Genomic DNA, 57,671 nt, shown 5'->3' with positions numbered 1-57,671 from the left:
CTGTTGGTGTTACTATTTTTACTGCCCTCTATTTTTGTTGGTTAGAGAAAGAAATAGGTAATCAACGAGCAACACGCACTTTGCGCCCCGTATTACTGACAAGTGCTATATTGGGATGCTTAGGATTATTAGCCTCAACACTGCATATGGGATATCCGTGGAATGCGTTTCATGCCTTACGCCATATATCATCATCATGGCTAAGCCGTGAGATTATCTTTGCTGCTCTTTACCTGGGCGCACTATGTTTATATACCTTGCTAGTACTAATAAAAGGTCATATGAATAAAACCCTCTTAGCCATTATCGGTTTACTGGGGTTAGTGGATATTTTCTGTATGGCTTCGCTTTATTACAGCACATCGATGATAACTTGGATGCATGTTAATACCTATTTTATGTTTATCGGTTCTGTTTTTTCTGCGGGAGCGGTGATCACGTTATTAATCACTTCAATAAGGGTTAAAGCCTTTGCTGATGGCGAACTTGCTAAAAAAATAGTATTAAGTGCTTTGGTTGGTATTTTTCTTGCCGTGACTATCCGTATGGCAGAGCAACCACTTTATTTATCATGGATGTCAGAAATACAATTAACCAATGATGCAATTACTTTTCCTCATACCCCTATAATTGCGTATAATGAGACTTTCGGATTAAGAATATCTGCATGGATATTGTCTATTATCAGTATATTAATGATGGGATATAGCCTGTATAAATATCGTATAGCTGTATTTACTTCTGGGTTATCTCTAATTTGGGGTAGCGGTATTGTCCTGTTAATTGCTGAAATACTTAACCGATTTGCATTTTTTATTGTTAAGTAATAGTAATGGAGTTATGAAGTATGAGGCGTTTTATTAGGGTAGATCTTCCTCCTAAACCTATCATTAATGATAAATGTGTTAGGAAACGCCTCAAACAAAGCCTTTGTGATAGCTGTTCAAAAGTCTGTCCTGTGGACGCTATCACTTTTAGTCTTTTGAACGTTGAAATAGATAATGAGCGTTGTTTCCAATGCGGTAATTGTCTATTTACTTGCCCTGTTGATGCTATAGAAAATATCTCCCCCCATGAACGTAGCTTTCAAGATAATCTATTAGTCATTAATCATGATGAACCACTGGCCAGTATTGAAGAGCTTTTGGTTTGGCATCGACAGTATCAAATACGCGGTATGAAAATAGCGGAACCCTTGGTTGATAAGTGGTTGCCGATACTCGCACAACTTAATTTGCAATTAAAAACCTTACAAGAGCCTATTTGGCAATTAGTTTTAGTGGAGCCTGAACCGGTTGATAGTGGTCGTCGCTTTATGCTATTTCGACAAAAATTAGATGAAAAGCCACTTAATAAAGGTCACGTAAAAACAGGATTAAATGCCAGGAAACAGCTTTATCCGCAAGATAGCTGGTTCCATATTCAATTAGATAAAGAAAGTTGTATTCTTTGTTCTGCATGTGCCAAGGTGTGTGATGAAGGTGCAATCACAATCGAAGATAATCGCTTTATCATTGATGAAAAACGTTGCACCGGTTGTATGAACTGCCAAGTTGTCTGTTTTCCAAAATCAATAAAAGTCGTAGAACAAATTGCTAAAAATAGCACACCGACACATTACCATTATTATGATGCACAATGTGATAAATGCCGCCTTGCTTTTTTTGCTTGGGAGCCTAATGCCACCTTATGTCCGATTTGTACTCAGCATCAAAAACAGGGATGGCTATAACAGTGTTTATAATTTGTTCTATGCAAAAATAAATTTATCTCAATAACATCATTACTTAAATAAAATGACTATTTTTATGCGATAGTGATTGTTGATAAAGATCTCATTCATTTCTAAGTAAGGTGACATCATGATAAAAAATAATGACTTACCTGCTTTTATGACGCAAGTGGTTATTACTGAACCCGGTGGCGTTGATAAACTGCAATTAGAAAATAGCCCATTACCGTCATTGCCCCCTCATTATATGTTGGTAAAAGTTAATGCAGCGGGTGTTAATCGCCCTGATATTTTTCAACGTCAAGGTAGTTATCCACCGCCAGCCGATGCATCTCCTATATTAGGATTAGAGATTGCTGGGGAAGTGGTGAAATTAGGTGAACATTGTACAAAATGGGCAATAGGTGATCGTGTTTGTGCTTTAGTTGCTGGTGGCGGTTATGCTGAATATTGTTTAGTCCATGAAGATATCGCTTTACCGTCGCAAGGATTAAGCGATATTGAAGCGGCAGCATTACCTGAAAATTTATTTACTGTTTGGGCAAATCTATTTCAACTCGGTCAGTTAAAAGCAGGGGAATCGGTTTTGATCCATGGGGGCACTTCTGGGATTGGCTCTATGGCGATTATGTTAGCACACAATCTTGGTTGTGAAATTTACACAACGGTAGGTTCAAAAGAAAAAGCCGAAGTTGCCCAAAAATTAGGGGCTAATCATGTTATTAATTACCGTGAGAAAGATTTTGCTACAGAAATTCCTGTATTAACTCAAGGTAAAGGCGTTGATGTCATACTTGATATTATCGGCGGCGATTATGTGGAAAAAAATTATCAAGTTGCGGCGAAATTTGGCAGAGTGATCCAAGTTGGCATGATGAAAGGGGCCCCTAAAAACTTAAATATGATGCCACTGATGCTTAAGCGATTAATTCATACAGGTTCTACCATGCGTTCTAGAACGCCAGAAGAAAAAACGCATATAGCACAAGAATTAAAACAACAAGTATGGCCGTTGATTATCAAAGGTCAAATTAAGCCTATTATTAATGCGGTCTTTTCTTTACAAGAAGTTGCCAAAGCACATCAATTAATGGAGTCTGGTGACTTAATTGGTAAAGTAGTGCTTGAGATTGATATGAATAAATCACTGGTGTAGAGCTAAAATAAATTTATTTTATTTATTATAAGTTATAAAAGCATTCTCATTCTCAATCACGATTATTCTGAAAAAACACATAATAAAGATATTATGTGTTTTTTTATTCTCTATAAAAAATTTAAGAAGCTTTAATATGATCCTGTGCTTTTTGCGTCATTATAAAAATAAACCTCACTTAATAATCCATCTTATCTAAGATAAAAAATCACTTATTTAAAATAAAACAGATTTAAGTATCGACTATGGTAAAAATATTATAATAAGTTTTGAAAAATAGCATAAATCAAAATTGATAATGAAATTTATAAACTAATTAATAAAACTAAATCATTTATCATGAAAAAGTAAAAACTTTAGAACGAACTTGGAAAATCTTATCTGATATCAATAAAATAAAGAAGATTCTTACTCATCATGTAGTATATCATTTAAAAAGAGACTAATTATTTACGTAAAATAAACTCAATTCTGATTAAAATTGATAACAAAAATTTATATATAGGTGCGATGATGGCAAATCACAAAGAAACCTGTCTGAGTGCTGCAGAGCGTGTGTTTGATACCCGAACCGTGGATACCCTAACATGTTATCATCGAGAGATGGTAAAGATGTTGATGGATAGTGAGTCCTTTTATTCTAGTCCAAATAACTCACAGATAAATACTAATGAGAGATTAGAGAACAAAATAAAAAGCAATACCATTGAAAATAAAGCTGTGAAGGGATCTTATGGTGATATTTTAAATAATTTAAACCAGCAGCTAATGAATAATAAACCTGAGATTGAGCCTTATTTCTCACATTACAACTCTCCCGTCATGCGATTGGCGAAATTAGGCTACCTTTCTGCACTGGCCTATAATGCTGATAATGTTTTTAACAAACATTCACCCATACAAAAACAGCAAGAGCAAAAAATAACTCATGATTTGTGTAAACTAATCGGTTTTGAACCAGATAAAGCATTTGGGCATATTACCACCAGTCATGTTTTTGCTTGTTATGAAATTTTGTGGGCTTTGAGAAATTTAAAAACACTGCCGATGGCGATTGCACGTCATCCAAAATCAAGAGATCTGGTTGCAGATAAAAAAGCATTTGAGTTATTTAATATGTCTATCACTGATATTTTATCCATCAGTGAACAGCTATATGAGCGAGATATTTTTGATGATGTCAGCCATTTAACTTGTCGTGGCACCGGCATGACAAGAACGATGCATTTAGGTAAATTACTAGTACCGATATACCGCTTCGAATTTTGGAAGAAGGCGATGGATATCTTGGGGTTAGGTTATGATAATCTCATTGCCTTACCAATAGATGAAGAGTTTAAAACAGATATAGCTAAAACGCGTCATATTGTGCTTCGCTTAATAGAGCAGGGAGAGCCGATACTCGGTATTATTGGCGTGTTAGGCTCATCGACATACGGTAGCATTGACAAACTTAAGCCTCTTTTCGAATTACGTGAAGAGTGTGAAAAACAACATAACAACTCATTCTATATTCACATTGATGCATCCCAATTAGGCTATATGAAAAGCCTGTTTCTTGACGAAAATAATAGCATCATCCCTTATAACATATTGTGCGATAAACTTAAGCAAGAAGCACCTTTACTTGAGTTAACCTCAGATATTTATGATAGTTTTACTCAGCTATCAAGAGCTGATTCTGTTTCTTTTGAGCCATTTCAAGCGGGATTTTCTCCTTATCCTACGGGGATTGTTTGTATAAAAGATGCTCGATTAAGTCGTTTTCTCGCTAACCCGCCAAAACTGTGCCCAGAAGAGGGGAATATTCCCGATGAAATTGATGGGATCCAATCAGCACCTGCGGTTGCATCAATGTGGGGGATCCATCAGCTATATGCTTTTAATCATTTTGGGTATGGGCAATGCGCTCAAAATCAATGGGAAGCTAGAGTAAAACTGGAACAACAATTAAAACAAGAGAACGAATTTGAAAAATCGGGTATCTCTTATGCTATTCATATTTTGCCAGTTTCAGATTTTAATAAACTCACTTTTGCCATTGCTCTTAAAGGCAACCAATGTTTAAAAATACAAAATCAGCTAAATAATGCTATTTATAAAAATTTAGAAATAAAGAGCCAATATAAGCCAGATCTCAACCTATTAGTGCTGTGTGCTCGTAATAGCGATGATATACCTGCTCAGTTTTGTCAACAATGTCATTTAGGTAAAGATGAATGGAAGCAAGTTAACCACTTAAGTCTTTTACAATTAACGATAAAAAACACTGATAAATGGAGTGAAGAGCATATTAAAGCAGGGTACGACTATATTAAAAAAGTTGTCCTATCTGCATTAAAATAGCTATTTTGTTCTATTTATTATTTAACATAGTAAAAGTTAGCAAGGAAAAGGTTGCTAACTTTTTTAGTTTACCCTTATAAAAGTGACGCTGTCACTAAAGTTACTCCTTCCTTTGCTTGTTTCGTTTGTCTAGCTCCTTATTTTCGTTATAAATAGCACATAAAATCAAGCTCGAGAATGAGAATCATTCATAATTAGGAGTGAATGATAGAATGTAACTATAGATAAATCATATTGTTACTATTCCTTATGATAGATAAAGTAAATAGATATATCTAAAACTTGATCATTTAGATATATCGGATTATATTGGTCATCAATGATTTCGATATATCTAAAAAATGAGGGAATATTATGATGATCCAAGCGTTACATTCGCTTTATCAACAACACACCGATAATGGTGGTCATGGCATCGGACGTTGTGGTGGTAAAGGTAAACACAGAGGACAACACCACAATGGCAATAATGAACATTGTTGTCATGGTGAAAGAGGCCATCACCAAGAAGGTCATGGCAAATGTTGCCAACAGGGTGAGCAAAGTCATGAGCATAATGATCATGCCGAACATGGCTGCTGTCACGGTGAAAAACAGCAAGAGCATGGTAAACGACATGGCCGAGGTTGTGGTGCTGGTAAAGGAAAAGGAAGAGGCCAAGGTCGTCAATTAAAACGTATGTTTGACCATGGTGATTTACGTGTCCTTTTGTTGAGTATGATCGCGGCAAAACCTAGCCATGGGTATGAAATTATTCGAGGAATAGATGAAGCATCTTCAGGACTATATGTACCAAGTCCAGGGGTTATATATCCAACACTGACACTATTAGAAGAGCAAGATTTAGTTGTTGCTAATATCGCTGAAAAAGGCCGTAAAAATTATAGTATTACGCCAGAAGGTTCAGCATTTTTAGCAGAAAACCAAGAAACAGAAAAAAATATTCAAAATAAACTGGCTTATGCACGTGATTTATCACAAAACGCAGGGGGAGTTTCTGAGGAAATCGAATTTGCGGTAGGAAAATTAAAAGCGGTATTACGTCATAAGTTAGTATTGAAACAACTTTCTGTAGAAAAAGCGCAACGCATTGCTTTTATACTTAATGAAGCAGTCGAAAAAATAGAAGCCATTAATGAGGCATTGATCTCTGAGGTAAGGGAAGATGAATAAAACAGAAACACCATTACGGAACAGAAGCAAAAATAATGATATTGAAAAAGAAGAGCTAGAAAATAATCCAGCCGTCAAAGAGCAAATTTGTCCTAAAATGCCAGTATCCTATTTTCGACGAGCGTTACGAAAAACAGGTAGACTATGATAATGCTAGACAGAGGCTATCCATATGCTATAGCTTCTGTCGTTTTGAGCATGCTGCCTCGCATATTTCTTTTATCATGTCATCATTTTTTTCAACGCACTGTTTTTTCAAATAGTTCTCACTACTAATGAGGCACTTTATAACTATTTCAGTGGTTTTTTATTAGTTTTTTATTAGTTTTTTATTATAAGTTGTGAGACTCCTCGCTTTTTTATTCTTAGTTCATTACTTGCTGATTTTATTGATACTGTTATTTTTTAATTTGTCATAATATTCGAGATACCATTGATATATGGTAAAACCAAAATGCTACCCATGCATCTATATGAATAAGATGATAGATAAGATAAATAAGATGACAGATAAGATAAACAGTACCTATATGCCTTACAAACATTATAAAAATAGCATAGCAATATTATTTCTCGCCTCTGCCTTGCTACCTAGATTTTCTGTGGCTGAACCACTCACTCATTTACCTCAAAAAGATCGCATTTCTTATTTTGCTCAAGCGGAGAAAATGGCCATCACTGGTGTGGCTATCAAAACCAAACCCGTTTTAGCCAGACCTGCAAAAGAAGGGGAAGTGATCACCACTTACATAAAAGGTGAAGGGGTTGAAACTATTTCGGAGCCAGCCAAAGCGGGTGATTGGGTTGTACAAAATATTTGTCCAGCAACAGGTAATGAAGAAATTTTGGTCAGAAAAGATAAATTTACTCAGCGCTATAATCTGGCTGATGTAGACAAAGCGAAAAGCATCACACCGATAAGGCAAGGCTATCAAGTTTTTATCCCTAAAGGGATTGAAATGAATTATTTTATTGTTCCAAAACAAACCGCTGAGTTTGCAATGGAAGCGCCTTGGGGAGAGCTACAACGTTTTCAAGCCGGTGATGCAGTTGTACAATCTACCACCGATAAACAAGATATTTATCGGATCCAACAGGCCGCTTTTAAATGCACTTATACTATTTTAAAAACCGCCAAAGAGATTTGATCTGTATATATGTGATAAAAAGCGCTAAATTGAAAAAATAATTGTTACTTTTTATAGAGTTAATTTTATAGTTTTACTGCTAAAAATAGCAATAATTAGCTTTTTTTGTCATTAAATCGTGTTTTTTTGTATTTTTTTTAGTCATTTGCGTTAGTCGCTACATTTCGTTAATCTATCTCTATCAATTTATTAAACTCATTAGGTAAAACCTATTGATATGATAGTAGGAATGTATTAGATATTCTCAATTGGAATAGGTACATTAGATTCATACCAAACAGGAGGAAATACAATGTCTTTAATTAATACCCCAATCAAACCATTCAAAAACATGGCATTTAAAGACGGTCAATTCGTAGAAGTGACTGAAAAGGACGTCGAAGGCAAATGGAGCATTTTCTTCTTCTATCCAGCTGACTTTACCTTTGTTTGTCCAACAGAATTAGGTGACTTAGCTGATCATTATGAAGAATTCCAAAAAATGGGTGTAGAAATTTACTCTGTTTCTACTGACACTCATTTTACTCATAAAGCATGGCATAGCAGCTCAGAAACTATCGGTAAAATCAAATATGGCATGATCGGTGACCCAACTGGCGCATTAACTCGTAACTTTGAAAATATGCGTGAAGCGGAAGGTCTGGCAGATCGTGGTACTTTCGTTGTTGACCCACAAGGTATCATCCAAGCAATCGAAATTACTGCTGAAGGTATTGGCCGTGATGCAGCTGACCTGTTACGTAAAGTAAAAGCGGCTCAATATGTTGCTAGCCACCCAGGTGAAGTTTGCCCAGCAAAATGGAAAGAAGGTGATGCAACTTTAGCTCCATCACTGGATTTAGTTGGCAAAATCTAAAAAATTCTAAATAAGAATCAAGCCACTAAAGAAGCTACTAACGTAGTTATTTATCGGGTGTTTCGGCACCCGATTTTATTGAGGGTGCAAAAATGTTAGATAATAATTTAAAAGCTCAACTGAAAGCTTACCTAGAACGATTAACCCAGCCAGTTGAGTTAGTTGCAACATTAGACGACAGCAAACATTCTGCTGATATCCAAGCCTTATTAAAAGAAATTGAACCGTTATCTGATAAAGTCACATACCGTGAAGATAACAGTGCTAATGTGCGCAAACCATCTTTTCTTATTACCAACCCAGGGAAAACAACTGGCGTTCGTTTTGCAGGCTCGCCATTAGGTCATGAGTTTACTTCTTTAGTATTAGCATTATTACAAACCGGTGGTCATCCATCTAAAGAAGCCCCAGAATTACTTGAACAAATTCGTCAGTTAGACGGTGAGTTTCATTTCGAAACCTATTATTCGCTCTCTTGTCATAACTGCCCTGATGTTGTTCAGGCATTAAACTTAATGGCGATTTTAAATCCGAACATCACCCATACGGCGATCGACGGAGGCATGTTCCAAAATGAAATTCAGGAACGTAATATCATGGGCGTTCCTGCGGTATTCTTAAATGGCAACGAGTTTGGCCAAGGTCGTATGACTTTAGCTGAAATTGTTAGCAAAGTAGATAGCAATGCAGAAAAACGCACTGCAGAGTTATTAAATAAAAAAGATGCCTTTGATGTTTTGATTGTCGGAAGCGGCCCTGCGGGGGCATCAGCGGCAGTATATGCTGCACGTAAAGGCTTAAATACAGGTCTTATCGGTGAACGTTTTGGTGGACAAGTTCTCGATACTGTTGATATTGAAAACTATATCTCTGTACCTAAAACAGAAGGTGCAAAATTAGCTGGGGCTTTAAAAGCTCATGTTGATGATTATCAAGTTGATGTCATTGACAGCCAAACTGTCAGCCGTTTAATTCCGGGAGCAGCGGAAGGTGATCTACACCAAATTGAAACCGCATCTGGTGCGATTTTAAAAACCCGTAGCTTAATTATTGCCACGGGTGCTCGCTGGAGAAATATGAACGTACCGGGTGAAAACGAGTACCGTACTCGCGGTGTAACATACTGCCCACATTGTGATGGTCCTCTATTTAAAGGTAAAAGAGTGGCTGTTATTGGTGGTGGTAACTCGGGTGTTGAAGCTGCCATTGACTTAGCGGGTTTAGTGGAGCACGTGACCGTACTAGAATTTGCCTCAGAAATGAGAGCCGATGCTGTTTTACAAAATAAACTGCGTAGCTTAAGTAATGTCGATGTTATCTTAAATGCCCAAACAACAGAAGTATATGGAGATGGCACTAAGTTAACAGGACTGAAATATAAAGATCGCACTAACGATTCAATGCATGATATTGCCTTAGCGGGTATTTTCGTCCAAATTGGTTTACTGCCAAACACACAATGGTTAGACGGAACTGTTGAGCGTAATAAAATTGGTGAGATCGTGGTTGATTCACGTGGTGAAACCAATATTAAAGGGGTATTTGCTGCGGGTGACTGTACAACTGTTCCTTATAAACAAATTATTATCGCCGCGGGTGAAGGTGCAAAAGCCTCATTAAGCGCTTTTGATTACTTAATTCGCACAACTGCAAAATAAGTAAATCAAAGATAATCAATAAGTTATAGAGAAAGGCATCTTTTTTAAGATGCCTTTTTTTGTACATAAAATCATCAAAAATGGCTGAAAAGTGCCCTTAAGTATTCAAGTATGGACAGAATGTTGTTTAAAAATAATTTCTCAAAACAAAAGTCGTTTTCTGCCTATTTAATTTTTAAGCAATTTAACCATTCCAATTAAGATACTTTTTACATCTATTTTTCTTTGTTCAAGAAAAATGCTATTCAAAATTTTTAAGCAATCTATACTATTATTCCACTACTTAAATAATCTATAAGGAAATTGATTGATATGGTTCTAAAAAAGAGATGTTTTAGACAAATTGCTCCTGCGCTTATTTTTTCTTTACTAACAATTGGTACTTTCTCGGCGAATGCGAATATCGATGTTCGCGATGAAACCTTATTTGAAGCACATCAGCGTTTTAAAACACAAATTATAAATGATAGTTTTGACAATACTGAAGCACCTTGGGAAGCGCCAGCAGAAATATTCAATGTAGTTAAATATCCGGCCAAACTAGGTGATATGTATGCTTATTTAACCCCTCCGCCGGCGAATAAAAAAAATAAACTACCTGCGGTGATTTGGCTGAATGGAGGATATGGTGGGATAGGAGGAGATGATTATTTTTGGACACCACAACCAGTTGAAAATGACCAAACAGGAGCGACGTTTCGTGATCCTAATATGGTACTCATGATACCTTCTTTTCGTGGTGAAAATACCAACCCTGGTCGCTATGAAATGTTTTATGGTGAATTAGAAGATTTAGACTCAGCTAGAGAATATTTAGCGTCATTACCTTATGTTGATCCTAAACGTATTTACGTAGTAGGACATAGCACTGGGGGAACGAGAGCATTATTGGCTAGTGAATACAGTGATAAATTCAGGGCAATATTCTCTTTAGGAGGAATACCTGATCTTAAACTACGCACAGAAGGGCGGATGATGGTTGTATTACCCTTTGATAAAAACAACGAAGAAGAATTTAATGTCCGTTCTGTATACCGCTATATTAAATCAATAAAAACACCAACATTTTATTTTGAAGGTCATGATTATTTTTGGGATGAATTCAATGAATTACGTGTGGTTGCAATGGAACACGATATTCCTCTGAAAATTTATAATATAAAAAATGGAGACCATTTTAATATTATTGTCCCTGTTAGCCAATTAATTAAAGACAAAATCTTGCAAGATACTGATACAAATAAAGAAAGCAATATTCGATTCACTAACGAAGAAATTAAGTGGATCAATAAAATGGTGAAATAAATTTTAAAATGATAAAACCGCTCTATTATCAATTAGATAAAAGAGCGATAGTGTCTATTTTGAGCCGATATAGTGCGTTTAAAATTTCATCATATGTGCTTAAAAGTATTTATAACTTTGTTGATTGTCTCTTTCAATAATCAAAACAGAAGATGTTAGAATTGCTTATACTGTCTTATAAACATATAGGTTTAGGTAAAAATATTAAGTATATTATATATGATATGAAAGAATACAATTTTAAAATAGAAAGGATTGAATATGAAAACTAAAATAGTTTATCAATGGAAGGAAAAAAGACGGGATAGACTCTCTTTTTTAGGAGCAGAAGTGGTTTTTTCTGTGTTATTTGGTATTGTAAACGGTTTAATATATATGTTATTTATGACCTTGTTACCTGATTCCGTTGAGAATGATCCTGATAAATTATTTTTTTACCAATTCTCTTTTAGTTCTTATGGTATAGTCGAATTCATATTATTAATAGCACAAATCTACGTATTTGCACTTATTTTAACTCAACGAGTAAGAGATTTCGGTTTCAAATATCCTATCACTATTGCACTGATCTTTACCATTGGCACCATGGTCCTTACACCATATCCATTACTTATTTCTTCAGATACAATGGTAATAGTGCGTTTTATTTTATTATTAGGATATGTTATTGCATTATTATTACCATCTTCGAATAATGTTGAGTGTAATAACGATGAAAATAATAAGATAACCATACTAAAATAGTTAACTAATAAGTGAATTATCCTAAGTGTATCAGGCGTAATGGATACACTTAGGACATTATAAAAATAATATTATAATAGTGGTATAAGAAGAAAATATAAAAATAGTGAATAATAACTTCTATAATTGCAATATCTACAGTGACTAATGAGGTTATAATGGAAGGTGTTCAACTTAGGCTTGCGGAGCCTCATGAAGCAAAACGATTATGGTATTTAAGAAATAAAGCGTTACGTTTTGGCTGTCAACATGTCTATCCGCCCGATATATTAGCCGCTTGGACTCCTGATGAAATGCCTGACGGCTATAGACAATCTATTATTAATAATCCTTTCTATGTTATTGATGATAAAAAGTTGTCTATTCCCGTGGCTTCTGGTTTTTTAGATCTTAAAACTGGCTTTGCTGAAGCCATTTTTACATTACCGGAATGCATGGGAAAAGGATATGCAGGACTTATTCTTAAACAGCTACAATATGAAGCTAAACAAAGAAATTTTGTTCAGTTATTTTTAGATGCAACGCCTAATGCGATGCTATTTTATTTAAAACAAGGGTTCACTGTTTTAGAAGAGCGAGAGTACTATTCTAGCTTGGCTCAGGCAAATTTACACTGTTATCGAATGTATATTGATTTATAAAATTTATAAATAGTGCCTTATTGACATAAAAATTATACCTAGCATTATAGAACAGAAAAAGTTGGGCTTAAAATGCGAAAATTTTTTATTTTTATCATTTTTTGAATTAGCTTTTATATTAACAATATCAGTTGGTAATTTTGCTAATGTTACGATATTGTAAATTATGACTATTTTTCTGGGGCAAACACTATGCAAAATGTGTTGTTAACGTTATGGCCTTTATTTGCGTTAATTGCGCTAGGCGCTATTTTAAGAAGAAATAAAGCATTTGAACCCGCATTTTGGGTAGGGGCTGAAAAATTAAATTATTTTTTACTCTTTCCTGCATTACTTCTCAATAGCTTGGCTAATGCTCCTTTATCTGATCCTCAATTACCTCACCTTGCTGGGGCTATTTTCTCAGTAGTCATCATTACCACTATTTTTTGTGTTATTTTAAAAAAAATAACCGGTTGGTCTGCTGGCCGTTTTGGTGCGATCGTTCAAGGCAATATTCGGTTTAACACTTATTTAGGTTTAGCTATTGTCGCTGATTTATTTGGCGTTGAGGGTTTAGGAATAGCTGCTTTGATATTAGCAACTTTGGTTCCTCTATCAAATGTGACTTCAGTGCTTTGTTTAACCGCAGGGCAAAATGTAACTTTTCGTCAATTAATCTTCCCAATTATTAAAAATCCATTAATTATCTCTTGCGTAATAGGGATTGCTATCAATTTATCAGGAATAGGGCTTCCTTTTGGTAGCGATCAGTTTCTAAAATTGTTAGCTGCGACTAGTTTACCTTTAGGGCTTATCTGTATTGGTGCGGCATTACATTTATCAACACTAAAAGCAGAAAGTAAAATGATTAGTATTAACACAGTGACTCGGTTGCTTATTGTACCGATAATTGCATATAGTGTTGCTAATTTTTTAGGTTTGTCTTCATTAGTTATGATGCTTTTAGTCATTTTCTTTTCTATCCCTACAGCCCCAACCTCTTATATTTTAACTCGACAGCTAGGAGGGGATTCTGAGCTAATGGCGGGGATCATTACTTCACAAACCATGCTTGCAGCAATTACCTTGCCGATCGTATTAAGTTTTTTAATTCCATAAATTTAAAGGAAATGCGACTAATATTATTTATTGTGGGTGATTTTTTATAGCATAGTTTCACTAAAAGTGTTCTTCTCTTAAATATAATTTTAATTATTATATGGTTAATTTAAGAGGGAAATATGATGAACGTAAAAATTAATCACAATGATATTTCTAGTTTACAGATATTAAGAATATCACAAGGAGAAAAAACAAAAGATGTGATGTCATTATGGGATAAAATAAAAGACTGGTTCCAATCAAGCAAAAGAGAAAAAGCACTAAAAATAGTTGAAAACATTGTAGTTGAAGAGAAATTTGATGACAAAAACAATTTTAAAATGCTATATCATGTTTTAATGCTAAAAACTATGGCTTCAGATGCATATAAAGAAAGAATAAAAATCAATACTAATGATAATGATAAAAATATTACGATTTCAATAGATAATTATAATATTTCTATAACGGATATAGACAATGAACAACTTAATAAAATGTCAACAATAATTAATGCATTTAATCGGCATTCATTAATTTTTTCTAATGAAATTGCATTGAAATGTCTATATGAAAAGTTAGATAAAAATGAGCTTAATGATCAAATTTTTGCTGAGTTGTATATTGAATTAGATAATAAAATACGTTCTGGTGAAATAGACTTAAAGCTTAATAAAAGTAACTTTAATCAAGTTAACTTTAGTGCTATAAGACAGCTCGTAAGCAAAGCGATAGAAAATGATAATACTAACTTAGATACAGAAAATGATAATGCTAACTTAGAAAATGATAATATTAACTTAGAAAATGATAATGCTAACTTAGAAAATGATAATGCTAACTTAGAAAATGATAATGCTAACTTAGAAAATGATAATGCTAACTTAGAAAATGATAATGCTAACTTAGAAAATGATAATGCTAACTTAAATATAAAAAAGGCACTAATAAAAGATATAAATAGAAATACTTATATTTTCAATGGTAAAGAAATAAAAAGTAAAGATCAAGACGAGGCAATGGAAGAATTTGAAACTTTAACTAAAGATATCTCAGAGAAAAATAAAAAGGCAATTTATTATTTACTAAATCAAGAAGGGATTACCTTAATTAAATCATATAATGATTCTTTTGATTACTACACATTAACAACATCTTTTTCTATGAGTAATGTTGTTAAGCAAGAACAAATTTATAGTATAAAGACTCTTTCTGATGATTTAATTGAATTAAAAATAAAATTTTTTAAAAAAAGTAGCGATAAAATAAATCTAGATATTCCCTTAGCTCAACCATTTGAAAGTAAGTTATATAATTTTATCTATGATATGGTTGCTATTAATAATAATATCGAAATAACTTATGATAAAATTTTAAATGAAAAGATGAACGAGATAATAAAACAACTAAATAATAAAAAACCAAGGCTAGGAGAGCTATTCTCCCATCTATTGAGTCGAAATAAAATCATTAAAGAAGACAGCGTTGATATTACGTTAAAACTAAATAAAGGACAACTAGTCTCATTAGGTGGAGAATGCTCATATAAATTTTATTAATTTTATCCTTTGGTCAAAATAGAGCTTCTTGCTATGATGTGAAAAACGTGAGAATAAGTAGAGGCTCCTTTATGTCACAACCTCATAACCCAGAAATTCAAAAAATTATTAATCAGTTAAAACAGCAATATCAAAATGCTGTTGATGCCTTACGTAATGCTATTATTATGTATGCTCAAGATGGAAAATTACCTGATATAAAACAAAGGGCTGAAGGTCTATTTGCTTATCCACAATTAACCGTACATTGGTATGGTGATGTAAAAATAGAAGATAAAACAAGAGCCTATGGACGTTTATCAAAATTAGGTACTTATTCTACTACTATCACCAATCCAACTTTATTTGAAAATTATTTAACTGAGCAACTGCAACTTATTGCGGATGCTTATCATGTCTCTTTTGAAGTGACGGCCTCAAAACAAGAGATACCATATCCTTTTGTCATTGATGGCACTGGCATTGGTTTTGATCGGTCAATGAGCGCCTCTTTAGCAAAATATTTTCCGACTACCGATCTCTCTAAAATTGGTGATGATATTACCGATGGTTTAATTGATGACAGCGAGCTTTTACCTCTTTCACATTTTGATGCACTACGGACGGATTTTTCTTTGGCTCGTTTAAAGCATTATACCGGAACTTTACCTGAAGATGTGCAACCTTATATTTTATTCACCAATTATAACCGCTATGTGGATGAGTTCGTTCGTTGGGCCTGTGCACAAGTTGCTGATAAAAATAGTCCATATTGTGTACTTTCTTGTGCAGGTTTTCAGCAAATAACCGCCGATACGGTTGATCCGGAAAAATTAATTTCTGATCTGACATGGAAAAAATATCAAATGCCCGCCTATCATTTAATCGCAAAAGAAGGGCCGGGAATAACATTAGTGAATATTGGTGTTGGGCCGTCAAACGCCAAAACAATTTGTGATCATCTGGCGGTTCTACGTCCTCATGTTTGGTTAATGATTGGTCATTGTGGAGGCTTAAGAGAAAGCCAATTATTAGGTGATTACGTTTTAGCTCATGCTTATTTACGAGATGATCATATTTTAGATGCTGTATTACCGCCAGATATTCCTATTCCTAATATTGCTGAAGTTCAGCGTGCACTTTATGATGCCACTAAAGCCATTAGCGGTAAGCCTGGACATGAAATCAAACAACGATTAAGAACAGGAACGGTTGTGACAACAGATGATCGCAATTGGGAATTACGTTTTTCAGCAACATCAAGGCGATTTAGTTTAAGTCGAGCCGTTGCCGTGGATATGGAAAGTGCCACTATTGCCGCTCAAGGTTATCGTTTTCGCGTTCCTTATGGCACTTTGTTATGTGTATCTGATAAACCGTTACATGGTGAAATAAAATTACCGGGTCAAGCTAATCACTTTTATGAAGGTGCGGTATCAGAGCATTTGCAAATAGGTATTCATGCAATTGAGTTATTAAAAGACGAAGAGGATAAATTACATTCTCGTAAATTAAGAACCTTTAATGAGCCGCCATTTAGATAAGCCATAGCTAAAATTAATAAGATGAAAATTTATATACCCAATATCATTGATTGAATTGGGTATATTTTTACAATATAAAAGGCTAAAAACGTAAATGTCGAGCCGCTTTTCTAAGACGATCATCACCACGTCTATCATAGCGCTGTGTAGTCATAATACTGGCATGACCCATGGCATCTTTTACGGTTACAATATCTTCGCCATTATCTAACATTGCAGAGGCAAAAGTGCGTCGCAGATCGTGAGGAGCAAATTTATCAATGCCACTTTCTTGTTGGCGTGTCTCTAAAATATAATAAATGGCTTGGTCTGTTATTCGTTCATCTGTTACATCATCAAAGCGGCGAATACGTGTGAAAAGGGCGCCATCTTGTGCTCCCCTTATTTCATCGATCCATAACTGAACACGCTCCCAAGTATCTTCTGGCATATAGGATATTCTTTCTTTATTACCTTTTCCTCTGACAATAAAAGCTTGATCACGAAATTGAATATGCTCGTAATTAAGCGCAACAATTTCTGAACGGCGTAATCCACAGCCAAGTAGTACACTTAATATGGCCGCATCTCTTAAACCTTTTGAGGAGTGGTCTTTTTCACAACAGCGAAAAAGTGCGCGAATTTCATGTCCAGTAAGCGCTCGACCTTTAGGTAATCGACTGCCTCTTACCGATTTAACTTGGCGAATATGTTGATAGCTTTCTGTATCCATCAATTTCATCGCCCATGCTTCTAAAGCGACACCTTTTAGTGCAGCTAAATAAGTGTTAATCGTGGCGGGTGCTTTATCCGCATCAGATAACATGTCGATAATTGCTTGAATATGGTGGCGGCGAAGTGCTCCCCATTGGCAATGCTTTATTGAAGAGAAGCCAATCATTTTTGCCACGATAGTTAAAAATGATCCCATCGTTTGGCGACTACGTTTAGAACCTAAACTGCGTAAATAAGCCAGTGCAGGGTTAGTTTGTGTCGGAGAGGTGAAAGTTGCATTGAGATCTAATAATGGTTGTTTTTCCGCCAATACAAGTGATGTTTCTGGTGTTATTTCTTGATCGTCGTGGTGAAAATCCACAGCAATTTCCTTATTAAATCAATATAACTATGCTGAATATTCTAACAGATCTAAAAAAGAAAAAAGCTACTTTTTCAAAGGATCATTTTAATAAGTAGAGGCGATCATGTTTGTTTTTAGTGCATAATGTTTGTTTTATAAACGGTTTTGGAGTGCAAAGTGAACAGTGGGTTTTACCCATGAAAGGAATAAAGAGATCAAAATAGGGGGATGATCGTGGAAATGGCTTAATATTATGCCCTTGGTTTATCTGTATTTTTAATAACAGTCGCTAAAAACCAAAGGCATAGTTTTAAAATAATGAAGGTTAATCTTTATAAATGGCGACTAGTGGTTTGCCATCATTACCAATGGTGCCTCGATACATTCCCTCAGAGTTAAAGCTCATCGTGTAGTTTCCAGATTTGTCTAATACGATAACACCACCACTTCCATTTATCGCTTTTACTTCATCAAGTGCATTTTGTGCCGCTTGCTCTAGTGGTAGTTTTTGATATTTAACTTGGGCTGCAATATTAAATGCGGTCAGCGTTCTAATAAACATTTCACCTGATCCTGTTGCCGATACCGCAACCGTTTCATTATCCGCATAATTACCTGCACCGATAATAGGGGAATCGCCCACACGACCATAACGTTTATTGGTCATCCCACCTGTTGATGTTCCCGCCGCTAAATTACCATGTTGGTCTAATGCAACAGCGCCAACAGTGCCGTATTTATAATCATACATCATCGGATCAGCAAAAAGAGCCGCAGTTTTACCATCATGATCTAATACAACTTGTTCTTTTTCTAATGCTTTTTGTAGTTGTTGCCAACGATATTCAGTACGGAAATAACTCGGATCAACGATGGTTAACCCTTGCTCTTTGGCAAAAAGATCAGCTCCTTGAGAAACCATCATCACATGTGGACTTTTTTCCATTACCGCAATCGCGGCATTAATCGGATTTTTTACTGTGGTAACACCAGCAACAGCACCCGCTTTGCGCGTTTTACCATCCATAATAGAAGCATCAAGTTCGTTTCTACCATCGTGAGTAAAAACAGCACCTTTACCTGCATTAAAAAGAGGAGAGTCTTCCATAACATTAATCGATTTTTGTACGGCTTCAATACTGGTGCCTCCACTATTTAAAACAGCATATCCAGCATTTAATGCTTCGGTCAGTTTGGCTTTATATTCTTTTTCTTGTTCTGGGGTGATGGTATCTTTCGTTATTGTACCTGCACCACCATGAATAACGAGGCGGATAGGGGCTTGTGTATTATTAGCTAACGCAGAAGAGGCAAAAAGAGTACAAAGGGTAAGTGTAGCGAGCTTATAGTTAATGTTTTTCATATAAACCTTCTCTTAATCGGATTGAGTTGTGTATTTGCAGGGATGTTATTACTTTAATTGTATATTGTTATTTGATATATAATTATTAACTGCAATAATCACTATATAAAAACTTTACCTAATAAGTGGTCTGATGACAGGCAAAAATAACAAATAATTTTAATTTAAATTAATGCTATAATAATCAAACTGTTATATTTAAGGAGTTTTATGCAATTAATTTAAAATTAAATCTTGCAAATAAAATATTAAAATAAAAGTATGTTGGTTATTATTTATTTTTAACGCTGTTAAATTTATAGCAAAATCAAAAAATAGCTAACTCCATCAACATTAAATATGTGACTTCGATCAATTATCGTAACCAAGTGTTATTATTATATTTTGATTTTAATAAAGCTAATGGATGCTAAATTTTATACATTTTGTGTGTTATCTCGAATAATCAAATTTTGATAGTGTATTATGTGATAAAAGTACTACATTAAATTGACACAACACACTATCATATTCTTATTATATTTTATAATTCATATGGTTAACTTTTGTTTTTCTCTTTTTTATTTTATTTTAATTCGCTTTATATATATAAATGGACTATTTTTAAAGAAGATGAAATAAAATTAAAAATTGTTATTTAACTATTTTCTTACACACAGTAAATCACAAAAAATTGGGTTATTTATGGCAAAAGGAAGGTTAAATAATTTATATGAAAAATCAAAAAACGAATCGTTTTTTTGTTTACGGCATTATTATTGTTGCAATTATTGCAGCAGGTATTTTTTGGTGGAAAACACAATCACCAGCACTCCCTGATGGGTTTGCTCAAAGTAATGGGAGAATTGAAGCTACTGAAATTGATATTTCAACCAAAACACCAGGAAGAATTGACACTATTTTGGTTAAAGAGGGGGATTTTGTTAAAGCGGGTGAAGTGTTGGCAACAATGGATACTCGTACCTTAAAAGAGCAACTTCATGAAGTTCAAGCCCAACTAGAGCAAGCCAAAAGTAGCGTTATGACGGCAGAGTCGGCACTTTCTCAACGTCAAAGTGAGCAAGTTGCAGCGCAGGCGGTTGTTCGTCAGCGTATTGCAGAGCTTGACGCATCAGTAAAACGCCTTAACCGATCTCGAGCATTAGTTAAAACAAAAGCAATTTCCATTCAACAACTGGATGATGATATAGCAAGAACCGAAGGGGCTCGTGCTGCTGTTGAAGCTGCAAAAGCACAAGTGACTGCAACCATTGCGGCAATTGATTCGGCAAAGTCTGGAATTATTCAAGCAAAAACTAAAGTTGATGCAGCAACAGCTACCGAACGACGTATTATGGCTGAGTTGGATGATAGTATCTTAAAAGCTCCTCGTAATGGCCGTGTACAATATCGTGTTGCGGAACCCGGAGAAGTGCTAGGCGCTGGCGGTCGAGTGTTAAATATGGTCGACCTTAGTGATGTGTATATGACATTCTTTTTGCCAACTGAAGCCGCTGGCAAAGCAGCCTTAGGCAGTGATGTCCATATTATTTTGGACGCAGCCCCACATATTGTGATCCCTGCGAAAACGACTTATGTTGCCAGTGTTGCACAGTTTACCCCTAAAACAGTTGAAACTGACAATGAACGTTTGAAGCTAATGTTTCGTGTAAGGGCGAGGATCTCCCCTGAATTACTAGAGAAACACCTTGAATATGTCAAAACAGGTTTACCGGGACGTGCCTATATTCGCTTAGATAATAGCCAACCTTGGCCGACTGATTTAGAGGTGAAATTACCACAATGAGTCAACTAATGAGAACGCAAAGTCATTCTCATATCATTGAATTGACTCATGTATCCCAACATTATGGTGATACCAAAGCACTTGATGATGTGACATTGACTATTCCTGCCGGAAAAATGGTCGGCTTAATAGGCCCGGATGGTGTCGGAAAATCGAGTTTAATTTCTCTTATTTCAGGAGCCAGAGAAATTCAGCAAGGGCAAGTGATAGTACTTAATGGTGATATGAATGATGTTAATCACCGGCGAGCTGTTTGCCCCAAAATTGCCTATATGCCACAAGGGTTAGGTAAAAATCTTTATCACACACTTTCTGTTTTTGAAAACGTCGATTTCTTTGGTCGCTTATTTGGTCAATCCAAACAAGAGCGAGAAGAGCGCATCAATGATTTACTTGAAAGTACGGGGTTAGCGCCTTTTAAGGATAGACCTGCGGGTAAACTATCTGGTGGTATGAAGCAAAAACTGGGGCTTTGCTGTGCATTAATTCATGATCCACAATTGCTGATCCTCGATGAACCCACCACAGGGGTTGACCCATTATCACGGGCGCAATTTTGGGAGTTAATTAATCGTATCCGTAAACGTCAAACCAATATGAGCGTATTGGTTGCGACGGCTTATATGGAAGAGGCTGAGCGTTTTGATTGGCTGGTTGCAATGGATGCAGGTAAGGTTTTAGCCACAGGTCATGCGGAAGAATTAAAGGCGCAAACGGCGACAGATGAATTAGAAGCTGCTTTTATTGAGCTTTTACCGGAAGAAAAACGCAAAAACCATCAAAAAGTGATTATTCCTCCACGGGATAAAAGTGATGACGATATTATCGCCATTGAGGCCAAAGAATTAACAATGCGCTTTGGTCAGTTTGTTGCTGTTGATCATGTCAGTTTTCGTATTCCTAAAGGCGAAATTTTTGGTTTTCTAGGCTCGAATGGTTGTGGTAAATCCACCACCATGAAAATGCTTACAGGTTTACTTGAGGCAAGTGAAGGGCGCGCTTGGTTATTTGGGCAAGAGGTTGATCCAAAAGATATCGAAACCCGTAAACGCGTTGGTTATATGTCGCAAGCATTCTCACTGTATAGCGAATTAACGGTTCGACAAAATTTAGAGCTACATGCCAAACTCTTTCATATCCCAGAACAGGATATTCCTCAACGTATCAAAGAAATGAGTGAGCGTTTTAATTTGACCGATGTGGAAGATATGATGCCTGACGGTTTACCTTTAGGTATTCGACAACGCTTATCGTTAGCGGTGGCAGTGATCCACAAACCAGAAATGCTGATCCTTGATGAACCCACCTCTGGGGTTGACCCTATCGCTCGAGATATGTTCTGGAAGCTGATGGTTGATCTCTCAAGACGTGACGGTGTCACTATTTTTATCTCTACCCACTTTATGAATGAAGCGGCGCGCTGTGACAGAATGTCTCTGATGCATGCCGGAAAAGTGCTAGTGACAGATACTCCGGCTAATTTAGTGAAAAATAGTCAATTTGATACACTAGAAGAAGTATTTATTGATTATTTGAAAAAAGCATCCGGTGAAACAGAAACGCCCGATATTGAAGATAAACAGCTACAATTGCCTGCCTCTAGTGAAGAAAGTGCGGAAAAAGCGTTAAAACAACGATTTAGTTTACGCCGTTTATTTAGTTATAGCATTCGTGAAGGGATGGAATTACGCCGTGACCCAGTACGCCTTACCTTAGCATTACTAGGCACGGTAATATTGATGTTTATTATGGGTTACGGCATCAGTATGGATGTTGAAAACCTACGCTTTGCCATTATGGATAGAGATCAAACAGGGCTAAGTCAGGCTTATAGTCAAAACCTATCAGGCTCTCGCTATTTTATTGAAAAAGCGCCGATTACCGATTATAACCAACTTGAGCGTCGTCTCCGCAGTGGTGATATTACTGTTGCGATTGAAATTCCGCCTAATTTTGCTCGAGATGTTGCTAAAGGACATAAAGTAAAAATAGGGGTTTGGATTGATGGCGCGATGCCAAATCGTGCAGAAACTGTCCGTGGGTATATTCAGGCAATGCATCTAACTTGGATGTTAGATATGGCCATGCGTCAACCTACCAATATGGTTGATCAATTTTCCCCCATTGATATCGAAACCCGTTATCGTTATAACCCTGATGTAAAAAGTTTACCCGCTATAGTACCTGCGGTTATTCCGTTGTTGTTGATGATGATCCCCGCGATGTTAAGCGCCTTGAGTGTGGTACGTGAAAAAGAGCTAGGCTCTATTATTAATTTATACGTTACTCCGGTCACTAAAGCCGAGTTTTTATTAGGCAAACAGATCCCCTATATTTTATTGGGAATGTTTAACTTTTTTATGCTCTGTGCGCTTTCGGTATTTGTTTTTGGTGTCAGTTTTAAAGGAAGCATGTTAACACTCTCATTAGGGGCGTTGCTTTATATCACTATTGCTACGGGAATGGGATTACTGATTTCTTGTTTTATGAAAAGTCAGATTGCGGCTATTTTTGGTACTTCAATTATTACCTTAATTCCTGCTACGCAATTCTCCGGCATGATTGACCCAGTATCATCATTAGAAGGTATTGGTAAATGGATAGGGCATATTTATCCGACTTCTCACTTTCTTACTATCACTCGAGGAACGTTTTCAAAAGGACTTAACTTATTTGATTTGCCTTGGTCTTTTATTCCGTTACTTATCACGATCCCCATTGTGATTGGGCTGAGTGTCTTTTTCTTGAAAAAGCAGGAGGCTTAAATGTGGCATACCGTACAAAATATTTTTAATTTAGGAATAAAAGAGTTACGAAGTTTATCCCGTGATAAGGCGATGCTGGCATTAATTGTGTTTGCCTTTACCGTATCAATATACTCATCGGCTACTGTAACACCGGGCTCATTACACCATGCGCCGATAGCGGTGGCTGATCAGGATAAATCTCAACTTTCGGCCCGTATTGTCAATAGCTTTTATATGCCTTACTTTTTACCCCCTGCAGATATTACACCCGAGCAGATTGATGGTTTATTAGATAGAGGAACTTATACTTTTGCGTTAGATATTCCGCCTAATTTTCAACGCGATCTACTCGCAGGACGTAAGCCAGAAATTCAAGTCAATATTGATGCAACACGGATGAGTCAAGCTTTCTTAGGAAATAGCTATATTCAAAATATCGTTATGGGAGAAGCGAAAACTTTTCTTGCTAAAGAGCGCACTAACGATCCACTGCCTGTGGATTTAGAAGTTAGAATGAGCTTTAACCCAAACTTAACACAATCTTGGTTTGGCTCTGTTATGGCGATAATCAATAACATTACCATGCTATCTATTGTATTAACCGGGGCGGCACTAATTGGCTTTTTGCCTTCAGCAACACGCTCATAACAACCATCACATTTGGTCATGTGGCCTTTGACTTCATCAAACTGCGGTGCACCATAAGGACATGCCATATGGCAATAACGACAGCCTATACACACTTCTTCATTCACCACCACAAAACCATCTTCGCGTTTGTGCATGGCGCCACTTGGACAGACTTTTACGCAAGCCGGATCGTCACAGTGGTTACATGAAATAGATAAGTAGTAAGCAAAAACGTTTTGCGTATACACACCATCTTGCTCGGTCCAATCACCACCGGCATATTCATAAATACGGCGGAAATTGACCTCAGGGGATAAATTTTTAAAATCCTTGCACGCGAGTTCGCAGGTTTTGCAGCCGGTGCAACGACTTGAATCGATATAAAAACCATATTGCGTTGACATAACCAGACTCCTTACGCCTTGACGACTTCAACAAGATTACTGTGAGAAGGATTACCCTTAGCAAGTGGTGAAGGGCGTTGGGTCGTTAACACGTTAATGCAACCTGCATGATCAATACGGTTACTGTCTGGGTTATACCAAGCCCCTTCACTTAATCCCACAACGCCCGGCAAAATACGTGGTGTCACTTTAGCGTTGATACGTACTTCACCGCGATCGTTATAAATACGAACTAAATCGCCGTGTTTGATACCACGTTTTGTAGCATCAACAGGGTTTATCCAAATTTCTTGTGGACAAGCCGCTTTTAATACATCTACGTTGCCATAAGTTGAGTGGGTACGAGCTTTATAGTGAAAACCCGTCATTTGTAATGGGTATTTATCCATAGCAGGGTCGCCATAGCTTTCAAAACCTGCGGAGTAGATTGGCAGTGGATCAATCACATCGTCTGCCGCTAATTCCCATGTCGCTTTAATTTCAGCTAATTGCGAAGAATAAATTTCAATTTTTCCTGATGGCGTTGTCAGCGGATTGTTGAGTGGATCAGCGCGGAATTCACGGTAAGCCACATGATGGCCTTGTGGATCACGTTTTTTAAAGATACCTTGTGCCCGAAATTCTTCAAAGGTAGGCAGTTCTGGTAAATTTTGACGAGATTGCTCATAAAGATGGCGTAACCACTCTTCTTGGGTACGATTTTCGGTAAATTTCTCACCCACCCCCATACGTTTAGCAATTTCGCTGGTCATCTCATAGATATTGCGACTTTCAAAACGTGGCTTAATCGCTTGGTCAGCGAAAATCACGTAAGCCATATTCCCCGCAGAAGCATCCATACAGAAATCCATTTGCTCTGATGCCGTGCAATCTGGCAGTAAGATATCTGCATATTTTGCCGATGCGGTCATATGATTATCGATAACCACAATCATTTCGCATTTTTTATCGTCTTGTAGGATTTCATGAGTACGGTTTATTTCTGAATGTTGGTTAACTAAGCAGTTCCCCGCATAGTTCCAGACCATTTTAATAGGTACATCCAGTTTATCTTTACCTCGCACGCCATCACGTGTTGCGGTCATTTCAGGGCCACGTAAAATAGCATCTGTCCACATAAACATAGAAATACTGGTCGTGACAGGGTTAGTTAAGGTTGGCATACGGACAAAAGGAATGCTGTAAGAGCCTTCACGGGCACCGGTATTGCCCCCATTTATTCCCACATTACCTGTTAAGATAGCGAGCATTGCAATAGCGCGAGAGGCTAATTCGCCATTTGAACGGCGTTGTGGGCCCCAACCTTGAGTAATATAAGCCGGCTTAGCACCGGCGATTTCACGGGCTAATTTAACAATACGTGCCGCGGGAATGCCGGTAATTTGTGCTGCCCATTCTGGGGTTTTGGGTTGACCATCTGCGCCATCACCTAAAATATAGGCTTTATAGTGGGCGTTTTTAGGTGCCCCTTCTGGCATCGTGGTTTCGTCGTAACCTACGCAGTATTTATCTAAGAAGGGTTTATCGACTAAATCTTCTTTGATCATGACATAAGCTAACGCATTAACTAAGGCTGCATCAGTACCTGGACGAATGGGGATCCACTCATCCTCACGACCTGCACCAGTATCAGTATAGCGAGGATCAATAATTATCATGCGAGCATCTGATTTTTCACGAGCTTGCTCAACATAATAAGTTACACCACCGCCACTCATACGTGTTTCGCCGGGATTATTACCAAACATAACAACCAATTTAGTATTTTCGATGTCTGAAGGACTATTGCCGTCAGCCCATCCCCCGTAGGTGTAATTTAAGCCTGCCGCGATCTGCGCAGTACTATAATCGCCATAATGGTTGAGATAACCACCACAGCAATTCATTAAACGGGCAATAAGGGTTGCTCCTGGTGGCCAAGATTTTGTCATGGTGCCACCGAGGGTGCCTGTACCGTAATTTAGATAAATAGATTCATTGCCATAATCTTTTATCAGGCGTTTCATGGTGTCGGAAATAGTATCAAAGGCTTCATCCCAAGAGATACGTTCAAATTTACCTTCACCACGTTTACCTACGCGTTTCATGGGATAACGTAAGCGATCTGGATTATAAACACGTCGACGCATAGAGCGACCACGTAAGCAAGCTCGTACTTGATGGAACTCGTCGTAAACGTCATTGCCGGTATTGTCTGTTTCAACGTACTTAATTTCGCCATCAACGACATGCATACGCAATGGACAACGACTACCGCAATTGACGGTACATGCACTCCAGACAACTTTTTCTTTATTGGTAGATGTCGGCGCTGTTTGCTCCGAAGCCATGGCTTGGCTAAAGGGGAGAGATAATCCACCTGCCGTTGCAACTAATCCACCAGCAGCTCCCACTTTGACAAAGCGTCGGCGAGATAGGGGGGTGGAAAGTAACGTCATCTCTTTGATGTTTTTCATACATTACTCACTTAATTATATTTTTAAGAAGAAAAATAAAGAGCTTATATAGAAATTATTGTTATCATTTTTGTTAATAAATAAGCACGCTAACGTAAGATAATAAAACCCAACTGTTAATGTGGATATTACTTACTTATAAAAAGTGGTAGTTGCTTTACATCAAAGAAACATGATTTATTACGAAGGTTATCAATTGTCGCTGTTTTCTTAACCCTATGTATTATTTAAAATTAATCAATTGATTAACATTGATATATAATTTAATACATATCGATTAATAAGAAAAAATAAACTAAATAACTAAAATAGCCTAATAAAGTCCAATTTATAATGTGTAATATACAGAATCATTAACTCATTATTTTTATCAATGATTACATCTGTGTTTTTTTTATTATTGTTATTTAACAAGTGTCATTTGATATCGAGTAAACATTAAAAAAACGTCGGTTAGCTTGAACTGCGTATCAATAATCTCTTATGTAATAAAACAAATAAACCTTCATTTAACATGGTATTTACAAAATAAGCTGTTCTAAAATAGAACATTGAAAATCAATGCACTTATAATAGACTGATTTTTCTTACGCTTAACAAACTGCTCATCAGATAAAGATTCGTTTCATCTCTCATTTTCCAGCTATCACAATTGAATTACTGTTAAAAAAATGTGATCTAAGTTGTTCGGATTTGGTTTTGCTTCCGTTTTTGGTTTTTTGTTTTGAATGTTATCGCAAAATCATCGGCTGGATATCCTTATTCTCGTATTAATGATACGGAGGCACTTTATATGTTTTCAGAAGAAAGACGACAGGAAATCTATAGCATTATTAGGGAACAGAAAAAAGTTAAAGTGGCTCAGCTAGCGGAAAGATTCAACGTCACATTAGAAACGATCCGCAGTGATTTGAAATACCTCGAAAATGAAGGGTTGATCAAACGTTGTCATGGTGGCGCCATACTAGGGAAACAAGAAATAAAAAAGATCAGTAAATTTAGTGATAGTTTTGATATCTCATGCTTACTACACGATTTATTGATCGTCAAAGAACATAAAAAGAAAACACCAGAAGGTAAAGTGTGTGTATTAGGCTCTTTTGTGGTGGACATTATTGCTAATGTTGATGCATTTCCTCGTGTAGGGGAATTGGTAAATTCAAAAGGAAACTCAATAGGTCCGGGTGGAAAAGGGACGAATCAAGCCATTTCTGCCAGTTTTTCTGATGCAAAAGTACATTTAATTACCAAAGTCGGTGAAGATCATTTTAGTAAGTACGCTTATAAATATTTGCAAGAGAGTGGTATTGATTCATTTACTATTTTTCAAACAGAAATAGAGCCGACAGGTAGCTCAATTAGCTATTTAGCAGATAAAACCCAAAATAATATTACGGCTACCTATTTAGGCGCAAATAACACTTTTACCCTGCAAGAGGTCGATATCTCACTGCCTTATATTAGTGAAGCTGACGTGTTATTACTGCAAGGGGAAATTAATATTGATGCTAATGTGAAAGCCGCTTCTTTTGCTCATTCTATTAATAAAACCGTCATACTTAATGTCGCTCCGTATAGCGATGATTTAAAACAACTTTATTTATATGTAGATTTTATTACGTTAAACGCTTACCAAGCTTCAGATTGGTCAGGTATTGAAATTAATACGATTAATGATGCCAAGCAAGCCGTAGAGATTATTGCCGGTAACGAAAAGAAAAAAGTGATTATCTACATAGATGAATTAGGCGTGGTGTATTTTGATGGGAGGAATACTTTTCATATTCCGCCACTACCTTCTCTACGTGTTGATACGATGGCAGCAACAGATGCTTTTAATGGTGCATTTGCCTCAAAAATAGCCGCAGGAGGCACAATGCCAGAAAGTGTTTTATTTGCTAGTGCTTTCTTGTCTGCATTTATAGAACAAAAAGGGGTGACTTCAATGCCTTCACTGTCACAAGTACAAGCACGTCTTAAATTAAGAATTGAAGATATTCGACCACAAGTAATCTGCAATGAGAAAAGGTGCATATAATGAAAAAAACTCTCTTAGCTCTGACCCTATGCAGTTCTGTTTTTACTGTTCCTGCTTTTGCACAATGGCCTGAAAAACCTATTACGATTATTGTTCCTTGGGCTGCTGGTGGCAATACCGATACCGTTGCTCGTTTAGCAGCAAAAGGATTACAAGAAGAATTAGGTGTGACGGTTAATGTCGTTAATAAGACCGGAGGAAGTGGCGTTGTTGGACATGATGCTATTAAAAATGCCAAGCCAGATGGTTACACATTAGGTATTGCCACGGTTGAAATTGCGATGATGCATCATCAGGGGATGACTAATTTAACCTATCAAGATTATACCCCGATCACACGTTTAGCGGTAATCTACGGTGGATTACAAGTTGCAAAATCATCGCCTTTTAATAATGCACAAGAAATTATCGATTATGCCAAAGCCAACCCAGGAAAATTAAAAGCGTCAGGGAGTGGATTAAACTCTATCTGGCATCTTAATAATATTGGCATGTTACGTGCAGCAGGTTTACCTGATAACGCAATCCGCTTTATTCCTTCCCAAGGAGCTAGTGCTGCATTACAAGAGTTAGCTTCAGGGGGCGTTGATATTGTAACGTCTTCATTAGGTGAGGCTGACAGTATGGTCAAAGCCGGATTAGTCAAACATATGGCCATTATGTCTAATGAAAAATCGGCATTTTATCCTGATGTTCCTCTCTTTAAAGAAGCAACAGGTTATGATTGGGATTTACAAGCATGGAATATGTTAGTTGCCCCTAAAGGGCTTGATAAAGAAGCACAAGATAAGCTTACCGCAGCAATGAAGAAAGTTTATGCTTCAGGTGAATTAGCTGAATTTGCTAATAAACAAGGATTTGAAGTCATTGAATTGTATGGTGATGATGCGACACAATTTATGGCCAATGAAGATAAAAAGTTTGGCGAAATTATAAAAAAATAACTGAGGAAACGGCTGATAATAGCCGTTTTTATGCCTATGCTAAATCGTCATATATTATCATTTATATTTTGCCTATTTGGATTATTTCTTATTATTTATAGCGCCTATTCATTAGGTGATTTTAGTGAATATGGTGCGGCTTTTATGCCTTCACTAATTGGTGGAGGAATGATTGTTTTTTCATTATTAGATATTTTTGCAAAAAAGCAGCAAATGGATACACCTTTGGTGACATGGCATGAAATAAAATTTGTGTTATTAATTATTGGTATCATTCTATTTTATGTGTTTTTTGCTGAATACCTTGGTTTTATTGTTACGGGATTTATTGTTATTGCACCATTAATGATGAAATACGCAAAAGTAAAACCGATATTTAGTTTTATTATTTCTGCTGGAATTGTATTAGGCGTTTACTATTTATTTACCGCTGTACTGTTAGTACCGCTACCTCAATTATTTTAATAAATAGAGAAAAACAGTATGGATATATTTATTAGCGCATTAGCTTATATTGATTACACGACAATACTTGTTGTCATAGGCGCTTGCTTATTTGGTTTATTTGTTGGAGCAATTCCGGGATTAACATCAACCATGGCAATTGCTTTAATGGTGCCTTTTACTTTCTTTCTTGATCCAATTCCTGCATTAGCACTGATGATCTCCGTAGGTGCATCCTCGATATTTGCCGGCGATATTCCAGGGGCATTATTAAATATTCCCGGAACACCCGCCTCTGCAGCTTATACTAACGATGCCCATACATTGGTTAAAGAAGGTAAAACTAATCGTGTATTAGGGATGTCATTAACAAGCTCCGTTATTGGTGGGGTGATCGGCACAATTATTTTAGCGTCAACCGCTCCGTTGTTAGCCGAGTTTGCACTTAAATTTAGCTCTTACGAATATATGTGGCTTACTTTAATTGGATTAAGCTGCGCCACTATTGTTTCTGGCGCTCAAATTAGAAAAAGTTTGCTAGCACTGTTTTTCGGTATTGCTTTAGCCACTATTGGCTACGATGAATTTACAGGACAAGCCCGTTTTACCTTTGGTGAAGTCTCTTTAATGCAAGGTGTTAGTTTTATTCCCGCCATGATAGGGCTATTTGCTATCTCTGGTGCGATTAAATATTACGTCGATCGCTGGAAAGAAAAGCAAATTAAATTAGCAGTTAATACAGATAATAGCTCATATAATATTTTTAAAGGGGTGGGAAAGGTTGTTTGCCAACGTAAAGGGGGCATTTTCCGTAGTGGTATTATTGGTACATTGATAGGTGCTTTACCCGGTGCTGGTGCCGATATCGCTGCGTGGATCTCTTATGCAGTATCTAAAAAATTATCAAAAAAACCGCAAAAGTATGGGCAAGGCTCAGAAGAAGGTATTGTTGATGCATCAGCAAGTAATAATGCTAGTTTAGCAGGAAGTTGGATACCTTCATTGGTTTTTGGTATTCCCGGTGATTCTGCGGCAGCTATTATCATTGGTGTATTGTATATGAAAGATATGCAACCTGGACCAACTCTCTTTTTATTTAATCCAGATAAACTGTACGCCGTTTTTATCATTTTCTTTATTGCGAATTTAATCTTATTACCTATAGCTTTTATTGTTGTTAATTTTTTAAAGAAAATTGTTGCTATTGATAATGCAATTCTTTATCCAGCAATTATTTTATTTAGTATTGTCGGTTCATTTGCTATTACTAATACGATGTCATCCATTGTGGTTATGATGGTGATGGGAGTTATCGGCTATTTTCTTCAACAGCGTAACTTTCCAATCTCACCGATTATATTAGGGATGATTTTAGGACCGATGCTAGAGAAGAATTTACTTTCTTCGTTGATGAAATCGGACGGAGAGCTAATTAATTTTGTTAATAGACCTATTTCAATTGTATTAGCCAGTGTTTTCCTATTAATTGTCGCTATGCAAATTAGGAGCGCATTTAAAACCAAATAACTAATAAGCTATTTATTATTTTCAAAAATATACACATATTCTATCCAATACCAGGGAAAATGCTTCTTAAATAATTAATTTTTAATTTAAGAGGGCAATATCCGTAGATAAATAAAAATATCGGGTGTTTTTATGAAAAAGATATTAAATAAACCAGAAAATTATGTTGATGAAACATTAGCTGGCTTATGCCTTGCACATAATGATATTTATCGTCAACCACAACCACGTTTAATTACGCGAGCTAACAGCTCAGATAAAGCTAAAGTGGGAATTGTTACTGGCGGAGGATCAGGGCACCTTCCCGTTTTCACCGGATATGTAGGTGAAGGTTTATTAGATGCCGCCGCAGTCGGTGATGTATTTGCCTCACCGTCAGCAGATCTAATGGCTGATGCGATACGCGCTGCGGATAATGGGCAGGGGGTATTACTGCTCTATGGTAATTATGGTGGCGATATTATGAATTTTGATATGGCTTCTGAAACGGTAGATTTTGAAGATAATATTCGATGTACAACGGTGTTAGCGACAGATGATATTGCTTCTGCAACACCAGAAGAAGCGCATAAACGTCGTGGTGTGGCTGGAATGATTTATGGTTTTAAAATGGCAGGGGCCAAAGCTCAAGAAGGGGCAACTCTTGATGAGGTGACCCGCATTGCTCAAAAAACCATGGAAAACACGCGAACAATAGGCTGTGCCTTAACATCTTGCACCTTACCCGCTGTTGGACATCCTACCTTTGAAATAGCTGACGATGAAATGGAAATGGGAATGGGGATCCACGGTGAACCAGGAATTTGGCGCGATAAATTACGTAGTGCAGATGATATTGCTGAAGAAATGTTTCAACGTTTACAAGCCGAATTATCACTAAAAAAGGGTGATAAAGTCTCAGTATTAGTCAACTCGTTAGGTGCAACGCCTTTAGAAGAACTCTATATTTTATATAATAAAGTTGTTCAACTTATTGATAATACAGGGGCGACTATCATTCATCCATTAGTCGGACGTTATGCAACATCAATGGAAATGACCGGTGCTAGCTTAACTTTTTGTAAACTTGATGATGAGCTTGAAGCTTTATTGAATGCACCTGCTCACTGTGCATTTTGGAGAGTGTGATGATGACTAATATTACACTCGATAATATAAAACTTGCTGTACAACGTATCGCGATTGCCTGTGAACAGTCTCAAAATAGACTATGTGAAGCAGATAGCCAACTTGGTGACGGTGATTTAGGGGTAACCATGCAAAAAGGATGGCGACAAATTGCTAACGATGCCCAAGATTGGCCTGATGATTTAAGTAAAGCGCTTTTTCAATGCAGCAAATCATTACAAAAAGCCTGTGCGTCTTCTTTTGGTACTTTGCAAGCAACGGCTTTTATGGCAATGGCCAAATATTGCAAAGAAAACCACCTGCAAGAAATAGCGCTTGCCGATATTTCCCCACTATTGACGGTCGCATACCAAAGCATGATGGCGAGAGGAAAAGGGGAATTAGGGCAAAAGTCAGTATTAGATATTCTTTATCATTTATCTGAAGATCTAGCGTCGATCTCATCTCTGACTGAACTAAAACCCACTGCTTTAAAAAGTATTAATAATACGCTAAATGAATTTCGCCCTAAGCCTAATTTATTGGGACGTGCCCGTATGTTCCCAGAAAAATCGATAGGATTAGACGATCCCGGAATGTTAGCGATTAACGTTATTGTTGAAGCAATTTGATTGAATAAATAAAAGGCTCTTACATGAAAAAATTATTTGGCGTTACAGTGGCGATGGTTACTCCGTTTGATTCAAATGATCATGTGGACATCAACGCGTTGTCTGCATTAACTAATATGTTGATCACTAAAGGTGTTGATTGTCTTTATCCTTGTGGCACGACCGGAGAAATGTTGCGTTTATCCGCATCAGAGCGTAAAAGTGTGGCGCAAACCGTAGTAGAGACGGCAAATAAACGTTTACCTGTTTTTATTCATGTTGGCGCAATGACGGTAACAGAAACCATTGAACTCGCCAAACATGCTGTAGAAATTGGTGCCGATGGTATTGGTGTAGTGACGCCACAATTTTTTGCTGCCACAGACAGAGAATTAGAGCACTATTTTGTGACTATCGCCAATAGCGTACCAGAGAATTTCCCAATCTATCTTTATAACATTCCACAATGTGCGGCTAATAATATCAAGCCTGAATTAGCGGCTAAAATTCAGCAACAATGCAAAAATGTGATTGGTATAAAATACAGTTTTGCCGATAACAATACGACACTTGGCTATTTAGCGGTTACAGATAATTTTTCAGTACTTCATGGCTACGATAAATTATTCCTTGGTTTATTAGATGCAGGCTGTGATGGCACAGTTTCAGGATGTGCCTGTGTTTTCCCTGAGCCATTTGTGAATATGTATCAAGCCTATATTACGGGTAATTATCAAGAAGCGAAGCACTGGCAACAATTTTGTGTGAAATTTAGTGATGCTTTGAAATCAGGCGCGAACATGGCGATATTTAAGTCAGCATTAACTATGCGTGGCTTAAATGGTGGTCATATGCGTTTACCTCAACTTGATTTATTACCTGAAGAAAACCAACAATTGAAAGAAGATCTAACGCAATTATGCAAAGAAGCGGGGATCGCTTTTTCAATTAATTAACAGAGACTCAGCTTCAAAATATCTTTATTATATTAAGCAGTATAAAAAACAAGCTATACTGCTTTTTTATAATAAATAACATCTATTTATTCAATTATTTTTGTGATAAAAAATGACCATATTTCATAATATCGACATTGCCACCACTGATAATAATGCCAATTTTTTTGCCTTTTAACTTATCACCAAATTGACGAGCTGCAGCTAAACTTAAACAGCCTGTAGGCTCTACAATGATTTTCATTCTCTGAGCATAAAATTGCATAGCAGAAATTAGTTCTTCATCTGTTGCTGTTAAAATATCGTCTACGTTGTTGCGAATGATCTCAAAAGTATAATCGCCTAAATGCTGAGTTTGTGCGCCATCTGCAATAGTTTTTGGCGTATCAATATAAATTATCTCACCTTTGCGTAATGATTGTTGTCCGTCATTTCCCGCTAAAGGCTCAACACCAAAAATTCTACAATGTGGCGAAAGGGCTTTGGTTGATAATAATGAACCTGAAAGTAAACCACCTCCCCCTAAGGGAACAAACAGCATATCTAACTCACCAACTTCCTCGAATAACTCTTTAGCTGCAGTACCTTGACCGGCAATAACGTGAGGATGATCGTAAGGTGGTATTAAAGTTAATCCTTCTTCTTGAGCAAGTTTTTGTCCTATCTCTTCGCGATCTTGTGTATAACGGTTATATAGAATGACTCTACCACCATAACCTTTTGTTGCTTGCATCTTAGCGGTGGGGGCATCTTCAGGCATGATAATTGTAGCTGGAATACCTAATAATTTTGCCGATAGTGCAATAGCTTGAGCATGATTACCTGATGAAAAAGTTATCACACCATTTTTGCGTTGTTCGCCCGTAAATTGTGATAATGCATTCATTGCTCCGCGAAATTTAAAAGCGCCTATGCGCTGAAAGTTTTCGCATTTAAAATAGAATTGAGCACCCGTTAACTCATTAATAGTGCGAGAGGTTAAGATAGGTGTTTTATTAAGATATGGCAAAATACGTTGATGTGCTTCAACCACATCTGGGTAAGTAGGAAGCGCTAATTTATTCATAAAGTTTGCTCCTTGATCACCATGGCTTCAATTTCAATTTTACTGCCAAAATGAAGCTCTTTTACGCCCGCGACTAATCTGGCCGGTTTATGCTCACCAATCCATTTTGCATATAACTCATTGACAACAGGCCATTCGTTAATGTCTGTAATATACATCTTAACTTGGGCAATATCGGTTTTTTGTGCTTTTATTCCTATAAGGCAAGCGTTTAAATTTTCAAGCACTTGATTAATTTGAAATTCAATAGGTTTATCCGTTAATGGCACGCCGTTTTTATCTAAAGGTAATAGGCCTGAAATAAAGGACATATTATTGGCTGTAACAACATGAGAGTAGTGACCCCCTGGCGATGTAAGAGCTTCAATATTTTGCATCACAAGATGTGAACTCATAGTATTTTCCTATTTCACTCTGGTTAGATTAAATGTATAACAACTTATACATTATGTCTAACTCTAGATCAATAGTGTAGTTTTAGCTAGTAAATCAAATAATAAATACGAGGAAATTGACGATAGCTATGATAGCTATATAGAAAGTAGTTATTAGCAAGGTAAAATTAATCGCCACTGTTTGGAGGGAAAGTAATGGCTTAATGGTGTTATTTTAACATAGATAACATAGCATTAGCATTTGCTTTGTCGTAGGCCTTTTAAAGGTTGAAAGAAGGTTCAATAACTTGATTGAGCCTTCTTAATGTATGCGGTTATTCGTTAATAAAGCTTAAATAGTTAAAAAGTGGCTTAAAACCAAATTTACGATATAGCGCTAGACCATCCGCTGACGCATCTAAGAAACAACGCTCGACACCTTGCTCTCGACAAAACTCTAATACGTGAGTAATTAAATGTGTGGCATAACCATTGCCTTGATAGGCAATATCCGTCCCAATATCGTCAAATCTTGCTAGTTTATCATGTAATGTCAGTGTTAATGATGATACAGGCTGCCCTGCAACTAATAATGCATAATGAAGGATCGTCGCACCATTATCTAACGCTTTTTGGTGATAACGAATATATTCATTAGTTATCGTATCGTCACCAACAGGAAAGGCGGTTTTCAATGGTTGCGCCCACTGTTTAAGATCATGGTTAGTTAAAATAATATCGCACGGGTTATTTTTATAGGGGGGATAAGTCGCATCAGACAATGAGAGATACATAGCGGTTGTCATACCGTCACCCGTATAACCTGCTTTTTTTATTATCTCTTCAAATTCAGGCAACAGAGATTCCGGCAGAACCAGCATGTGACCTTTTTTTTGCGAGGAGAACAGCGTACTTGCTTGTTGGAAAGTATTTTCGCTAGCGCCTTGGCGAAGGTAGATAAAATTAAAAATAGGCGCGTCCATCGGTGTCATAAAGCAGTGGGTATGATCACCAATACGAATATTGTTTTCACATATCTCTGACCAAAACGCTTTTTCTATAATTTTAAACTCTTTATACAGTTGTGCATCCATAATGGTTCTCTAGATAAATCATGATAAGCGATAAGAGGCTAACAGAGGATCCGCTTGTGTAGATTAATTTGGTTCAACTTACTCACCTAATAAAAGTGACAGTGTCACCAATGTGTCTGTTGCTACATGTAAATCTTTTAGCAAATAAGGCATCGGGCTATAATCGATGTTCCATCTTTAGTAGTCGTTGCTGAGCTATTATAGCCTTTTTATCATACGTTTTCCGGTATCACTAAAGTTACCATAAAAAGTCATCTTAGTGGCTTAGCATTTGCTCAGGGTGATGTATATCACTAATTTCAATGTAATATGTGTAAGATTACGTTATCGGTAATCTACAATAGGGATAGATCTACTAAAGAATAATCACTTTGGTAAATCCTTGTGAATATTATACTCACTTTATGTGCTAAAAAATGCAAAATTTATAAAAAATAATTATTTTTCATAAAGATATATGGTTATTTCTATATAAAAAATGGCTTATAACAGTGATTCTCATCACAAAGAGATAAATGGACTATAACATTAACGATACAATAGGTTGTTCTCCCCATAAATAACCAAAAACCCAGTCAATAATTCTTATTAAAATGCTTTATTAAGAATTTTATCTATATAAAAAAAGCAATTTCAGCACCATACTATTACCTGCATTCAAACCAGTCATATAATCCAAATATAAATAAAAAAATGAACCATTAGACTATATTTAAGCTCCAAAACCAGTTTAATTTACTTATTTATCTTTAAATATAAGTTTATTGTTTTACAAAAAAATTAATATCGATATGATAGCCCACATATACAGCATATTATTTTTTAAAAAAAGGCGTCATATGTTAGAAAGTATTGGTATTTCAAATATTTGGACATACCTTTTAGGCGTTATTTTTATTACACTAGTACCAGGTCCAAATTCAATTTTCGTCCTAACTTCGAGTGCGAAGCATGGCGTGAAAGGGGGGTATAAAGCCGCTCTTGGTGTTTTTACGGGTGATGCATTATTAATCTTTTTGGCATTTTTGGGGGTTGCTTCATTAGTCAAGACTTCACCCGTTTTCTTTATTGTGATCAAGTATGCCGGTGCACTTTATTTAACCTATTTAGGTTTAAAAACACTCTATGCGACATTCCATAAGAAAAAAGAGCAGCCGGAACAGGTTGCAGTAGAGGTTGTAAAAGCGAAAAACGGCTTATATATCAAAGCGCTTTTCTTAAGTTTGTTAAATCCAAAAATGATCATCTTTTATGTGTCATTTTTTATTCAATTTATTGATCCTAAATATGAAAATGCAGGGGTTCCCTTTTTTGTATTAGGTGTAATATTAGAAATATGTAGCATGCTTTACTTATCTGTACTTATTTTTGGTGGCGTTGCTATTACTAATAAGGTTAAGCATAACAAACGATTAGCATCATTATCGAATAGTTGCATTGGTGCTGTGTTCTTATTATTTGGTGCCAAACTCGCTTTAACGGCTTAATAGATTGATGAGATTGATGAAAAGGTCACATTTTATGGTGACCTTTTTTTTATACGAAATTTGTATATGATGAAGAATGAGCTAAATGATAACAAGGCCACCTTATGAAAAATACCATTGTAAAAGATCTGAAAACACTGGAAGAGATTTATGGTCAACCTGCCGAACCATCGGTCTTAAAAGAAGTGGATTTTATTCACCCCCTTTATCGCCCTTATATTGAAGCTACACCATTTGTTGCATTAGCCACTTATAGTGCTGATGGTATGGATGTTTCTCCTCGTGGCGATGAGCCCGGTTTTATTCATATTGAAGACGATCATACTTTATTATTACCCGATAGACGTGGTAATAACCGCATTGATAGCATGCGCAATTTGTTAATTAATCCCGCGATTGCTTTATTAGTGCTAGTCCCCGGCATTAATGAAACATTACGAATTAATGGTCATGCGGAAATTTTAATAGATGAAGAAACACTCGCACGCTTTAAATATAACAATGCACTACCTCGCTCAGTCTTGCGCATCCATGTTGAGCGCGTATTTTTCCAATGTGGTAGGGCACTTATTCGTTCAGGTTTGTGGGAAAACAAATATTTAGCTGATAAATCAACTATTCCAGCACCGGGACAAATATTGAAATCCATTTCTCATCAACAATTTGATGGTGATAAATATGATGCACAATTGCCTGAACGTATTATGAAAACATTATATTAATCATATAGTTTGCTCTTTTTATATTAACATTTGCTAAAAAGAGCAAGAAACAGAGTGCATAATGGGGGGAAGTGCACGCTATACTGTTTTAATAAATACCTTAATTAGTAGCGTGATTTTATGTATTTTCAGTATGGTGAAAAAGAGATCTCTTTTTTAAAACAAAAAGATAAGCGTCTAGCCGCGGTGATGGAAAGAATAGGGGAAATTAAACGTCCACTTACCCCTGATTTATTTACCGCATTAATTAAAAATATTATTGAACAGCAAATTTCTGTTGCGGCTGCCACCACGGTTCAGCAACGTTTACTTACCCTATGTGATGGTATTTATACTCCTGTACATATTGCTAGTTTATCAGTGCAAGATATTCAGCAATGTGGAATGACAATGCGTAAAGCCGGTTATATTAAAGGTATCGCAGACTCAGTTATAAATCATACGTTAGATTTAGACCAAATCCCCGCTATGTCTGATAAAGCGGTGATCAATACCCTAATAAAATTAAAAGGTATTGGCATTTGGACCGCTGAAATGTTATTAATTTCATCACTTAATCGTCCTGATATTTTAAGTTGGGGGGATTTAGCTATTCAGCGTGGTATCATGCGTTTATATCGCCATCAAAGCTTAGATAGAACACGCTTTGAACGCTATCGTAAACGTTATTCTCCTTATGGTTCAACGGCTTCACTCTATTTATGGGCATTATCTAAAGAAAGCGCAGACTAAAGAGCAATAATCGGAGTGATCTAAATAGAAGTTTATTGATAATGGACTTCATCCAGCATACATAAATGTAGGAACTAAAATGGAAAAGAGACATTATCAACTTATTGAACAAGCCTGCCGTTTTATTGAAGAAAATCAGGGTGATGTTTCTCTTGCCGACATCGCCGCACATATTCAATCCAGCCCATATTATTTCCATCGACGATTTAAATCTATAATGGGAATTACACCTAAAGAGTATGCGAATGCTTATCGGCACAAACTAATTAAGAAAGCATTAGCTGGCGATAAAACAATTACAGATGCGATATATCAATCAGGCTTTAATGCGAATAGCCGATTTTATGAAAATGCGACAGCCATATTAGGTATGACGCCAACCCATTGGCGCAATGGTGGACAAAATATCGTGATTTTTTTTGCTGTAGGGATCTGCTCATTAGGCCATATCCTTGTAGCTCAAAGTGAAAAGGGCATTTGTGCGATAACACTTGGCGATGATCCTGCGTGTTTATTAGAAGAATTACAAAAACAATTTCCTCAAGCTGAACTTGTTGGTGCAAACCAAGAGTTTGAAAAATTGGTTGCCCAAGTCATTGGTTTTGTTGAACTGCCAACACAACCTTTGGCATTACCACTTGATATTCAAGGAACAGTATTTCAACAAAAAGTTTGGCGGGCATTATTAGATATTCCTTTTGGTTGTACCATGACATATCAAGAAATTGCTCAAAAAATTGGTTCGCCAAAATCTTATCGAGCAGTGGCGAATGCCTGTGCATCAAATAAACTAGCAGTGGCGATCCCTTGCCATCGAGTTATCAGACAAAATGGTGAAATATCTGGATATCGTTGGGGGATTGAGCGCAAAGAAAAATTATTACAAAGAGAAAAATCCCTTCATCATCAGCATGATAGATTGGCTATTAGCAAGAGCGATTAACCGTTATAATAAACATAATATCAATTTATAACAGATGAAATAAAATGGCATCAACAGCGATTGTACCAACAGATATTACATTTTTTGAGCGTTTAATCCCTTCAATTTTAGCCGGTATTAAAGTGATCACAATTAGGGATGAAGCAGAAAGCCACTATAAACCAAACACTATTGTTGATTTATTATCTAATGAACATGGCACTTATTATGGAAAGTTACAAATTATTTCTGTATCACCCTTAAATTTTAATGAGATAAATGAATTTCATGCTCAACAAGAGGGCATGAATTTGCCTACTTTAAAGGCCTTAATTAAAGACATTTATCCTACAACGGAAAATCTTTATTTAATAGAATATAAATTAATACAATAAGTAGTTCTCTCTTATTAGTTAATACCAATAAAAGCGGAGGAGTTCCTACGCTTTGTATTATAACTTAAAATCAATAGGGTAATCGTTAGAAAAATTAAGCTAAATCAAATTGCTGCTTTAAGATCTCTATTTCTGCTTGCCATTGAGCCTGTAATATAGGCTTTTGATGAGCAGATTTTCTTGCTAAATCAGCATTCAATTTATCTTCAAGTGCTATCAATTTCATTAGCAATTCATCTTCATTATGATGTTTTACTATTTCAACAGATGGAGCATGATGGCCATTTTGCTCATTAGAGACCGATGACATATCTTGTTGAGAAATAAGCTGATAAATTGTTTCAATATCATGATGTTCGCTAAGAATACCATTGTGAATATACCAAAAACGATTACAGCTTTTCTCTATCAATTCTCTATCATGGCTGACGAGTAAAATTCCCCCTGAAAATTGTTGAATTTGCTCAGCTAATGCCTGTTTACCTTCCATATCAAGATGGTTTGTTGGTTCATCTAGCATTAATAATGAATATTTTGCCAAACTGAGACCAATAAAAAGTAAACGAGCTCGTTCACCACCACTTAATGACTTTACTTGCTGATTATGGCGAGAATAAACAAAACCTGCATTTATTAATGCCATTTTCCTTTGCTCATCTAATAGCGGTGCAAAGGGCTTTAGTGCATCGGCAAGGGTATCATTATCATTAAGTTGTGCGAGACTTTGATCGTAATAACCTAACTCAACTCTGGGATGCAGCCTGATCACATTTTCTGTTGATGTGGTTGAACCATGAAATGATGACCAAATCATTTTTAATAATGATGACTTACCTGTCCCATTAGCACCAACAATAGCGACTCGATCACCACTTTTGATCCGTTGATTATCGATGGTATATAAAATCGGTGCATCTGGCGCAGGGATCACTGAAAGCTGATGCAGCTCAAGCAATCTATCTGCCCGTAATATTGTTCCTGATAACTGTAACGTCCATTGATTGCCTTCTGTTACATCGACTTGTTCGTCTTTTAAACGAACAATTTGTTTTTCCATTTGTTTGGCTTTACGTGACAAACTTTCGTTATCATACACTTTTCCCCAGATGGCCAATTGCTTCGCACTTTGTGCAATACGATCTATCTCTTTTTGTTGTGCATCACAACGATGTTGCGCACTGATATCTTGTGCTTCTTGCTCTTGTCTTGCCTGAGAGCAGGGCAAGCGAAAAACAGATAGGGTTTTATCACGAATGATCCACGTACAATTGGTCACTTTATCTAACAACCTATTGTCATGTGAAACCAGAATAAAACTTCCTCGCCACTGTGTTAAAAATGTTTCTAACCACAAGATAGTCGGTAGATCTAAGTGGTTACTTGGCTCATCTAATAGCAGTAAGTCTGGTTGCAAAATCAATGCTCTCGCAAGTAATAAACGAGTATGTTGACCACCACTTAATTGTGAGACTAATAGATTGATTTCATTGGTTTTAAATCCCATTTCACTTAATAACAATTCACTACGCCAACTTTCAGATATGCGTAGCTCTTCAGGTAATTTATGAAGAACCGCATCAATGAGACGCATTGACTGTAGCTCACTTGGTAACTGTTGTTCGACATAAGCCATAATGACTTGATTGGCGATAGTAATAGAGCCATCTGTTGGTATTAATTGGTGTGATAAAAGTTTTAATAGTGTACTTTTTCCACAACCGTTGTAGCCAATTAAACCAATTTTCTCACCTTTAGTGAGGGCCAAAGAAATATTACTCAGCAATATACCGTGATTATTATGAAAAGAGAGATTTTGTGTAGATAATAATGTGCTCATAGCTTACTCATTTTTTAAGCATAAAAATGCTTTGGGTAATATCACGCGATAACCCAGTAAGCTGAGGAGAGGTAATAGTTAACGTCGCTCAGGCAGGTTAACGCAGTAAAGAACTGTGAAAGCCTGAGCTATGGCGATTACCAAAGAAGTGTGAGTATTCAATAAGATCACACAACAACATAATTAGCCTCCTTTTAAAATTTATCAGTTAATCGGTAAAGTGAGTTTAGCAAGACAGGTTTATTGATTGCAAGAATGCAATGATGAGAAACCGTGTCTTTTTGTGTGAAAGAGGAGGGAATAGGCGTTGCTGAATTAATATCAAAAATAGTTATTTTTTGCACACTAAATCATAGAATTTCATCATTTTATCGTAAATTTTCCTAGATAAGAACTATCTCCCTACATTGCGTGTTTTTATCATGATATATTGCTATTTATTCGCTATAGCTGTCCTATAAAAGGTTAGAAAATGAGTAAATTAAGAGTCGCTATTATTTTTGGTGGAAAATCAACCGAGCACCAAGTTTCATTACAATCAGCAAAAAATATTATCAATGAATTAGATCGAACGAAATTCGACCTTTGTTTAATTGGGATTAATGAACAAGGGCAATGGCATGAATATGCTGAAGACAATTATTTAATTAATAGCGATAACCCCTCAACTATCTCATTAAGCCAACCTTTGCGTCCAGTGGCTATTATTCCTGGCAGTACCCGTCAGCAATTTATCTCTTTAACTGATGGGCAACCTCTTGCACAAATAGATGTTGTATTTCCTATTGTGCATGGTGCTTATGGTGAAGATGGCACCCTACAAGGACTATTACATATGATTGATATGCCATATGTAGGCCCTAATATCATGAGTTCTGCCGCATGTATGGATAAAGATATCACTAAGCGCTTACTGGATGATGCAGGATTAGCGGTTGCACCATTTATTACACTGATGGCTCACCAATTAAATGATATTTCCTATAATGAAGTTGTTGAACAATTAGGGCTTCCTTTATTTATTAAACCAGCAAATTTAGGTTCTTCTGTTGGTATCAGCAAAGTCAATAATGAAGCCGAGTTTAATGCTGCATTATCCATGGCATTTGAATATGACCTTAAAGTGATTATCGAAAGTGCTATTGTTGGCCGTGAAATAGAGTGTGCCGTTTTAGGTAATGAAGAGCCTGAAGTTAGCCCTTGTGGTGAAATTGTTTTAAATGATGCTTTTTATGCTTATAACACAAAATACATTGATGATGATGGTGCAAAAGTAGTAGTACCTGCTGATTTAGATAATGCGATTAGCTTACATATTCGCCAAACGGCATTGAAAGCTTACCAAGTTTTAAACTGTTTAGGTATGTCGCGCGTTGATGTGTTTTTAACTGAAGATAATCAAGTCATTATCAACGAAATTAATACTTTACCAGGTTTCACTAATATCAGTATGTATCCTAAACTGTGGCAAAGTACGGGATTAGATTATCAATCACTCATCACGAAATTAATTGAATTAGCGCTAGAACATCATAAAAAAACAGCCGTATTAAAAACTAAGTGTGAGCTTTAATCACAATAATACTCTAATAGCGAAGTGAGGTTCAGATGAAAATTACACACCTTGATCATTTAGTATTAACAGTGGCTGATATCGAGGCGAGTTGTCATTTTTATCATAATGTATTAGGTTTTGAGATAATTACCTTTAAACAAGGGCGTAAAGCCCTTGCTTTTGGTCATCAAAAAATCAATCTTCATCAGCTAGGAAAAGAGTTTTTGCCTAAAGCTGCTAAACCAACGGCAGGCTCTGCGGATTTATGTTTTATTACTGAAACGCCATTGTTAGACGTGATAGAGCATATAAAGCAGCAGGGTATCAATATAGAAGAGGGTCCTGTACCAAGAACAGGGGCTACAGGGCCTATTATGTCAGTTTACTTACGTGATCCAGATAATAACTTATTGGAAATTGCTAATATTATTGAATAGATTAACCACATATTCTAAATAAAATATAATAATATTTAGCTAAAAAGCTATAAGTGTTCTTTTTAGCTTAAATATTTTAAATTATTTATATTCAAAAAATGAACCCTCCAAATATGATAGTAATAAATAGACCTATTTGTGGCTATTTTCGCCTGATTAAAATAAAAATTAATAGATATAATTTAATGATATAGCCTTTCTTATTATAATAATGTTAGCATTATTCAATTATTTTTCAGGTAACAATGGATGGTATGATGAAAAAAGTTATTTTTGTAAGTGCAATATCAGGGGGGATCTTATTTTGGTCAATACATTTACAAGCGGATAATTTTGATTGTCGTAATGCGGAAACACAAACAGAAATTAACCAATGTGCATACCAAGATTTTCAACAAAAAGATGAAGAGCTGTCACAAATTTATCAACAATATTATGTGAAATTAGAAACTAAACGACAACAACAGTTACAGCATGCACAGTCAGTTTGGATGACATTTCGTGACCTCTCATGTCAATATGAGGCAGACTATTACCAAGGTGGCAGTTTGGCTCCGATGGTTTACAGTAGCTGCTTAAAAGATAAAACCATAGAAAGAATTAATGATCTGAAAAACTATATTGCCTTATATTAAGACTAAAGAACTTCTTATCTTGAAAATAGGCTACTCATTTTAAAAGTATTGTTTTTTATCAAAATCTATCGTTTTTAGTTATATAAAATTATTATTTTTGTATTATTTTGAAACATTAAATAACTTGACTAATCCCACCTGTAAAGTACTCTAAATTATAAAGTAGCAATTAAAAATAGAAGATATGATATGAATATAATGACGAAATTAGGCGCAACAGTATTGCTTACATCCTTATCCACTATTGCTATTTCTGCAGATATAAAACTAACATACGGTATTAATTTGATTGATTTTAACGGTGATGGTGTAAAAGATATAGTCGTTAAATCTAAGCGTATATTAAATGATGCATCATCAATTAATATGGTCACGGTTTATATAAAAGATGCAGATGAACAAGTTTATATTGTACCTTCAATTTATGATAATGCTCTTAGCTTATTTGATAATAAAGCTGAAAACAGCAATATTAAAATCTCTAATTTCAAATTTATAGAGAAAAAAAATCAAGTGATCTTAGTGAGCGGTGAGAAAATAGGTAATGATATGTTACAATCAACGCCTATACGTTTTTCAAGTTACACTATCACGAAACAAGATAAACAATATAAATGGGCATTTTCTGCATATTGCGTAACCAATTCTACTTATCTTAATGTTGATGATGCTTTTGTTGATCCCTGCATAAATAAATTAATTCGAAATTGATACACGCGTAGGTTGTAAATACGTTGACTTTATTGAATTATTTTTATCTTTAATATCAATTAATTATCTTATTCCCTCTCATATACCTCTCTTTATATAGTACGATCACTTGTATCATTTGGCATTCCTTGTTATTAATCTACACTTAGGATATTTCTTAATCATCAATATGCTGATAATTTTGTGTTTGTCATGTTCCGTTTTTAAGAGGGAGTTATGAAGGAAATTATTACAGGTTTGCTTCTAGCCTCAATAAGCTTATTTTCTGTCTCTTGTTCGCAAGAAGATACAGATGTCGTCAAAGTAGCAATCAATACTGGACCAGACCAAGTCATTTGGGATGAAGTGATCCGTTTAGCTAAACTTACCGAAGGATTAAATGTTGAAGTTATTGCATTTAACGACTATGAACGTCCTAATAAAGCCCTAGAAAATAGAGAAGTAGACGTAAATGTATTTCAATCTATTCCTTATTTACAATCAGAGATAAAAGCCCACAATTACAAATTTCATATTGCCAGCAAAACGTACATTTTCCCGTTAGCCGCGTATTCAAAGAAAATAAGCGATATTAGCGAACTCGAATATGGTGATGTGGTTGCCATTCCTAATGAAGCAAGTATGAAAGGGCGAGCTTTATTATTACTTGCAGAAAATCACCTCATTTCTTTAAAAGAGGGAGTTGGTTTTTTACCTTCCGTTGAAGACATTATTGATAATCCTAATGCCTTGATATTTCATGAAGTTGAAACTCCCATGTTAGTTGAAGCCCTTGATGATCCTGAGGTTACGATGGCGGTTATCAACAATAATTTTTCCTCTCAAATTGGCTTACTTGCTACCCGCGACGGTTTAATTATGGAGAATAAACATTCGCCTTATGCCAATGTTGTTGTTACTCGTATAGATAATATGAATGATGAAAAAATAAAGAAATTAATTACTGTTTTACATTCAAGACAAGTCGAATTAAAGGTGCAAGAAATGTATAAAGGGGACGCGGTTAAGGCGTGGTAGAACATATTTCAGGTTAAAAAACAAACAGTTCAATATAACTATGAGTTTCTATACCTAATAAAACAATCTAACAATATGAAGTTTTTTCAGTATGATGATAGAAACTTTATAATTCATAAATAGTAGAAATAAAAAATGTCTAGTTCTCAACTGAAAAAACAATATATTGGCGAACATCAATTATCTCCAGAAACGTTAATGATGAGCTATGGATACGATCCATTGTTATCGGAAGGCTCTGTCAAACCTCCTGTATTTTTAACATCGACATTTATTTTTAAAAGTGCAGAAGAAGGGAAAAATTTTTTTGATACGGTAAGTGGAAGAAAACCCCTTCCAGAAGGAGAAAAAGCGGGTTTAGTCTATTCTCGTTTTAACCAACCTAATAGTGAGATCGTTGAGGATAGATTAGCAGTTTATGAAAACACAGCATCATGTGTCCTCTTTTCATCGGGAATGTCAGCTATTACAACGACATTAATGGCTTTTACACAACCTGGCGATGTTATTTTACATTCTCAACCACTTTATGGTGGAACAGAAACATTAATAGCCAAAACATTCGCTAAGTTCGGTATTCAAGCAACACCATTTACAGATGGTTTAAATTTAGCACATATCCAATCGCAAGCTGAAATGGCTAGCCAAAAAGGGAGAGTTGCGGTGATATTTGCCGAAACTCCCGCCAATCCAACTAATTCACTGGTTGATATTCAAGCGTTAAAAATCGTTGCGGATAAATTAGAAACAAGCCAAGGCTATCGACCTATTATTATTTGCGATAACACCTTATTAGGACCTGTTTATCAACATCCTATAGAGCAAGGCGCTGATATTTCACTCTATTCATTAACAAAATATGTGGGTGGACATTCTGATTTAGTCGCCGGTGCTGCAATGGGATCACGCGAGCTTATTAATCAAGTTCGCCTATTAAGAGGTGCAATAGGGACACAACTTGATGCGCATTCTTGCTGGATGTTAGGCCGCTCTTTAGAAACATTGCAAATTCGCATGGAAAAAGCCAATCAAAATGCGCTATTAGTTGCACAATTTCTACGTGACCATGAAAAAGTTAAAGTGATCCACTATTTACCTTTTGTAGATGAAAATAGTATTGAAGGTCAAGTATTTGCTAGACAATGCACAGGCGCAGGATCAACATTCTCCTTTGATATTGTTGGTGGTGAAGCAGAAGCTTTTCGTTTTCTCAATGCGATGAAAATATTTAAATTAGCGGTGAGTTTGGGAGGAACCGAGTCATTGGCATGTCATCCTGGCTCTACCACACATTCAGGTGTTCCTATGGAATTACGTCACAATATAGGTATTCAAGAAACAACCATTCGTTTATCTATTGGTATTGAAAATCCTTATGATCTTATTGCTGACTTATCTCAAGCATTAGATCATGTTTAATGGATAAACAATAGCAAAACAGCGGATTATAAGATTTATAATCCGTTGTTTTTTTGCTTTGCTGTTTTTTATTGTTGTTTTTGCCATTCACTTTTGGTTAAACGACAAATAACTTCTGTTCTTATTTCGTCTAAATACTCCACATACTGATCTTTAATTATGTGATGATATTTAAATCCACACTTTTCTTGTACTCGCTTCGAGTTTACATTGTCTGCAAAATAACCACACCATAGATTATCTAATTGTAGAGTCTCAAAGCTATGACAAATAAGCGCTTTCACTGCTTCAGGAATAAGTCCTTTCCCCCAAAAAGGAGTACCAATCCAATAAGAAATTTCGGCATCATTATCCCCTATAGGGAAATTGCTCTCATGGCAAAAAGATAAGCCAATTAAACCAATCGCTTTATCATCATCGAGCAATGTGACAGCATAAACTTCATCACGCATAAATATAGTCTGGATAATTTCGGTACTTTCAGCAACACTTTTATGTGCTGGCCAGCCAGCGATAGGGCCTACTCGCTTATCCCTCGCATAATAATAGAGGCTCTCTGCATCTGATATTCGCCATGGACGTAATAATAATCGTTCTGTTTGTAATTTTTTCATACAATTTAGCTCTGTTATAACGTATGTTTCATTATGTTAGGATGATCGTATTTTAAAGAGAGCCAATATAAAACTGAATGGATTAATTAAGGTGTTATCGGTACTTTTGACAACTAAATCCATTAATGCTCTTGTGATTAACATTGAGATCATTAAAAATAAAAACAGTAGCAATATGCAATAGAGTGAATAATTTATGTTTAGTCAATCATTATTAAAGTTAAATATCCCTTCGGAGTATGCCGTTATTGGTGAAAGCGATATGCATAATGAATTAGGCTATCCATTAGCATTATCTTATGTTGTGGTTATTATTTGTTTAGATGGCAGGGCTGTTATTAATATAGATTTTCAAACAAAAACCATTAAAGCGAATGATATAGTGATACTCGGTGATGATAGAATGGTCACATTGCAACGTAAATCAGCTAATTTTCGTATTTTTTATTGTTTTCTTAAGAAATCTTTTGCCTCTGAGATCGCTTATGCACTTTCAAATAGTTTGTTTACATTTTTGCATGAAAACCCCATTTGTCGCCCTTCAACGGCTCACTTAAACGCCATAAACAATTGGGTGGAACAATTAAAATATATAGATAAAAGTTATACTGATCATAGAAAGTTAATGTTGAGAGGGCAGTTACAAAATCTTTTTTTTGCGATAACAGAATTAATACCATCTCATTATTCCTTATCTAAAAAAGAATTCAGCCGTAAAGAGCACTTATGTTGGCAATTTTGGGAGTTAGTTATAAAACATAGCCACCAGCACAGAGACGTTGCCTATTATGCAAATCGCCTTAGCATCACACCGTTTTATCTATCACAGCTCACTAAACAATATTTTAATGATGTTCCTAAGACGCTGATTAATAGGCAAGTAATTCTTAAAATAAAAGCGTTATTGACGCACACTACGCTATCAGTAAATGAGATCGCCATAAAACTCCATTTTGACGATCCCTCATATCTATGCCGTTATTTTAAGCGCGAGACTGATTGTTCCTTATCTGGATATCGCCAACAATATCAACGGCAATAAAATATATTAAGCAGCTATTCTTTTTTCACTGTAGTTCATACCTTGCAGCATACAAAGCCAAGCTAGTACTGCGATCCCCATTAAAATAGCGAATAACGAAATAGGGGGCAAGGTTGTCAGGATATAACCACTAGCAAGTGGATTTAATGCAGCACCTAACCAACCTAAAGATTGTGCAGAGAAATAACTTGCTTTCATTCCTAACGGCGCAATATTATCGATCATCATATACTCACCAGGTGCATAAATCAGTTCACCAAAGGTAAATATTGCTATCGCCATTGCCCAGAAAATTAAATTATCACCCGCCAGCATAAAGCCCGCTAATCCTAAGATAAAAAAGAGTGTGCCTAAGGTCATTAATTTACGTAGTCTTTCAGCAACCACTTGTTTACCGACGATATATTGTAATGAGACGACAATGGCCGCATTGACGGGGAGGATCACCGCAATAGCAGATTCAGCCAATTTAGCATCATAAACAACTAAAAGGTATTGCGAAATACACGAAGCAAATGTACCAAAAGTTAATGTGCCAAAAAAAGTTGAAAGCACAAACCAGCCTAATGCTTTATCTTTTAGCATTATTTTCGGATCCCACTTTACACTATTTTCTTCTGTGGAATGGTCTACCACTGAACGTTGCACAAAACATTGGATCATAAATAAAGGAATACTGGCGGATATTGCCGCTAACCAAAAAGGTAATTGAGTACCATACATTAATAATAATGTGCCAATAGGTGGGCCAACCGTCCATCCGATATTAATAAAAGTATAGTTTAGTGAAAATATTTTAGGCTTTGCTGATATTGATAAAGTTTCAGAAAAATAAGCTTTCAATACCGTAGAAAAGACTAAATAGGAACAGTTAATAATTGAGAAAAAGATAACCACTAAAATAGTACTATTGACCATTGGGATAGCAGAAAATGCGATAATAAAGGTAATAATAGAAAAAACCATATAACGTTTTTTTTCAAATTTATCTGCCAGCATACCAAAGGCAAGGCTAAATACTATCCCCGTAGTCAGTGAAATAGACATTGCGATACCAATATCATCAACAGGCAATTTATATTGTCGTGATAAGTATATCGCCATAAAAGGCAGTGTTGCACCTCTTCCTATAGTCAGAATAAGTGATGAAAAGAGTAGTGCAGTTGTAGAACGAGATTTTTTTGAGAACATATTATCATTTTAATTATTTGTATTAATGGATTATTGTTGTGTTTGGTAATTTTCTGGTGAAAACTGTCCAGCTGTATATTTATACATAACTTATAAATAACTGTATAGAGATAAAAGCTAGAAAATAAATTTTTTTAACCACTACCTATTTTATTATCCCATTTTTGATAACACTGTTTATCAAAAATATCTCTATAACAATAAGTTAGTTTTCTCTAGACTAGATAGTTTGATATAACCCGATTTAGCTAAGAGGCAAATTATGTCTATTATTCATCTTGAATTTGAAAAGCCTATTGTTGAATTAGACGAGAAAATAGATGCATTACTTGCATTCAAACAGTCTCAAGATGAAACAACGGCAGTTGATATAGACGAAGAAATCGCCAAACTTCGCCAAAAAAGCCTTTCATTAACACGCTCTATATTTTCTGATTTAGGGGATTGGGAGATAGTACAGTTAGCACGTCATCCTATGCGCCCTTATACATTAGATTATATCAAAGCTATTTTTACTGATTTCCAAGAGTTGGCCGGCGATCGTGCTTATGCTGATGATAAAGCGATTGTTGCAGGGTTAGCGCGTTTAGATAGAAAACCAGTGATGATTATCGGTCAACAAAAAGGGCGAGACACTAAAGAGAAAGTAAAAAGAAACTTTGGTATGCCATCACCAGAAGGTTATCGGAAAGCATTACGTCTGATGAAAATGGCTGAACGCTTCCATTTACCAGTGATTATTTTTATTGACTCCGCGGGTGCTTATCCGGGGGTTGGTGCTGAAGAGCGGGGGCAATCAGAAGCCATAGCACGAAATATTCTTGAAATGTCCCGATTAAAAACACCGATAATTTGTACAATAACAGGGGAAGGTTTTTCTGGTGGTGCATTAGCAATAGGTGTGGGGGATCGAGTAAATATGTTGCAATATAGTACTTATGCTGCCATATCGCCCGAAGGCTGTGCCTCTATTTTATGGAAAAATGCTGATAAAGCACCTATTGCCGCCCAAACCATGGGAATGACGGCACCTAAATTACAGGCATTGGGTATTATAGACTCAATTATTCCTGAACCATTGGGAGGCGCACATCGCCACTACCAGCAAGCGGCTGAATTTGTAAAAAAACAGCTTCTCGCAGATTTAACAGAATTGAATAGTTATTCTAAAGAAAAACTGCTTGAAAAACGTTATCAAAAATTAATGTCCTATGGTTATTGTTAATTCTTTTCAAGTGAGAGAGCAATCAATGTTACACTGCCTATATTCAATACTCCCCATATAGGCAGTATTTTTATGTCAATTGACCTTAATTTATTACGTATTTTTTCTGCGGTTGCAGAGCAAGCACAGTTTGCCAGTGCTGCACGATCGCTTTCTATGCCAACATCTAATGTCAGCAGGGCAATAAAACAGCTAGAACAACAGCTTAACTGCCGATTAATTGATAGAACCACGCGAAAAATGCGTTTAACTGAGCAAGGGAAAATCTTGTATCAGCAAGCCAAAAAGACCTTATATGAATTAGATAATGTTGTAGAACATATAACGAGTGATGGCCCATTAACAGGAACCTTTAGACTTACGATACCCAGTGAATATGGTAGTGAGTTACTTGCCGATATTTTAGCGGATTTTGCTGCACTTCATCCTAACTTAACCATTCAATGTGATACGCAGCTAATGCCAAGAAATGTTATAGAAGATGATATTGATTTACTTCTAACATTTCATCGTGGCCAATTAGCCGATAGTAGCTACCATTCACGTCTCATAAAGTCGTGGCGTAGTATTGTTGTTGCCTCAGAGAGCTTATTAGCAAAAACGGGTATCCCTACAGATATTGAACAACTAAGCCAATTACCTTGTATTTCCAGTTTAAGTGCATTAGAAGGGCAACCGTGGATCTTTATTGATAAAGAGCAGAACCCTGTAAAAGTGACAATTAATAGCTGTTATCGTGTAAATAGTGCTATCTTAGCCAAAGCTGCCGTATTAAAAGGTTTAGGTTTTGCTATTTTAGCTGAACATTGTTGCCTTGATGCGATAAAGGCAGGCAAATTGCGAGCTATTTCTTTTCCTCAACAGCCCGCATCAATTAGTTTAGTCGCGATATATGCAAGTCGTCGTTCGCTTTCACGTAATATTGAACATTTTCTTGCATTTTTAACTCAGCGTTTATAATAATTAATCCGCTATCTGCTGAGAAAGTGCACCTTGTTTCTCTTTGCAAGGAAAAAGCATAATAAACAGAGTAATAAAACAGGAAAGTCCTGCGGTTAGCATGGCATAGGCAAATCCTGAATTAAATGCTTCAGGTAATAGGGCAACCAACTGATTATCTAGGGAAGCGGTTTTATTTTCTGTTACTAACGTAATAATATTAATCGGTTCTGCCACTATTCCTAATGCTTGACTTTGTATCATCATATAATTAATTGCTTGCTGTATCATTAATGTACCTAATAACGCAATTCCCATTGTCATACCGGTTTGTCTTAATGCATTCATGGTTGCAGACGCCATGCCCGAGCGGGACGGTGCTACACTTTTCATCACTAAAACCCCTATTGCGGGTGTCGCTAATCCCATTCCTGCACCTAAGATAAATAAATAGCTTCCTGTTATTGTGTAAGAGCTATTTGTTGCTAATGTTGCCAATAAACAAGAAGATATTGCAATCAACAAAAAGCCAAAGATCATTAATTTTCTGACAGATATATAACGAGAGAACCGTCCAAATAACATAGAAAAAAGAGCCATGGCGATAAACTCAGGAGCCATTCTTAAACCTGTTTCTAATGCACTCCAGCCTTGTGCTTTTTGTAGGAAAAAAGCGATAAAAAAGACATTACTATAAGTGGCAAATCCCAAAGTAAAAGAGGAAAGGTTATATTGGAAAAACGAGCGATCTTTAAATAACGATAGCGGTAATAACGGGCGTTCAATACGTTTTTCGACTATAACAAACAGGGTAATAAAAATCAGACCGACAATTAATGCGAATACAGTACGATAATCAGACCAACCTACAGAGCCAGCTTCAATAAAACCATAGGTTAGTAAACCTAATCCCAAGATACTGGTTAATTGTCCTAGGGGATCTAACGCAACATCCTCAGGATCGGCACTTTCACTTAATCCATACCAGCCTAGTAATACTGTAATAGCACCAATAGGAATATTAATAAGAAATATACTTGCCCAACCACTGGCATGAACTAATGCACCACCAAGGATAGGGCCAATAATCAGTGATAATGCACTAACCGAAGACCAAATACCAATAATACGGATACGTTCAATATCAACAGGAAAGGCATGTGTAATAAGTGATAATGCGCCAGGAATAAGGGCTGCAGCTGCAATACCTTGAATAATACGCCCAAGGATTAATATTTCATGTTGTTGTGCAATAGCACAGATAAGGGAGCCTAGAGTGAAAATAATCACCCCCCAGAGCCACACTTTTTTTCGTCCGAAACGATCACTTAATGGCCCGGAAGACAAAATACAAGCTGATAGACATAGTGCATAAGCATCCACAATCCACTGTAATGTAGCCATATTGGCATTAATATCATTCTGAATAGTAGGTAGAGCAACATTGACGATACTAATATCAAGAGTGGCCATAAATGTGCCTAAACAGATAGCACAAATAAGTGACAACCGTTTTGTATAACTCATAAGTTTTATTACCTTTATGGTGAAATAATAGTAGTATCATAATATCCGACTGACCGTCGGTCAATCAATTGATGATAATAAGTTTCATTTACGGTTATTGTGGCTATTCTCAATATGGAGTACCCTTTAACAGCCACTTAGAGGGAGATGAGCAATGTCATTAGAAGAAAAAAATATCGATAAACCAAGAACAAAGCCAGCCGAAGTTCGTTTAGAAGAGTTAATGAACGCCGCAGAAACACTATTTCTTGAAAAAGGATTTGATGCCACAACCGTCAGCGATATTGTAAAACAAGCGGGGGTCGCTAAAGGAACGTATTATCACTATTTTACGGCAAAAACAGATATTCTCGACGCACTGCGAACTCGATATATGGATTGGTATATTGATAAAGTTGAGCAAGCAATGGCAAGCTGCCAAATTCAAGATTTTCGCGCTAAATTAAAACAGTGGTGTGAAACTAGCGTTATTGCTTATGTTGAAAAACAAGAATTACACGATATGCTTTTTCATCAAGTCTTTCATCAAAGCGGTAATATTCATGAAAATAGAGCGCTACAGCAGTTACAAAAGATATTAATGGGGGGGACAGAGAATAAAACGTGGCAAGTCCTACAGCCTGAATTAACCTGCACGCTTATTTATCATGGTATGCATGCTGCCGTTGATAATTTAGAACACAGTACGGAATACACATCACAAACATTAGGTGCGCTATTATATCGACAATTTACACAATTATTAAGTTAACCAGACTATTAAATAATGAATATTCGGGTTGTTGATATAAAATAAGCGTGACACTGTCACAAAAAAGAAAATTGGGCGCGATTAACAACCGAAATCATTTGTGGTGTTTCTAATATTGTTGCATCACTTTTATACGGTTGTCTGTTTCTTAGCAACATAACCATAAGGTAGGACTTCAAAAGAGCAACATGATAATTTCATCAAAAATGAAAGGGGATTATGATTGACTCGTGGTTGGTAACATACAACAACAGAATGTTAAATTTCAAACAAAAAAACATGTATTAATCTTTATATATTTAAATACCACATGAAATTAATATTACCTATATTTTTAATATAATGATGTAATTAAAAGATAAAATAAAATATTTTCCCAATATAAATAAAGAGAAGCATTTCAATTAATATGTAATTATCATTAAGGTGTTATATGAGTAAATTAACAATTGGTGGAGTAAATATATCAACTTCGCAAATAAACAAATTATCACACGCATCTAAAGCTAGAGATGCAATGTCTATTTGGGAAAAAATAAAAGACTGGTTTAATCATGGTCAAAAAGAACATGTGCTTAACTTACTTTATCATACCTATTTCAATCCTAAAAATTCAATATTTGATAAGGTTGATAGCTTTGCAGAATTATATTCTATGACAGGGGCGCAATATAAAGATAATTTTCATTTATATTTAAAAGATGGTTATGATTTAAAAATGAAATTTGTTATAAAAAACGTTTATAATGGTGAGGTATCATTAGATAATTTAATTAAAGACATGATAGATCGGATACATAATAAAAATCCAAGTATAAAAGAAGATATAGAAAATATAAGAAGTTATATAAAAAAAAGACTGCATGAAATTCCTAATGAAGCCAATTATGATATTAATCAATACAATGTCTATTTATCCCAGATAAAAAACGACTTACTACCAAATAATTATTTTAACGTAGAGCGTTATTTGGATGGTGTAACA

At 36.0% G+C, this 57,671-nt stretch carries 49 protein-coding genes and 3 pseudogenes (1 of these 52 running past the window's edge); 41 read left to right on the top strand and 11 right to left on the bottom strand.

The window, feature by feature from the left end; all coding sequences use genetic code 11:
* The 15 genes from AACU95_RS01340 to AACU95_RS01270 all read left to right on the top strand — a co-directional run.
* Positions 1-827, top strand: partial view of a dimethyl sulfoxide reductase anchor subunit family protein gene (locus AACU95_RS01340; protein ID WP_004248022.1) — the 3' portion only. Its footprint begins 46 nt before the window's first position; only the last 827 of its 873 coding nucleotides appear in the window; the start codon falls outside the window, past its left edge; it ends in the stop codon at positions 825-827.
* Between the two features lie 20 nt (positions 828-847).
* Complete coding sequence (locus AACU95_RS01335; protein ID WP_141192111.1) at positions 848-1,732, top strand: 4Fe-4S binding protein; 885 nt, start codon at positions 848-850, stop codon at positions 1,730-1,732.
* Positions 1,733-1,862: 130 nt separating this feature from the next.
* A complete protein-coding gene (locus AACU95_RS01330; RefSeq protein ID WP_004242837.1) occupies positions 1,863-2,888 on the top strand; it encodes an NAD(P)H-quinone oxidoreductase in 1,026 nt (341 codons plus the stop codon).
* A 513-nt stretch (positions 2,889-3,401) separates the two neighbouring features.
* Entirely contained in the window at positions 3,402-5,234 is a 1,833-nt protein-coding gene (gene disA / locus AACU95_RS01325) for a swarming inhibition tyrosine decarboxylase DisA (RefSeq protein WP_017628132.1), read from the top strand.
* 354 nt (positions 5,235-5,588) lie between these two features.
* Entirely contained in the window at positions 5,589-6,407 is an 819-nt protein-coding gene (locus AACU95_RS01320) for a PadR family transcriptional regulator (RefSeq protein ID WP_017827809.1), read from the top strand.
* The gene (locus AACU95_RS01315) at positions 6,400-6,555 is read left to right on the top strand and encodes a hypothetical protein (protein WP_004242841.1); all 156 of its coding nucleotides are present in this window, start codon (positions 6,400-6,402) and stop codon (positions 6,553-6,555) included. Before AACU95_RS01320 ends, AACU95_RS01315 begins: the two co-directional genes overlap by 8 nt.
* A gap of 292 nt (positions 6,556-6,847) precedes the next feature.
* The gene (locus AACU95_RS01310; protein ID WP_012367903.1) at positions 6,848-7,555 is read left to right on the top strand and encodes a hypothetical protein; all 708 of its coding nucleotides are present in this window, start codon (positions 6,848-6,850) and stop codon (positions 7,553-7,555) included.
* A 292-nt stretch (positions 7,556-7,847) separates the two neighbouring features.
* Positions 7,848-8,411, top strand: a complete 564-nt coding sequence (gene ahpC / locus AACU95_RS01305; RefSeq protein WP_004242845.1) for an alkyl hydroperoxide reductase subunit C — start codon at positions 7,848-7,850, stop codon at positions 8,409-8,411.
* Between the two features lie 92 nt (positions 8,412-8,503).
* Positions 8,504-10,069 carry an alkyl hydroperoxide reductase subunit F gene (gene ahpF, locus AACU95_RS01300; RefSeq protein ID WP_012367904.1) on the top strand — a complete coding sequence of 522 codons (1,566 nt, stop codon included), beginning with the start codon at positions 8,504-8,506 and terminating at the stop codon, positions 10,067-10,069.
* Positions 10,070-10,381: 312 nt separating this feature from the next.
* Positions 10,382-11,374 carry an alpha/beta hydrolase family protein gene (locus tag AACU95_RS01295; protein ID WP_004251279.1) on the top strand — a complete coding sequence of 331 codons (993 nt, stop codon included), beginning with the start codon at positions 10,382-10,384 and terminating at the stop codon, positions 11,372-11,374.
* A 261-nt stretch (positions 11,375-11,635) separates the two neighbouring features.
* Positions 11,636-12,118: a hypothetical protein gene (locus tag AACU95_RS01290; RefSeq protein ID WP_004242866.1), complete on the top strand. Its 483-nt coding sequence runs from the start codon at positions 11,636-11,638 to the stop codon at positions 12,116-12,118.
* Positions 12,119-12,276: 158 nt separating this feature from the next.
* Positions 12,277-12,759: a GNAT family N-acetyltransferase gene (locus AACU95_RS01285; RefSeq protein WP_004248035.1), complete on the top strand. Its 483-nt coding sequence runs from the start codon at positions 12,277-12,279 to the stop codon at positions 12,757-12,759.
* A 192-nt stretch (positions 12,760-12,951) separates the two neighbouring features.
* Positions 12,952-13,860: an AEC family transporter gene (locus tag AACU95_RS01280; protein ID WP_017628124.1), complete on the top strand. Its 909-nt coding sequence runs from the start codon at positions 12,952-12,954 to the stop codon at positions 13,858-13,860.
* A 122-nt stretch (positions 13,861-13,982) separates the two neighbouring features.
* Positions 13,983-15,401 carry a hypothetical protein gene (locus AACU95_RS01275; RefSeq protein ID WP_161737148.1) on the top strand — a complete coding sequence of 473 codons (1,419 nt, stop codon included), beginning with the start codon at positions 13,983-13,985 and terminating at the stop codon, positions 15,399-15,401.
* A 71-nt stretch (positions 15,402-15,472) separates the two neighbouring features.
* Complete coding sequence (locus tag AACU95_RS01270) at positions 15,473-16,924, top strand: AMP nucleosidase (RefSeq protein WP_110229235.1); 1,452 nt, start codon at positions 15,473-15,475, stop codon at positions 16,922-16,924.
* Positions 16,925-17,006: 82 nt separating this feature from the next.
* Here the strand turns inward: AACU95_RS01270 and AACU95_RS01265 are convergent, their stop codons facing one another.
* Together AACU95_RS01265 and AACU95_RS01260 are read right to left on the bottom strand one after the other, a co-directional pair.
* A complete protein-coding gene (locus tag AACU95_RS01265) occupies positions 17,007-17,999 on the bottom strand; it encodes a tyrosine-type recombinase/integrase (protein WP_012367910.1) in 993 nt (330 codons plus the stop codon).
* A gap of 307 nt (positions 18,000-18,306) precedes the next feature.
* Complete coding sequence (locus AACU95_RS01260) at positions 18,307-19,344, bottom strand: isoaspartyl peptidase/L-asparaginase family protein (RefSeq protein ID WP_004242876.1); 1,038 nt, start codon at positions 19,342-19,344, stop codon at positions 18,307-18,309.
* 712 nt (positions 19,345-20,056) lie between these two features.
* On the opposite strand from AACU95_RS01260, the gene AACU95_RS01255 reads away from it, so the two are divergent.
* The 3 genes and pseudogenes from AACU95_RS01255 to AACU95_RS01245 all read left to right on the top strand — a co-directional run.
* Positions 20,057-21,130: an HlyD family secretion protein gene (locus AACU95_RS01255; protein WP_012367911.1), complete on the top strand. Its 1,074-nt coding sequence runs from the start codon at positions 20,057-20,059 to the stop codon at positions 21,128-21,130.
* Positions 21,127-23,895 carry a ribosome-associated ATPase/putative transporter RbbA gene (gene rbbA / locus AACU95_RS01250; RefSeq protein ID WP_012367912.1) on the top strand — a complete coding sequence of 923 codons (2,769 nt, stop codon included), beginning with the start codon at positions 21,127-21,129 and terminating at the stop codon, positions 23,893-23,895. The genes AACU95_RS01255 and rbbA overlap by 4 nt, the downstream gene beginning before the upstream one ends.
* Positions 23,896-24,495, top strand: a pseudogene (locus AACU95_RS01245) (ABC transporter permease); the annotation flags it as partial.
* On the opposite strand, the pseudogene AACU95_RS01240 reads toward AACU95_RS01245, so the two are convergent.
* Both AACU95_RS01240 and dmsA read right to left on the bottom strand, forming a co-directional pair.
* A pseudogene (locus AACU95_RS01240) lies at positions 24,465-24,911 on the bottom strand (DMSO/selenate family reductase complex B subunit); the annotation flags it as partial. The pseudogenes AACU95_RS01245 and AACU95_RS01240 sit on opposite strands and share 31 nt — an antisense overlap.
* Positions 24,912-24,922: 11 nt before the next feature.
* Positions 24,923-27,367, bottom strand: coding sequence for a dimethylsulfoxide reductase subunit A (gene dmsA / locus AACU95_RS01235; RefSeq protein WP_017628118.1), 2,445 nt, complete (start codon positions 27,365-27,367; stop codon positions 24,923-24,925).
* A 793-nt stretch (positions 27,368-28,160) separates the two neighbouring features.
* Between dmsA and AACU95_RS01230 the strand changes: the two genes are divergently transcribed.
* The 7 genes from AACU95_RS01230 to AACU95_RS01200 all read left to right on the top strand — a co-directional run bounded on the left by AACU95_RS01230 (position 28,161) and on the right by AACU95_RS01200 (position 34,994).
* Positions 28,161-29,405, top strand: a complete 1,245-nt coding sequence (locus AACU95_RS01230) for a PfkB family carbohydrate kinase (protein ID WP_004242894.1) — start codon at positions 28,161-28,163, stop codon at positions 29,403-29,405.
* Positions 29,405-30,349 (top strand): tripartite tricarboxylate transporter substrate binding protein, encoded by a 945-nt coding sequence (locus AACU95_RS01225; protein ID WP_004242895.1) that lies wholly within the window; start codon positions 29,405-29,407, stop codon positions 30,347-30,349. Before AACU95_RS01230 ends, AACU95_RS01225 begins: the two co-directional genes overlap by 1 nt.
* 30 nt (positions 30,350-30,379) lie before the next feature.
* Positions 30,380-30,814, top strand: a complete 435-nt coding sequence (locus tag AACU95_RS01220; protein WP_012367913.1) for a tripartite tricarboxylate transporter TctB family protein — start codon at positions 30,380-30,382, stop codon at positions 30,812-30,814.
* 18 nt (positions 30,815-30,832) lie between these two features.
* A complete protein-coding gene (locus AACU95_RS01215; RefSeq protein ID WP_004248045.1) occupies positions 30,833-32,320 on the top strand; it encodes a tripartite tricarboxylate transporter permease in 1,488 nt (495 codons plus the stop codon).
* 132 nt (positions 32,321-32,452) lie between these two features.
* Positions 32,453-33,448: a dihydroxyacetone kinase subunit DhaK gene (locus tag AACU95_RS01210; protein WP_017827727.1), complete on the top strand. Its 996-nt coding sequence runs from the start codon at positions 32,453-32,455 to the stop codon at positions 33,446-33,448.
* The gene (locus AACU95_RS01205) at positions 33,448-34,059 is read left to right on the top strand and encodes a dihydroxyacetone kinase subunit L (protein WP_017827726.1); all 612 of its coding nucleotides are present in this window, start codon (positions 33,448-33,450) and stop codon (positions 34,057-34,059) included. The genes AACU95_RS01210 and AACU95_RS01205 overlap by 1 nt, the downstream gene beginning before the upstream one ends.
* A 23-nt stretch (positions 34,060-34,082) precedes the next feature.
* Positions 34,083-34,994, top strand: coding sequence for a dihydrodipicolinate synthase family protein (locus AACU95_RS01200; RefSeq protein ID WP_004242905.1), 912 nt, complete (start codon positions 34,083-34,085; stop codon positions 34,992-34,994).
* 94 nt (positions 34,995-35,088) lie between these two features.
* Here the strand turns inward: AACU95_RS01200 and AACU95_RS01195 are convergent, their stop codons facing one another.
* The 3 genes from AACU95_RS01195 to AACU95_RS01185 form a co-directional block, all read right to left on the bottom strand.
* Positions 35,089-36,060, bottom strand: coding sequence for a threo-3-hydroxy-L-aspartate ammonia-lyase (locus tag AACU95_RS01195; protein WP_087740779.1), 972 nt, complete (start codon positions 36,058-36,060; stop codon positions 35,089-35,091).
* The gene (locus AACU95_RS01190; RefSeq protein WP_004242908.1) at positions 36,057-36,455 is read right to left on the bottom strand and encodes a RidA family protein; all 399 of its coding nucleotides are present in this window, start codon (positions 36,453-36,455) and stop codon (positions 36,057-36,059) included. The genes AACU95_RS01195 and AACU95_RS01190 overlap by 4 nt, the downstream gene beginning before the upstream one ends.
* Positions 36,456-36,769: 314 nt before the next feature.
* Positions 36,770-37,528, bottom strand: a complete 759-nt coding sequence (locus AACU95_RS01185) for a GNAT family N-acetyltransferase (RefSeq protein WP_004242909.1) — start codon at positions 37,526-37,528, stop codon at positions 36,770-36,772.
* Positions 37,529-38,367: 839 nt separating this feature from the next.
* On the opposite strand from AACU95_RS01185, the gene leuE reads away from it, so the two are divergent.
* The 5 genes from leuE (at position 38,368) to yqfB (ending at position 41,786) form a co-directional block, all read left to right on the top strand.
* Positions 38,368-39,015: a leucine efflux protein LeuE gene (gene leuE, locus AACU95_RS01180; RefSeq protein WP_004248051.1), complete on the top strand. Its 648-nt coding sequence runs from the start codon at positions 38,368-38,370 to the stop codon at positions 39,013-39,015.
* A gap of 104 nt (positions 39,016-39,119) precedes the next feature.
* Positions 39,120-39,737 (top strand): pyridoxamine 5'-phosphate oxidase family protein, encoded by a 618-nt coding sequence (locus AACU95_RS01175; protein WP_004242912.1) that lies wholly within the window; start codon positions 39,120-39,122, stop codon positions 39,735-39,737.
* A 120-nt stretch (positions 39,738-39,857) separates the two neighbouring features.
* Complete coding sequence (locus tag AACU95_RS01170; RefSeq protein WP_004242913.1) at positions 39,858-40,469, top strand: DNA-3-methyladenine glycosylase family protein; 612 nt, start codon at positions 39,858-39,860, stop codon at positions 40,467-40,469.
* Between the two features lie 79 nt (positions 40,470-40,548).
* Positions 40,549-41,412 (top strand): methylated-DNA--[protein]-cysteine S-methyltransferase, encoded by an 864-nt coding sequence (locus tag AACU95_RS01165; RefSeq protein WP_004242916.1) that lies wholly within the window; start codon positions 40,549-40,551, stop codon positions 41,410-41,412.
* 44 nt (positions 41,413-41,456) lie between these two features.
* The gene (gene yqfB / locus AACU95_RS01160) at positions 41,457-41,786 is read left to right on the top strand and encodes a N(4)-acetylcytidine aminohydrolase (RefSeq protein WP_004242917.1); all 330 of its coding nucleotides are present in this window, start codon (positions 41,457-41,459) and stop codon (positions 41,784-41,786) included.
* 94 nt (positions 41,787-41,880) lie between these two features.
* Here the strand turns inward: yqfB and AACU95_RS01155 are convergent, their stop codons facing one another.
* Complete coding sequence (locus AACU95_RS01155; protein WP_087740778.1) at positions 41,881-43,623, bottom strand: ABC-F family ATP-binding cassette domain-containing protein; 1,743 nt, start codon at positions 43,621-43,623, stop codon at positions 41,881-41,883.
* Positions 43,624-44,095: 472 nt separating this feature from the next.
* On the opposite strand from AACU95_RS01155, the gene ddlA reads away from it, so the two are divergent.
* The 6 genes from ddlA (at position 44,096) to AACU95_RS01125 (ending at position 49,397) form a co-directional block, all read left to right on the top strand.
* The gene (ddlA, locus tag AACU95_RS01150) at positions 44,096-45,196 is read left to right on the top strand and encodes a D-alanine--D-alanine ligase (RefSeq protein WP_004242920.1); all 1,101 of its coding nucleotides are present in this window, start codon (positions 44,096-44,098) and stop codon (positions 45,194-45,196) included.
* Between the two features lie 35 nt (positions 45,197-45,231).
* Positions 45,232-45,615 carry a VOC family protein gene (locus tag AACU95_RS01145; protein ID WP_012367917.1) on the top strand — a complete coding sequence of 128 codons (384 nt, stop codon included), beginning with the start codon at positions 45,232-45,234 and terminating at the stop codon, positions 45,613-45,615.
* A 257-nt stretch (positions 45,616-45,872) separates the two neighbouring features.
* Positions 45,873-46,250, top strand: coding sequence for a lysozyme inhibitor LprI family protein (locus AACU95_RS01140; protein ID WP_223293445.1), 378 nt, complete (start codon positions 45,873-45,875; stop codon positions 46,248-46,250).
* Positions 46,251-46,439: 189 nt separating this feature from the next.
* Positions 46,440-46,961, top strand: coding sequence for a carbapenem self-resistance protein CarG family protein (locus AACU95_RS01135; RefSeq protein ID WP_049203331.1), 522 nt, complete (start codon positions 46,440-46,442; stop codon positions 46,959-46,961).
* A 216-nt stretch (positions 46,962-47,177) separates the two neighbouring features.
* The gene (locus AACU95_RS01130) at positions 47,178-47,978 is read left to right on the top strand and encodes a MetQ/NlpA family ABC transporter substrate-binding protein (RefSeq protein ID WP_004248058.1); all 801 of its coding nucleotides are present in this window, start codon (positions 47,178-47,180) and stop codon (positions 47,976-47,978) included.
* A 135-nt stretch (positions 47,979-48,113) separates the two neighbouring features.
* Positions 48,114-49,397, top strand: a complete 1,284-nt coding sequence (locus tag AACU95_RS01125) for a cystathionine gamma-synthase family protein (protein ID WP_004248059.1) — start codon at positions 48,114-48,116, stop codon at positions 49,395-49,397.
* A 68-nt stretch (positions 49,398-49,465) separates the two neighbouring features.
* Here AACU95_RS01125 and AACU95_RS01120 read toward each other — a convergent pair whose 3' ends face one another.
* Positions 49,466-50,011 (bottom strand): GNAT family N-acetyltransferase, encoded by a 546-nt coding sequence (locus AACU95_RS01120; protein WP_004242934.1) that lies wholly within the window; start codon positions 50,009-50,011, stop codon positions 49,466-49,468.
* 196 nt (positions 50,012-50,207) lie between these two features.
* On the opposite strand from AACU95_RS01120, the gene AACU95_RS01115 reads away from it, so the two are divergent.
* Positions 50,208-51,053 carry a helix-turn-helix domain-containing protein gene (locus tag AACU95_RS01115; RefSeq protein WP_004248060.1) on the top strand — a complete coding sequence of 282 codons (846 nt, stop codon included), beginning with the start codon at positions 50,208-50,210 and terminating at the stop codon, positions 51,051-51,053.
* Positions 51,054-51,059: 6 nt separating this feature from the next.
* Here AACU95_RS01115 and ydeE read toward each other — a convergent pair whose 3' ends face one another.
* A complete protein-coding gene (gene ydeE, locus AACU95_RS01110; RefSeq protein WP_004242937.1) occupies positions 51,060-52,244 on the bottom strand; it encodes an efflux MFS transporter YdeE in 1,185 nt (394 codons plus the stop codon).
* A gap of 262 nt (positions 52,245-52,506) precedes the next feature.
* Here ydeE and accA point away from each other — a divergent pair, with 262 nt between their 5' ends.
* Positions 52,507-53,469 carry an acetyl-CoA carboxylase carboxyl transferase subunit alpha gene (gene accA / locus AACU95_RS01105; protein WP_017827718.1) on the top strand — a complete coding sequence of 321 codons (963 nt, stop codon included), beginning with the start codon at positions 52,507-52,509 and terminating at the stop codon, positions 53,467-53,469.
* A 72-nt stretch (positions 53,470-53,541) separates the two neighbouring features.
* Entirely contained in the window at positions 53,542-54,429 is an 888-nt protein-coding gene (locus tag AACU95_RS01100; RefSeq protein WP_004242940.1) for a LysR family transcriptional regulator, read from the top strand.
* Between the two features lie 3 nt (positions 54,430-54,432).
* Here AACU95_RS01100 and AACU95_RS01095 read toward each other — a convergent pair whose 3' ends face one another.
* Positions 54,433-55,935, bottom strand: a complete 1,503-nt coding sequence (locus AACU95_RS01095; protein ID WP_012367924.1) for an MFS transporter — start codon at positions 55,933-55,935, stop codon at positions 54,433-54,435.
* A 154-nt stretch (positions 55,936-56,089) separates the two neighbouring features.
* Between AACU95_RS01095 and AACU95_RS01090 the strand changes: the two genes are divergently transcribed.
* Positions 56,090-56,686, top strand: coding sequence for a TetR/AcrR family transcriptional regulator (locus tag AACU95_RS01090; protein ID WP_012367925.1), 597 nt, complete (start codon positions 56,090-56,092; stop codon positions 56,684-56,686).
* 433 nt (positions 56,687-57,119) lie between these two features.
* Positions 57,120-57,671 (top strand): annotated as a pseudogene (locus tag AACU95_RS01085) (hypothetical protein); the annotation flags it as partial.

The sequence above is a fragment of the Proteus sp. G4415 genome (assembly GCF_963896075.1).
Classification (GTDB): domain Bacteria; phylum Pseudomonadota; class Gammaproteobacteria; order Enterobacterales; family Enterobacteriaceae; genus Proteus; species Proteus mirabilis.
This window is presented reverse-complemented; position numbering and strand designations above follow the sequence as displayed.

Excerpts from the sequence above, each read along its gene's own strand:
- AACU95_RS01285 (WP_004248035.1), top strand. The coding sequence starts at position 12,277 with ATGGAAGGTGTTCAACTTAGGCTTGCGGAGCCTCATGAAGCAAAACGA.
- AACU95_RS01225 (WP_004242895.1), top strand. The coding sequence starts at position 29,405 with ATGAAAAAAACTCTCTTAGCTCTGACCCTATGCAGTTCTGTTTTTACT.
- AACU95_RS01260 (WP_004242876.1), bottom strand. The coding sequence starts at position 19,344 with ATGAAAAACATTAACTATAAGCTCGCTACACTTACCCTTTGTACTCTT.
- AACU95_RS01330 (WP_004242837.1), top strand. The coding sequence starts at position 1,863 with ATGATAAAAAATAATGACTTACCTGCTTTTATGACGCAAGTGGTTATT.
- AACU95_RS01170 (WP_004242913.1), top strand. The coding sequence starts at position 39,858 with ATGTATTTTCAGTATGGTGAAAAAGAGATCTCTTTTTTAAAACAAAAA.
- ydeE (WP_004242937.1), bottom strand. The coding sequence starts at position 52,244 with ATGTTCTCAAAAAAATCTCGTTCTACAACTGCACTACTCTTTTCATCA.
- AACU95_RS01295 (WP_004251279.1), top strand. The coding sequence starts at position 10,382 with ATGGTTCTAAAAAAGAGATGTTTTAGACAAATTGCTCCTGCGCTTATT.
- AACU95_RS01165 (WP_004242916.1), top strand. The coding sequence starts at position 40,549 with ATGGAAAAGAGACATTATCAACTTATTGAACAAGCCTGCCGTTTTATT.
- AACU95_RS01120 (WP_004242934.1), bottom strand. The coding sequence starts at position 50,011 with ATGAAAAAATTACAAACAGAACGATTATTATTACGTCCATGGCGAATA.
- ahpC (WP_004242845.1), top strand. The coding sequence starts at position 7,848 with ATGTCTTTAATTAATACCCCAATCAAACCATTCAAAAACATGGCATTT.
- AACU95_RS01220 (WP_012367913.1), top strand. The coding sequence starts at position 30,380 with ATGCCTATGCTAAATCGTCATATATTATCATTTATATTTTGCCTATTT.
- rbbA (WP_012367912.1), top strand. The coding sequence starts at position 21,127 with ATGAGTCAACTAATGAGAACGCAAAGTCATTCTCATATCATTGAATTG.
- ddlA (WP_004242920.1), top strand. The coding sequence starts at position 44,096 with ATGAGTAAATTAAGAGTCGCTATTATTTTTGGTGGAAAATCAACCGAG.
- AACU95_RS01320 (WP_017827809.1), top strand. The coding sequence starts at position 5,589 with ATGATGATCCAAGCGTTACATTCGCTTTATCAACAACACACCGATAAT.
- AACU95_RS01100 (WP_004242940.1), top strand. The coding sequence starts at position 53,542 with ATGTCAATTGACCTTAATTTATTACGTATTTTTTCTGCGGTTGCAGAG.
- ahpF (WP_012367904.1), top strand. The coding sequence starts at position 8,504 with ATGTTAGATAATAATTTAAAAGCTCAACTGAAAGCTTACCTAGAACGA.
- AACU95_RS01280 (WP_017628124.1), top strand. The coding sequence starts at position 12,952 with ATGCAAAATGTGTTGTTAACGTTATGGCCTTTATTTGCGTTAATTGCG.
- AACU95_RS01095 (WP_012367924.1), bottom strand. The coding sequence starts at position 55,935 with ATGAGTTATACAAAACGGTTGTCACTTATTTGTGCTATCTGTTTAGGC.
- AACU95_RS01115 (WP_004248060.1), top strand. The coding sequence starts at position 50,208 with ATGTTTAGTCAATCATTATTAAAGTTAAATATCCCTTCGGAGTATGCC.
- AACU95_RS01255 (WP_012367911.1), top strand. The coding sequence starts at position 20,057 with ATGAAAAATCAAAAAACGAATCGTTTTTTTGTTTACGGCATTATTATT.
- AACU95_RS01230 (WP_004242894.1), top strand. The coding sequence starts at position 28,161 with ATGTTTTCAGAAGAAAGACGACAGGAAATCTATAGCATTATTAGGGAA.
- AACU95_RS01290 (WP_004242866.1), top strand. The coding sequence starts at position 11,636 with ATGAAAACTAAAATAGTTTATCAATGGAAGGAAAAAAGACGGGATAGA.
- AACU95_RS01200 (WP_004242905.1), top strand. The coding sequence starts at position 34,083 with ATGAAAAAATTATTTGGCGTTACAGTGGCGATGGTTACTCCGTTTGAT.
- AACU95_RS01310 (WP_012367903.1), top strand. The coding sequence starts at position 6,848 with ATGGTAAAACCAAAATGCTACCCATGCATCTATATGAATAAGATGATA.
- AACU95_RS01130 (WP_004248058.1), top strand. The coding sequence starts at position 47,178 with ATGAAGGAAATTATTACAGGTTTGCTTCTAGCCTCAATAAGCTTATTT.
- AACU95_RS01270 (WP_110229235.1), top strand. The coding sequence starts at position 15,473 with ATGTCACAACCTCATAACCCAGAAATTCAAAAAATTATTAATCAGTTA.
- AACU95_RS01155 (WP_087740778.1), bottom strand. The coding sequence starts at position 43,623 with ATGAGCACATTATTATCTACACAAAATCTCTCTTTTCATAATAATCAC.
- AACU95_RS01175 (WP_004242912.1), top strand. The coding sequence starts at position 39,120 with ATGAAAAATACCATTGTAAAAGATCTGAAAACACTGGAAGAGATTTAT.
- AACU95_RS01210 (WP_017827727.1), top strand. The coding sequence starts at position 32,453 with ATGAAAAAGATATTAAATAAACCAGAAAATTATGTTGATGAAACATTA.
- accA (WP_017827718.1), top strand. The coding sequence starts at position 52,507 with ATGTCTATTATTCATCTTGAATTTGAAAAGCCTATTGTTGAATTAGAC.
- AACU95_RS01185 (WP_004242909.1), bottom strand. The coding sequence starts at position 37,528 with ATGGATGCACAACTGTATAAAGAGTTTAAAATTATAGAAAAAGCGTTT.
- AACU95_RS01275 (WP_161737148.1), top strand. The coding sequence starts at position 13,983 with ATGATGAACGTAAAAATTAATCACAATGATATTTCTAGTTTACAGATA.
- dmsA (WP_017628118.1), bottom strand. The coding sequence starts at position 27,367 with ATGAAAAACATCAAAGAGATGACGTTACTTTCCACCCCCCTATCTCGC.
- yqfB (WP_004242917.1), top strand. The coding sequence starts at position 41,457 with ATGGCATCAACAGCGATTGTACCAACAGATATTACATTTTTTGAGCGT.
- AACU95_RS01215 (WP_004248045.1), top strand. The coding sequence starts at position 30,833 with ATGGATATATTTATTAGCGCATTAGCTTATATTGATTACACGACAATA.
- AACU95_RS01195 (WP_087740779.1), bottom strand. The coding sequence starts at position 36,060 with ATGAATAAATTAGCGCTTCCTACTTACCCAGATGTGGTTGAAGCACAT.
- AACU95_RS01125 (WP_004248059.1), top strand. The coding sequence starts at position 48,114 with ATGTCTAGTTCTCAACTGAAAAAACAATATATTGGCGAACATCAATTA.
- AACU95_RS01205 (WP_017827726.1), top strand. The coding sequence starts at position 33,448 with ATGATGACTAATATTACACTCGATAATATAAAACTTGCTGTACAACGT.
- AACU95_RS01140 (WP_223293445.1), top strand. The coding sequence starts at position 45,873 with ATGAAAAAAGTTATTTTTGTAAGTGCAATATCAGGGGGGATCTTATTT.
- AACU95_RS01090 (WP_012367925.1), top strand. The coding sequence starts at position 56,090 with ATGTCATTAGAAGAAAAAAATATCGATAAACCAAGAACAAAGCCAGCC.
- AACU95_RS01335 (WP_141192111.1), top strand. The coding sequence starts at position 848 with ATGAGGCGTTTTATTAGGGTAGATCTTCCTCCTAAACCTATCATTAAT.
- AACU95_RS01135 (WP_049203331.1), top strand. The coding sequence starts at position 46,440 with ATGAATATAATGACGAAATTAGGCGCAACAGTATTGCTTACATCCTTA.
- AACU95_RS01190 (WP_004242908.1), bottom strand. The coding sequence starts at position 36,455 with ATGAGTTCACATCTTGTGATGCAAAATATTGAAGCTCTTACATCGCCA.
- AACU95_RS01145 (WP_012367917.1), top strand. The coding sequence starts at position 45,232 with ATGAAAATTACACACCTTGATCATTTAGTATTAACAGTGGCTGATATC.
- leuE (WP_004248051.1), top strand. The coding sequence starts at position 38,368 with ATGTTAGAAAGTATTGGTATTTCAAATATTTGGACATACCTTTTAGGC.
- AACU95_RS01315 (WP_004242841.1), top strand. The coding sequence starts at position 6,400 with ATGAATAAAACAGAAACACCATTACGGAACAGAAGCAAAAATAATGAT.
- disA (WP_017628132.1), top strand. The coding sequence starts at position 3,402 with ATGGCAAATCACAAAGAAACCTGTCTGAGTGCTGCAGAGCGTGTGTTT.